Annotated in this window: 50 protein-coding genes and 3 pseudogenes (1 of these 53 only partly in view); 32 read left to right on the forward strand and 21 right to left on the reverse strand. The window is 60.1% G+C overall.

Annotated elements, in window-relative coordinates:
- Positions 1-4 precede the first annotated feature (4 nt).
- The 4 genes and pseudogenes from LOY38_RS30445 to LOY38_RS27380 form a co-directional block, all read right to left on the reverse strand.
- Positions 5-850, reverse strand: coding sequence for a methyl-accepting chemotaxis protein (locus tag LOY38_RS30445; RefSeq protein WP_408980645.1), 846 nt, complete (start codon positions 848-850; stop codon positions 5-7).
- A 21-nt stretch (positions 851-871) separates the two neighbouring features.
- Positions 872-1,984 (reverse strand): annotated as a pseudogene (locus tag LOY38_RS30450) (cache domain-containing protein); the annotation flags it as partial.
- A gap of 55 nt (positions 1,985-2,039) precedes the next feature.
- Positions 2,040-2,342: a cell division protein ZapA gene (locus tag LOY38_RS27375; RefSeq protein WP_258697894.1), complete on the reverse strand. Its 303-nt coding sequence runs from the start codon at positions 2,340-2,342 to the stop codon at positions 2,040-2,042.
- Complete coding sequence (locus LOY38_RS27380) at positions 2,339-2,569, reverse strand: hypothetical protein (RefSeq protein ID WP_258697895.1); 231 nt, start codon at positions 2,567-2,569, stop codon at positions 2,339-2,341. The genes LOY38_RS27375 and LOY38_RS27380 overlap by 4 nt, the downstream gene beginning before the upstream one ends.
- Before the next feature lie 290 nt (positions 2,570-2,859).
- On the opposite strand from LOY38_RS27380, the pseudogene LOY38_RS30455 reads away from it, so the two are divergent.
- The 6 genes and pseudogenes from LOY38_RS30455 to trxC form a co-directional block, all read left to right on the forward strand.
- Positions 2,860-3,615: pseudogene (locus LOY38_RS30455) on the forward strand (MCP four helix bundle domain-containing protein); the annotation flags it as partial.
- Entirely contained in the window at positions 3,607-4,470 is an 864-nt protein-coding gene (locus LOY38_RS30460; protein WP_408980646.1) for a methyl-accepting chemotaxis protein, read from the forward strand. The pseudogene LOY38_RS30455 and the gene LOY38_RS30460, both read left to right, overlap by 9 nt.
- 287 nt (positions 4,471-4,757) lie before the next feature.
- A complete protein-coding gene (locus LOY38_RS27390; RefSeq protein WP_258697897.1) occupies positions 4,758-6,500 on the forward strand; it encodes a potassium/proton antiporter in 1,743 nt (580 codons plus the stop codon).
- Between the two features lie 33 nt (positions 6,501-6,533).
- Positions 6,534-9,884, forward strand: coding sequence for a mechanosensitive channel MscK (gene mscK, locus LOY38_RS27395; RefSeq protein WP_258697898.1), 3,351 nt, complete (start codon positions 6,534-6,536; stop codon positions 9,882-9,884).
- Between the two features lie 48 nt (positions 9,885-9,932).
- The gene (gene selO, locus LOY38_RS27400; protein WP_258697899.1) at positions 9,933-11,396 is read left to right on the forward strand and encodes a protein adenylyltransferase SelO; all 1,464 of its coding nucleotides are present in this window, start codon (positions 9,933-9,935) and stop codon (positions 11,394-11,396) included.
- Between the two features lie 114 nt (positions 11,397-11,510).
- Entirely contained in the window at positions 11,511-11,945 is a 435-nt protein-coding gene (trxC, locus tag LOY38_RS27405; RefSeq protein WP_258697900.1) for a thioredoxin TrxC, read from the forward strand.
- Between the two features lie 21 nt (positions 11,946-11,966).
- Here the strand turns inward: trxC and LOY38_RS27410 are convergent, their stop codons facing one another.
- Positions 11,967-12,737, reverse strand: a complete 771-nt coding sequence (locus tag LOY38_RS27410; RefSeq protein ID WP_258697901.1) for a ParA family protein — start codon at positions 12,735-12,737, stop codon at positions 11,967-11,969.
- 358 nt (positions 12,738-13,095) lie between these two features.
- Between LOY38_RS27410 and LOY38_RS27415 the strand changes: the two genes are divergently transcribed.
- The 21 genes from LOY38_RS27415 (at position 13,096) to LOY38_RS27515 (ending at position 31,710) form a co-directional block, all read left to right on the forward strand.
- On the forward strand, positions 13,096-13,821 hold the full coding sequence (locus LOY38_RS27415; RefSeq protein ID WP_258697902.1) for a beta-ketoacyl synthase chain length factor: 726 nt from the start codon (positions 13,096-13,098) through the stop codon (positions 13,819-13,821).
- A complete protein-coding gene (locus tag LOY38_RS27420; RefSeq protein ID WP_258697903.1) occupies positions 13,797-14,609 on the forward strand; it encodes a 1-acyl-sn-glycerol-3-phosphate acyltransferase in 813 nt (270 codons plus the stop codon). The genes LOY38_RS27415 and LOY38_RS27420 overlap by 25 nt, the downstream gene beginning before the upstream one ends.
- Positions 14,587-14,862, forward strand: a complete 276-nt coding sequence (locus tag LOY38_RS27425) for a phosphopantetheine-binding protein (RefSeq protein ID WP_258697904.1) — start codon at positions 14,587-14,589, stop codon at positions 14,860-14,862. The genes LOY38_RS27420 and LOY38_RS27425 overlap by 23 nt, the downstream gene beginning before the upstream one ends.
- A gap of 9 nt (positions 14,863-14,871) precedes the next feature.
- Positions 14,872-15,126 (forward strand): acyl carrier protein, encoded by a 255-nt coding sequence (locus tag LOY38_RS27430; RefSeq protein ID WP_007936741.1) that lies wholly within the window; start codon positions 14,872-14,874, stop codon positions 15,124-15,126.
- The gene (locus LOY38_RS27435) at positions 15,123-15,668 is read left to right on the forward strand and encodes a hypothetical protein (RefSeq protein WP_258697905.1); all 546 of its coding nucleotides are present in this window, start codon (positions 15,123-15,125) and stop codon (positions 15,666-15,668) included. Before LOY38_RS27430 ends, LOY38_RS27435 begins: the two co-directional genes overlap by 4 nt.
- The gene (locus tag LOY38_RS27440) at positions 15,665-17,347 is read left to right on the forward strand and encodes an acyl-CoA synthetase family protein (RefSeq protein ID WP_258697906.1); all 1,683 of its coding nucleotides are present in this window, start codon (positions 15,665-15,667) and stop codon (positions 17,345-17,347) included. Before LOY38_RS27435 ends, LOY38_RS27440 begins: the two co-directional genes overlap by 4 nt.
- 131 nt (positions 17,348-17,478) lie before the next feature.
- The gene (locus LOY38_RS27445) at positions 17,479-18,213 is read left to right on the forward strand and encodes a glycosyltransferase family 2 protein (protein WP_258700800.1); all 735 of its coding nucleotides are present in this window, start codon (positions 17,479-17,481) and stop codon (positions 18,211-18,213) included.
- Positions 18,210-19,157, forward strand: coding sequence for a glycosyl transferase (locus LOY38_RS27450; protein ID WP_258697907.1), 948 nt, complete (start codon positions 18,210-18,212; stop codon positions 19,155-19,157). Before LOY38_RS27445 ends, LOY38_RS27450 begins: the two co-directional genes overlap by 4 nt.
- Complete coding sequence (gene hutH / locus LOY38_RS27455) at positions 19,138-20,682, forward strand: histidine ammonia-lyase (protein ID WP_258697908.1); 1,545 nt, start codon at positions 19,138-19,140, stop codon at positions 20,680-20,682. Before LOY38_RS27450 ends, hutH begins: the two co-directional genes overlap by 20 nt.
- On the forward strand, positions 20,675-21,100 hold the full coding sequence (locus LOY38_RS27460; RefSeq protein ID WP_258697909.1) for a thioesterase family protein: 426 nt from the start codon (positions 20,675-20,677) through the stop codon (positions 21,098-21,100). Before hutH ends, LOY38_RS27460 begins: the two co-directional genes overlap by 8 nt.
- Positions 21,097-21,699, forward strand: coding sequence for an outer membrane lipoprotein carrier protein LolA (locus tag LOY38_RS27465; RefSeq protein ID WP_258697910.1), 603 nt, complete (start codon positions 21,097-21,099; stop codon positions 21,697-21,699). Before LOY38_RS27460 ends, LOY38_RS27465 begins: the two co-directional genes overlap by 4 nt.
- Positions 21,683-24,022 carry an MMPL family transporter gene (locus LOY38_RS27470; RefSeq protein WP_258697911.1) on the forward strand — a complete coding sequence of 780 codons (2,340 nt, stop codon included), beginning with the start codon at positions 21,683-21,685 and terminating at the stop codon, positions 24,020-24,022. The genes LOY38_RS27465 and LOY38_RS27470 overlap by 17 nt, the downstream gene beginning before the upstream one ends.
- A complete protein-coding gene (locus tag LOY38_RS27475; protein WP_258700801.1) occupies positions 24,022-25,179 on the forward strand; it encodes a sodium:proton antiporter in 1,158 nt (385 codons plus the stop codon). The genes LOY38_RS27470 and LOY38_RS27475 overlap by 1 nt, the downstream gene beginning before the upstream one ends.
- Positions 25,166-26,413 carry an NAD(P)/FAD-dependent oxidoreductase gene (locus LOY38_RS27480; RefSeq protein ID WP_258697912.1) on the forward strand — a complete coding sequence of 416 codons (1,248 nt, stop codon included), beginning with the start codon at positions 25,166-25,168 and terminating at the stop codon, positions 26,411-26,413. Before LOY38_RS27475 ends, LOY38_RS27480 begins: the two co-directional genes overlap by 14 nt.
- Positions 26,410-27,135 (forward strand): class I SAM-dependent methyltransferase, encoded by a 726-nt coding sequence (locus LOY38_RS27485; RefSeq protein WP_258697913.1) that lies wholly within the window; start codon positions 26,410-26,412, stop codon positions 27,133-27,135. Before LOY38_RS27480 ends, LOY38_RS27485 begins: the two co-directional genes overlap by 4 nt.
- Positions 27,135-27,632 (forward strand): DUF3261 domain-containing protein, encoded by a 498-nt coding sequence (locus LOY38_RS27490; protein WP_258697914.1) that lies wholly within the window; start codon positions 27,135-27,137, stop codon positions 27,630-27,632. Before LOY38_RS27485 ends, LOY38_RS27490 begins: the two co-directional genes overlap by 1 nt.
- Entirely contained in the window at positions 27,629-28,825 is a 1,197-nt protein-coding gene (locus LOY38_RS27495) for a beta-ketoacyl-[acyl-carrier-protein] synthase family protein (protein ID WP_258697915.1), read from the forward strand. The genes LOY38_RS27490 and LOY38_RS27495 overlap by 4 nt, the downstream gene beginning before the upstream one ends.
- Positions 28,822-29,280: a hotdog family protein gene (locus tag LOY38_RS27500; RefSeq protein ID WP_258697916.1), complete on the forward strand. Its 459-nt coding sequence runs from the start codon at positions 28,822-28,824 to the stop codon at positions 29,278-29,280. Before LOY38_RS27495 ends, LOY38_RS27500 begins: the two co-directional genes overlap by 4 nt.
- Positions 29,280-30,008 (forward strand): 3-oxoacyl-ACP reductase FabG, encoded by a 729-nt coding sequence (gene fabG, locus LOY38_RS27505; RefSeq protein WP_258697917.1) that lies wholly within the window; start codon positions 29,280-29,282, stop codon positions 30,006-30,008. Before LOY38_RS27500 ends, fabG begins: the two co-directional genes overlap by 1 nt.
- The gene (locus LOY38_RS27510; protein WP_258697918.1) at positions 30,008-31,234 is read left to right on the forward strand and encodes a beta-ketoacyl-ACP synthase; all 1,227 of its coding nucleotides are present in this window, start codon (positions 30,008-30,010) and stop codon (positions 31,232-31,234) included. Before fabG ends, LOY38_RS27510 begins: the two co-directional genes overlap by 1 nt.
- 29 nt (positions 31,235-31,263) lie before the next feature.
- Positions 31,264-31,710, forward strand: a complete 447-nt coding sequence (locus LOY38_RS27515) for an excinuclease (RefSeq protein ID WP_258697919.1) — start codon at positions 31,264-31,266, stop codon at positions 31,708-31,710.
- A 174-nt stretch (positions 31,711-31,884) separates the two neighbouring features.
- On the opposite strand, the pseudogene LOY38_RS27520 reads toward LOY38_RS27515, so the two are convergent.
- A pseudogene (locus LOY38_RS27520) lies at positions 31,885-32,016 on the reverse strand (LysR family transcriptional regulator); the annotation flags it as partial.
- 121 nt (positions 32,017-32,137) lie between these two features.
- Here LOY38_RS27520 and queC point away from each other — a divergent pair.
- Positions 32,138-32,836: a 7-cyano-7-deazaguanine synthase QueC gene (gene queC, locus LOY38_RS27525; RefSeq protein ID WP_258697920.1), complete on the forward strand. Its 699-nt coding sequence runs from the start codon at positions 32,138-32,140 to the stop codon at positions 32,834-32,836.
- A 35-nt stretch (positions 32,837-32,871) separates the two neighbouring features.
- Here queC and LOY38_RS27530 read toward each other — a convergent pair whose 3' ends face one another.
- Complete coding sequence (locus LOY38_RS27530) at positions 32,872-33,744, reverse strand: queuosine precursor transporter (RefSeq protein ID WP_258697921.1); 873 nt, start codon at positions 33,742-33,744, stop codon at positions 32,872-32,874.
- Positions 33,737-34,333 carry a helix-turn-helix transcriptional regulator gene (locus LOY38_RS27535; protein ID WP_258697922.1) on the reverse strand — a complete coding sequence of 199 codons (597 nt, stop codon included), beginning with the start codon at positions 34,331-34,333 and terminating at the stop codon, positions 33,737-33,739. Before LOY38_RS27535 ends, LOY38_RS27530 begins: the two co-directional genes overlap by 8 nt.
- A 416-nt stretch (positions 34,334-34,749) precedes the next feature.
- Between LOY38_RS27535 and LOY38_RS27540 the strand changes: the two genes are divergently transcribed.
- Together LOY38_RS27540 and LOY38_RS27545 are read left to right on the forward strand one after the other, a co-directional pair.
- Complete coding sequence (locus LOY38_RS27540) at positions 34,750-35,133, forward strand: DUF6124 family protein (protein ID WP_258697923.1); 384 nt, start codon at positions 34,750-34,752, stop codon at positions 35,131-35,133.
- A gap of 37 nt (positions 35,134-35,170) precedes the next feature.
- Positions 35,171-35,425 (forward strand): hypothetical protein, encoded by a 255-nt coding sequence (locus tag LOY38_RS27545; RefSeq protein ID WP_258697924.1) that lies wholly within the window; start codon positions 35,171-35,173, stop codon positions 35,423-35,425.
- Positions 35,426-35,470: 45 nt separating this feature from the next.
- Here LOY38_RS27545 and LOY38_RS27550 read toward each other — a convergent pair whose 3' ends face one another.
- Entirely contained in the window at positions 35,471-36,373 is a 903-nt protein-coding gene (locus LOY38_RS27550; RefSeq protein ID WP_008009190.1) for a LysR family transcriptional regulator, read from the reverse strand.
- A gap of 118 nt (positions 36,374-36,491) precedes the next feature.
- Between LOY38_RS27550 and LOY38_RS27555 the strand changes: the two genes are divergently transcribed.
- Entirely contained in the window at positions 36,492-37,766 is a 1,275-nt protein-coding gene (locus LOY38_RS27555) for an MFS transporter (protein ID WP_258697925.1), read from the forward strand.
- A gap of 174 nt (positions 37,767-37,940) precedes the next feature.
- Here the strand turns inward: LOY38_RS27555 and hemE are convergent, their stop codons facing one another.
- From hemE to LOY38_RS27610, 11 genes are all read right to left on the reverse strand, one after another.
- The gene (gene hemE / locus LOY38_RS27560; protein ID WP_258697926.1) at positions 37,941-39,008 is read right to left on the reverse strand and encodes a uroporphyrinogen decarboxylase; all 1,068 of its coding nucleotides are present in this window, start codon (positions 39,006-39,008) and stop codon (positions 37,941-37,943) included.
- A gap of 235 nt (positions 39,009-39,243) precedes the next feature.
- Positions 39,244-40,662 (reverse strand): FAD-dependent oxidoreductase, encoded by a 1,419-nt coding sequence (locus tag LOY38_RS27565; RefSeq protein ID WP_105340576.1) that lies wholly within the window; start codon positions 40,660-40,662, stop codon positions 39,244-39,246.
- Between the two features lie 33 nt (positions 40,663-40,695).
- Complete coding sequence (gene gltB, locus LOY38_RS27570; protein ID WP_258697927.1) at positions 40,696-45,141, reverse strand: glutamate synthase large subunit; 4,446 nt, start codon at positions 45,139-45,141, stop codon at positions 40,696-40,698.
- 349 nt (positions 45,142-45,490) lie between these two features.
- Positions 45,491-47,104, reverse strand: coding sequence for an AAA family ATPase (locus tag LOY38_RS27575; RefSeq protein WP_258697928.1), 1,614 nt, complete (start codon positions 47,102-47,104; stop codon positions 45,491-45,493).
- 10 nt (positions 47,105-47,114) lie between these two features.
- Positions 47,115-48,215 (reverse strand): 3-dehydroquinate synthase, encoded by a 1,101-nt coding sequence (gene aroB, locus LOY38_RS27580; RefSeq protein WP_258697929.1) that lies wholly within the window; start codon positions 48,213-48,215, stop codon positions 47,115-47,117.
- Between the two features lie 150 nt (positions 48,216-48,365).
- Positions 48,366-48,884 (reverse strand): shikimate kinase AroK, encoded by a 519-nt coding sequence (gene aroK / locus LOY38_RS27585; RefSeq protein WP_258697930.1) that lies wholly within the window; start codon positions 48,882-48,884, stop codon positions 48,366-48,368.
- Between the two features lie 4 nt (positions 48,885-48,888).
- Positions 48,889-50,955, reverse strand: a complete 2,067-nt coding sequence (pilQ, locus tag LOY38_RS27590; RefSeq protein ID WP_258697931.1) for a type IV pilus secretin PilQ — start codon at positions 50,953-50,955, stop codon at positions 48,889-48,891.
- A 13-nt stretch (positions 50,956-50,968) separates the two neighbouring features.
- Positions 50,969-51,496 carry a pilus assembly protein PilP gene (locus tag LOY38_RS27595; protein ID WP_258697932.1) on the reverse strand — a complete coding sequence of 176 codons (528 nt, stop codon included), beginning with the start codon at positions 51,494-51,496 and terminating at the stop codon, positions 50,969-50,971.
- The gene (gene pilO / locus LOY38_RS27600) at positions 51,493-52,116 is read right to left on the reverse strand and encodes a type 4a pilus biogenesis protein PilO (RefSeq protein ID WP_258697933.1); all 624 of its coding nucleotides are present in this window, start codon (positions 52,114-52,116) and stop codon (positions 51,493-51,495) included. The genes LOY38_RS27595 and pilO overlap by 4 nt, the downstream gene beginning before the upstream one ends.
- Entirely contained in the window at positions 52,113-52,679 is a 567-nt protein-coding gene (locus LOY38_RS27605; RefSeq protein ID WP_258697934.1) for a PilN domain-containing protein, read from the reverse strand. The genes pilO and LOY38_RS27605 overlap by 4 nt, the downstream gene beginning before the upstream one ends.
- On the reverse strand, positions 52,679-53,743 hold the full coding sequence (locus LOY38_RS27610; protein ID WP_258697935.1) for a pilus assembly protein PilM: 1,065 nt from the start codon (positions 53,741-53,743) through the stop codon (positions 52,679-52,681). The genes LOY38_RS27605 and LOY38_RS27610 overlap by 1 nt, the downstream gene beginning before the upstream one ends.
- Before the next feature lie 218 nt (positions 53,744-53,961).
- Here LOY38_RS27610 and LOY38_RS27615 point away from each other — a divergent pair, with 218 nt between their 5' ends.
- Positions 53,962-56,400 carry a penicillin-binding protein 1A gene (locus LOY38_RS27615; protein WP_408980647.1) on the forward strand — a complete coding sequence of 813 codons (2,439 nt, stop codon included), beginning with the start codon at positions 53,962-53,964 and terminating at the stop codon, positions 56,398-56,400.
- 258 nt (positions 56,401-56,658) lie between these two features.
- Here the strand turns inward: LOY38_RS27615 and LOY38_RS27620 are convergent, their stop codons facing one another.
- A protein-coding gene (locus LOY38_RS27620; protein WP_258697937.1) for a malic enzyme-like NAD(P)-binding protein crosses the window boundary here: on the reverse strand, positions 56,659-57,671 show its 3' portion. The gene runs 256 nt beyond the window's last position; the window shows 1,013 of its 1,269 coding nt (coding positions 257-1,269); its start codon lies off the right edge, out of view; its stop codon occupies positions 56,659-56,661.

Genomic DNA, 57,671 nt, shown 5'->3' on the forward strand with positions numbered 1-57,671 from the left:
TTTATCAGCTCAACCGAAACCCACCCATCTGCCGAGCCAAATCATCCGCCAACCGCTGCAACGTCTGACAATCTTCCCGACAAACCCTGACTTCCCCCGCCGTCGCTCGAGCCAAATCAGAAATCCCCTGTACATTGCGGTTGATCTCTTCCGTCACCACCGACTGCTCTTCCGTCGCCGTGGCCACCTGATGGTTCATATCGCTGATGCGCTCGACCTGCCCGGTAATCGCCGTCAGCGACGCCCCGGTGCGCTGACTCGACTCAACGCCCGTGCCGGTCGCCGCTTGCCCGGAATGCATGGAAGACACCGCATTCTCCGCGCCTTGCTTGAGACTGCCGATCATTTGCTGGATCTCGTCGGTGGACGATTGAGTTCGCCGCGCCAGGGTCCGCACTTCATCGGCCACCACCGCAAACCCGCGCCCCATGTCCCCGGCCCGCGCCGCTTCGATGGCGGCGTTGAGCGCCAGCAGATTGGTCTGCTCGGAAATCCCGCGAATCACCGCCAACACCTGATCGATGGACGCCACTTGATGAGCCAACTCGCCCACCGCACCGGCGGCGATGCCAATCTCCTCGGACATGCTTTCGATATGCCGGATCGATCCGCCCACCACTTCCCGCGCCTGCAGCGCTTCATCCCGCGCGGTTTGCGAAGCGACGGCCGCGTTGCCGGCGTTTTGAGCGATTTCCTGCACGGTCAGGCCCATCTCGTGGACAGCGGTGGCGACCATGTCGGTCATTTCCTGCTGACGCCCCGAGCGTTCGGCCGTGTTGTCCACCACCCGCGCCACCTGGCCGACCGCCGTGCGCAAACGCTCACTGGTGGCCAGGACTTCGCCGATCATGTCGCGCTGACTTTCCAGGAAGCGATTGAAACCGCGAGCCAGGTCACCCAGCTCATCGGCGCGGCTGGAATTTAACCTGTGGGTCAAATCTCCACCACCGCTACCGATGGCTACCAGCGCCACTGTTACCTGACGGATCGGCCGTACCAGCCCACGGGCGAGCAACACCACTAATAAAAGACAGACCAGCGCCACGACCAGACCAATACCGCTGCTCATCCACATCGCCCGGCGAGCTTCGGCGTAGATCTGCGACTGCGGCACTTCGGCCACCAGGGTCCAGCCCAGATCACGCAGTGGCAGGCTCAAGGCCAGAAACTCTTCGCCATCGCGGGCAAAACTGCTGGTAGCAGCTTTTGGACCCATCACTGCTTGCGCCGCCGAAGCGCCGATTTGCTCGACCAGCGTACGTTTGCCGCTGAACTGCGCCTCGGGGTGAACCTGGATCAATCCGTCGGAACGCACGAGATAGACCTTGCCGCGCTCACCAAAGTTGAAATTCTGGATCAGCTCCGACAGTTCTTTCATGCTCAGGCCCAGCCCGGCGACGCCCACGACTTTACCGGCCTGCTCGACCTTGAGGTCGATGAACAGCGCCAACTCACCGGTGGCGGTGTCATTGTCGATATTGAGGGTGCGCGGCTGATTGCTGTCGAGGAATGAATAGAACCAGGCGTCGTTGGGATTGGAACGGCTGAGCGTCCGGTCCAGGCCTTTTTCAGTGATGTAATGGCTTGAAGCGGCGCCGATAATCAGCGCGGTAAAGGCTTTGTGCTCGGTGCGGATGCCTTCCAGATACTTCACGAATGTGTCGGTCTGGACACTGTTTTCGCCCCCGGCCAACCAGTCTCGCACCATGCTGTTACTGGCAATGTCCTTGGCGGCGGTGAGGGGTTGAACGAGGATTCGCTCGATGTCGTTGCGCATCGCTTCGATGCTCGACGGCAGCGCCTGCTCGACCAGATAGCGCTGGGCGAGGCGGTTGACCACGAAGGTATAAATGCCAACCACGATCAGAATACTGACCAGCAGGGCGGTGCCCATGCTCAGGATCAACTGCCATTGAATACTGCGTCGCCAGAACTGCATGGAGCACCCCCAAAGAATAAGAGGCTGAAACACTGCAACAGCCATGCCGATTGTATACAACTAAATCGACAATTTATTCTTTGGTTGTGCGCAAAGCCGCTCAGGCCTGGTTGATCGTCTTGGCGATCACTTCAACCGTGGCGCTGACTTGCTCTTGGTAACGGTCGAGTTCCTGCCGGTGACGCTTTTGCATTTCGATCTGCTGCGAGCACAGATTCATCGCCGCCAGCACCAGCAAGCGGTCACCGATCAGCGTCGGGTATTTCTTTTTGGTCTCGGCCAGGGCGGCCTTCAACATCAATGCAGCGTCCAGCAGGGTCTGCTCTTCCCCGGCCGGCGCCTTGATTGAATAGTCCTCGCCCAGAATCGAGACGACTTTTACCCCTGCGGCGCCGTAACTCATGCGCTGACAGGGCCGGCGCTGACGCGCTCAACCAAGGCCTGGATGCGTGCGACAGTGGCGCCTTGTTTCTCTTCCTGTTCCATCAGGCTCAGTTGCAGGCTTTCGTTTTCATCCTTGACCCGGGCCAGTTCTGCACTCAGGGATTGATGGGTGCCGAGCAGGGTCTGGTTCTGTTGCACCAGGTCGCTGACCAGCTGTTCCAGTTGGCTTAGGGATGCTTCTAACATTTTGATTTTCCGGGCATTTTCAAAGGGCGCGTACGATAAAGAAAAGTCACTGTGGAAGCCAGGGTTATGCAGGCGCAAGGCCTTGATTTTCCTGACGGTCGACCTTCCTCGCGAGCTTTAAAGACTGCGATTGACGGCTCTGGTTCCTGCACTTCGTCGTTGCGGCCCTTCTGCGACAAATGCGCGCAGCGACTCAAGACTTTAGTCGTATGACCGATAAGCCATGAATACAGCAGTCTCAGCGCCGCACGGATGCGCTTTTTTCGGTGAACACCATGTCCCTACGAAATATGAATATCGCACCGCGGGCGTTCCTCGGCTTCACCCTGATTGGCGTCATGATGCTGATTCTGGGTGTGTTCGCCCTGAACCAGATGAGCAAGATTCGCGGCGCCGCCGAGGAGATCACCTCGAACAGCGTACCGAGCATTAAAAGCCTCGATGAATTCACACAGCTGACCCTGCGTCTGCGCGTGCTGTCTTATCGCCTGTTGGTGAATCGTGAGCCGGACGTCCAACTGAAAACCATGGACCTTCTGGAAACCCGTAACCAGCAGATTCGAGCGGCTCAGACAACCTATGAAAAACTGATCGCCAGCCCCCAGGAACGTGCGGCCTATGATCAGTATGTGCAGTTGCTGGGGCAGTATCGCCAGATCGAAGACCGGATGAAGAGCCTGTCGCGCAACAATCAGGTCGACGAACTGCGCACACTGGTCAACACCGATTTGCTGAACAACTCTGAAGCCATCAACACCGTGCTCAACCGCTTGCTGGAGATCAACACCCAGCAGGCCGACAACGCCAACCAGCAAGCCGCCGACCAGTACTCGTCAGCCTTCAACCTGGTAGTGACCCTGCTGGTGATCGCCACTGGCCTGACCCTGCTGTTCGCCTGGCTGCTGACCAACAGCATCACCAAACCCATCGCCAACGCCCTGAGCGCCGCCGAAGAAATCGCCGAAGGCAACCTGACGCGCCCGATCACGGTCGATGGCGAAGATGAAGCCGGTCGTCTGCTCGCCGCGATGGCGAAGATGCAGGAAAAACTGCGCGACACCCTGCAACGTATTTCCGGTTCGGCCACGCAACTGGCGTCCGCCGCAGAAGAGCTCAACAGCGTCACCGACGAAAGCGCCCGTGGCCTGACCCAGCAGAACAACGAAATCGAACAGGCCGCCACCGCCGTCAATGAAATGACCAGCGCCGTGGAAGAAGTCGCCCGCAACGCCGTGAGCACCTCCGAAGCCTCGAAAAATGCCACCACCTCTGCCGGTGATGGTCGTGACCTGGTGCAGGAAACCGTCAGCGCCATCGAACGCATGAGCGCCGACGTGCAGAGCACCGCTACCCTGATCGGCGATCTGGCCAACGAGTCGCGGGACATCGGCAAAGTGCTGGACGTGATCCGCGGCCTGGCCGACCAGACCAACCTGTTGGCGTTGAACGCCGCCATCGAAGCAGCCCGTGCCGGTGAAGCCGGTCGTGGTTTTGCGGTGGTCGCCGACGAAGTGCGTGCCCTGGCCCATCGCACCCAGCAATCGACCAGCGAAATCGAACGCATGATCGGCAGCATCCAGAGCGGCACCGAACACGCTGTGGATTCGATGCGCAACAGCACCGAGCGCGCCGAATCGACTTTGAACATCGCTCGCGGTGCCGGCCTGTCGCTGGACACCATCAACAGCGCCATCGTCGAAATCAACGAGCGTAACCTGGTGATCGCCAGCGCGGCCGAAGAACAGGCCCAGGTGGCCCGTGAAGTGGACCGCAATCTGGTGAACATTCGTGACCTGTCGGTGCAATCGGCCACTGGCGCCAACCAGACGAGTGCGGCCAGCAGCGAGCTGTCGCGCCTGGCGCTGGACCTGAACAACATGGTCGGGCGGTTTAGCCTGTAACGGCTACACCACCTCTGTGGCGAGGGAGCTTGCTCCCGCTCGGCTGCGAAGCAGTCGCAAATCGGTCCAAGCATTGAACCTGATGCAACGCAGCGCCGGTTTGGGGTCGCTACGCGACCCAGCGGGAGCAAGCTCCCTCGCCACAGTGATCTCATCCAGCCGAAGCGGGTGTGGATGATCAGCGTTAAAAGCTTTTTGACAGCATCACATTTCAACAGGTTAGAATCGCTGGCACGCAGACTGCATGGTCAGTTTGTGCCCGCCTTTAGCTTTCTGGAGTACTGCCTTTGAATGCGACGACCATCAACAGCCTGTTCTTGATCGGCGCGTTGCTGGTAGGTGCGAGCATTCTGGTGAGCTCACTTTCATCGCGCCTCGGTATCCCGATTCTGGTGATCATCCTCGCGGTGGGCATGTCGGCCGGTGTCGACGGTGCCGGTATTATTTTCGATAACTATCCAACGGCTTATCTGGTCGGCAACCTCGCCCTGGCAGTAATCCTGCTCGACGGTGGCTTGCGCACCCGGGTGGCGAGTTTCCGCGTGGCGTTGTGGCCGGCGCTGTCGCTGGCCACAGTCGGGGTGTTGATCACCACCGGGCTGACCGGGATGGCGGCGGCGTGGTTGTTCGACTTGAACATGATCCAGGGCCTGCTGATCGGCGCCATCGTTGGCTCCACCGATGCCGCGGCCGTGTTCTCGCTGCTGGGGGGCAAGGGCCTGAACGAACGGGTGAGCGCGAGCCTGGAGATCGAATCCGGCAGCAACGACCCGATGGCGGTGTTCCTTACCGTGACGCTGATCGACATGCTCGCCAGCGGCCAGACCGGCCTGCACTGGAGCCTGCTCGGGCATTTGGTGCGCGAGTTCGGCATCGGCGGTGTGATCGGTCTCGGTGGGGGTTGGCTACTGCTGCAACTGGTCAACCGTATCAACCTGGCCTCCGGCCTTTATCCGATTCTGATGATTGCCGGTGGCCTGGTGTTATTTGCCTTGACCAACGCCCTGCACGGTAGCGGCTTTTTGGCGGTGTACCTGTGTGGCCTGGTGATCGGCAACCGCCCGGTGCGAAGTCGCCACGGCATTTTGCATATGCTCGACGGCATGGCCTGGCTGGCACAGATCGGCATGTTCCTGGTGCTGGGGCTGTTGGTCACGCCCCATGACCTGCTGCCGATTGCTTTGCCGGCGCTGGGCCTGGCGCTGTGGATGATTCTGTTTGCTCGTCCGCTGTCAGTGCTGGTCGGCCTGTTGCCCTTCAAAGCGTTCCATGGCCGCGAAAAGGCGTTCATTTCCTGGGTTGGCCTGCGCGGTGCCGTACCGATCATTCTGGCGGTGTTCCCGCTGATGGCGGGGCTGCCCAACGCTCAGCTCTACTTCAATCTGGCGTTCTTTATCGTGCTCGTGTCGCTGCTGGTGCAAGGCACAAGCCTGCCCTGGGTTGCCAAGCTTTTAAAAGTGACCGTCCCGCCGGAGCCCTTGCCAATCTCTCGATCGGCGCTGGAAGTGCATGTCACCAGCGAGTGGGAGCTGTTCGTGTATCGCCTCGGTGCCGAGAAATGGTGCATTGGATCCCCCCTTCGCGAGCTGAAAATGCCCGAAGGCACCCGTATCGCGGCCCTGTTTCGTGGCCAACAACTGCTCCATCCGTCGGGTAGTACGGTGCTCGAAGTCGATGATTTGCTCTGCGTGATCGGCCATGAACACAACCTTCCAGCCCTCGGTAAACTCTTCAGTCAGGCACCGCAACGGGGGCTGGATTTGCGCTTCTTCGGCGACTTCGTGCTCGAAGGAGACGCCCAGCTGGGCGCGGTTGCTGCCCTGTACGGGTTGAAAGTCGAAGGCATCGATCCAAACATGTCCCTGGGCCACTTCATTGCCCAGAAAGTGGGCGGTGCCCCAGTCGTCGGTGACCAGGTGGAGTGGAACAACACCCTCTGGACCGTCGCGGTCATGGAAGGGAACAAGATCGGTAAAGTGGGCGTCAGATTCCCCGAAGGAAGTCGCCCCGGTCCCGGCTTGTTCCTCTAAACTCCATTCTTCATCTCGTTTCGATCGGTCTCTATGTCAACTCTGCGCACCTTTTTCATCATGGCCCTGCTGGGCTTGAGCCTTTCCATCAACACGCTGCAAGCCGCCGAACCGCCGTCCAGCGAAGCCGTGCAGGCGAGCCTGAACAAGATCGCCGACCGCAAACTGCCGGAAGCCGACCAGAAAACCCTGCAAACCATCCTGCAGAGCACGCTCACCCAGCTCAACAACCTGCGCGATTACGATCAGAAGCTGATCGATCTCAAGCAGCAGTTGGCCAACGCTCCGAAGCAGAACATCGAGAACCAGCGCGAACTGACCCGCCTCAAGGCCACCAAAGTGGTGCCGGTGGGGCAACGCTATACCAAAGAGACGATTCAGCAGCTCGAACAACTGTTGACCGAACGCGCCACCCAGCAAAGCGATCTGCAGAAAGCCCTGGCCGAAGCGAACAGCCTGATCATCACCGCCCAGACCCGCCCCGAGCGCGCCCAGGCCGAGATCTCTGCCAGTCAGACGCGTATCCAGCAGATCAATAACACCCTCAAGCTCGGCAAGGACAGCGGCAAGACCTTGACCCCTGAGCAGCGCGATCAGCTCAATGCTGAACTCGCGGCACTGAACGCCTTGATCCCGTTGCGTCGCCAGGAACTGGCCGGCAACAGCCTGTTGCAGGACCTGGGCAACAGCCAGCACGACTTGCTGTCGGAAAAATCCGATCGCCTGGATCAGGAGATCCAGGACCTGCAAACCCTGATCAACCAGAAACGCCTGGCCCAGTCGCAAGAGACAGTGACCCAACAGTCCATCGAAGCGCAGAAGGCCGGCGGCAGCAGCCTGCTGGCCACCGAAAGCGCGGCCAACCTGAAGCTCTCGGACTACCTGCTCAAAAGCACCGACCGCCTCAATGAAGTCACCCAACAGAACCTGCAGACCAAGCAGCAACTGGACAGCGTGACCCAGAGCGATTCGGCACTGGACGAACAGATCAACGTACTCAAGGGCAGCCTGCTGCTCTCCAAGATTCTCTACAAACAGAAACAGGCTCTGCCGCGTCTCAGGCTCGACCGCGACCTGGCCGACCAGATTGCCGACATTCGCCTGTATCAGTTCGAAGTCAGTCAGCAACGGGAACTGCTCAGCAACCCGATCACCTATGTCGACAACCTGCTGGCAACTCAACCACCCGAGCAAGTCACCCCGCAACTGCGCAAGAGCCTGCTGGAACTGGCCACCACCCGCGCGGACCTGTTGGAGCGTTTGAATCGCGAACTGAGCGCGGTGCTCAACGAATCCATCACCCTGCAACTCAACCAGAAGCAACTGCTCAGCACCGCACAAAGTCTGCGGGCGACCCTCGACGAGCAAATGTTCTGGATTCCCAGCAACAAGCCGCTGGATTTTGAGTGGATGCACGGCGTGCCGGATCGCCTGCAACGCCAGGTTACCACCTTGCCGTGGGCCTCAAGCCTGAGCGAACTGACCGATGGCCTGACGCAGCGGCCGCTGCTGTTCCTGCCACTGGCCTTGCTGATCGGGGCTCTGCTATGGCGCCGCAAGAATCTCTATGCCCGCCTGAACAAAGTTCACCAGGACATCGGCCATTTCAAGCGCGACAGCCAGTGGCACACACCGCAAGCGATTCTGATCAATATCCTGCTGGCGATGCCGGTCTCTCTGGGTCTGGCCTTGTGCGGCCTGGCTTTGCAGATCGACGCCCGAGGGCAGAACACGAACATGGGTGCGGCGCTGCTGCAAATGGCCCAGGCCTGGCTGGTGTTCTACACCGCCTACCGCATCCTCGCGCCGGGCGGCGTGGCCGAACTGCATTTCCGCTGGGAAAAACCTCAGGTCGAGTTCCTTCAGGGCTGGATTCGCCGACTCGGGCTGGTGGTGATGGCCCTGGTGACCGTGGTGGCCGTTGCTGAACTGCAACCGGCGGCGCTGGCCGATGACGTGCTCGGCATGCCGGTGGTGCTGACTTGCTACGCCTTGATGGCCTGGCTGCTCAGCCGTCTGCTGATCAGCAGCCCGACCCACGAAAACGCCTCGCTGTTCCGCAAGGCCGTGGGAGTGCTGTTCACCGTCCTGCCGATCGCATTGTTCGTCGCCGTGTGCTTTGGCTACTACTACACCGCGCTGAAACTCAGTGACCGATTGATCAACACGCTGTACTTGCTGATGTTCTGGCTGGTGATCGAAGCGACCTTCGTGCGCGGCCTCAGCGTTGCGGCACGGCGCCTGGCCTATCAGCGCGCCCTGGCCAAACGCCAGGCAGCGAAAGAGGCCGGCGACGGCGAAGCGGTGATCGAAGAACCGACCCTGGACATCGAGAAGGTCAACGAGCAATCCCTGCGACTGATCCGTCTGGCCCTGCTCGGCGGTTTCATCGCTGCGCTGTATTGGGTCTGGTCGGACCTGATTTCGGTGTTCTCGTACCTGGACAACATCACCCTCTACGAATACACCAGCGGCACCGGCGCCAACATGAGCATGGTGCCGATCAGCATCGGCGACATGCTCGGCGCGCTGATCATCATCGGCATCACCTTTGCGCTGGCGCGCAACCTGCCAGGCCTGCTCGAAGTGTTTGTGCTGTCGAAGCTGAACCTGGCCCAGGGCAGCTCCTATGCCACGACCACGTTGCTGTCCTATGTGATCGCCGGCGTCGGTTTCGTCTCGACCCTGTCCACGCTCGGCGTTAGCTGGGACAAGTTGCAATGGCTGGTGGCGGCGCTGTCGGTCGGTCTCGGTTTCGGAATGCAGGAGATCTTCGCCAACTTCATCTCCGGGATCATGATCCTGTTCGAACGCCCGGTACGGATCGGCGACACCATCACCATCGGCAACCTGTCGGGCACGGTGAGCAAGATCCGCATCCGCGCGACGACCATCACCGACTTCGACCGCAAGGACATCATCGTCCCGAACAAAACGTTCATCACCGGGCAACTGATCAACTGGTCCCTGACCGACACCATCACCCGGGTGACCCTCAAACTCGGCGTCGATTACGGCTCGGACCTGGACCTGGTGAAAGAGCTGCTGCTCAAGGCTGCCCGGGATAACCCGCGCGTGCTGAAGGACCCGGAACCCCACGTGTACTTCCTGAACTTCGGCGAAAGCACCCTCGACCATGAGTTGCGCATGCATGTGCGCGATCTTGGCGACCGCAACCCGGTACTTGATGAGGTCAACCGCTTTATCAATCGCGAGTTCAAGAAGCAGAAGATCAACATCTCGTTCCGGCAAATGGAGGTCTATCTCAAGAACCTTCACGGCCAGGAGTACAAGATGGTGCCGGTCGAGCCGGAAACCAAAACCATCGTGCCGCTGCCCGATGGCAATCCGCGGCGGGAGCCGCCGCCTGTCGAACTCGACTAAGCGCTCTATCCCTAGCAGAATGCTCGGACATTCTGCTGGAGATGGCCGTTGAAAGCCCTCGACGAACTGACCTTCGACAATCGCTTCGCCCGCCTGGGCGACGCGTTCTCAACCCACGTGCTGCCCGAACCCCTCGCCGCCCCACGGCTGGTGGTCGCCAGCCCCGCCGCCATGGCGCTGCTGGACCTGGACCCGGCCGAGGCCGAGACGCCGGTGTTCGCCGAGCTGTTCGGCGGCCACAAGCTGTGGGCCGAAGCCGAGCCACGGGCGATGGTCTATTCCGGACATCAGTTCGGCTCCTATAACCCGCAGTTGGGCGACGGTCGCGGCCTGTTGTTGGGCGAGGTCTATAACGAAGCTGGCGAGCATTGGGACCTGCACCTCAAGGGCGCCGGTCAGACGCCGTACTCACGCATGGGCGATGGACGGGCTGTGCTGCGTTCGTCGATCCGCGAGCTTCTCGCTTCCGAAGCCCTGCATGCCCTGAACATTCCCACCACGCGCGCACTGTGCGTGATCGGCTCCGACACGCCGGTCTGGCGCGAGAAACAGGAACGCGCGGCCATGGTCTTGCGCCTGTCGCCGAGCCATGTGCGCTTCGGGCATTTCGAATTCTTCTACTACACCAAGCGCCCCGAGCAGCAGAAAGAACTCGGTGAACACGTGCTGGCCATGCACTTCCCGCACTGCCTGGAACAGCCGGAACCGTATCTGGCGATGTTCCGCGAAATCGTCGAGCGCAATGCCGAGTTGATCGCCAAATGGCAAGCCTATGGGTTCTGCCACGGCGTAATGAACACCGACAACATGTCGATCCTGGGCATCACCTTCGACTTCGGCCCGTTCGCCTTCCTCGACGACTTTGACGCGCATTTCATCTGCAACCACTCCGATGACCAGGGCCGTTACTCCTTCAGCAACCAGGTGCCGATTGGCCAATGGAACCTCAGCGCCCTCGCCCAGGCCCTGACGCCGTTCATCAGCGTCGACGCCCTGCGCGAAACCCTCGGCCTGTACCTGCCTCTGTTCCAGGCCCACTACCTGGACCTGATGCGCCGCCGTCTCGGTTTCACCACGGCCGAAGACGACGACCAGAAACTACTGGAGCACCTGCTGCAACTGATGCAAAACAGCGGCGTCGACTACAGCCTGTTTTTCCGCCGCCTGGGGGATGAGTCACCCGAACTGGCCGTCGCCCGTTTGCGCGATGACTTCGTCGACATCAAGGGCTTCGATGCATGGGGCGAGCTCTACGTCGCTCGGGTTGCTCATGAAGGTGAGGTTGATCAGGAGCTGCGCCGGGAACGGATGCATGCGGTGAATCCGCTGTATATCCTGCGCAATTACCTGGCGCAAAAAGCCATCGATGCGGCGGAAAGCGGCGACTATTCAGAAGTTCGTCGTTTGCATGCAGTGCTGAGCAATCCGTTCAAGGAACAGCCGGGGATGGAGAGTTATGCCGAGCGGCCACCGGAATGGGGCAAGCATCTGGAGATCAGTTGTTCGTCGTGAGTGGGAAGGCCCTCTTCGCAATCGAAGAAGATAATGGTCTAAAACCTGTCGCCTTGATAAAGACCACCTTCGACTCCAGATCAGTTTCATAGACTGCCCAACTGAGAGCCAATCATGACCGAACCACTGCTCATCCCCTGCCCCCACTGCAACGGCCTCAACCGCATCCCCGCCGAACGCCTCAACGACCATCCAAAATGCGGCCGCTGCAAGGCCGAGGTCTTGCTGAACAAACCGTTCGAATTGAAGCAAGGCGATTACGCCAGTCAGATCAAGGGTGACCTGCCGTTGCTGGTGGATGTGTGGGCGGACTGGTGCGGACCGTGCAAGTCGTTTGCGCCGGTGTTCGAGCAGGCGGCGGGGCAATTGGCGGGCAAGTGTCGGCTGGCCAAGCTGGACAGCGAGGCGAATCAACAGTTGTCGGCGCAGCTGGGGATTCGCTCGATCCCGAGCCTGATTCTGTTCAAGAACGGTCGGGAAGTGGCTCGCCAGAGCGGGGCCTTCCCGTTACCGCAGTTGATGAGCTGGTTGCGCAGTCAGGGGATCTGAAGCCCCTTCAACAACAGCGACTCAGGTATTTTCCAGCAGGTTATGCAGGTCGACGAATTGCTGGGTCAGTTTGTGCCGCGGGTCGAGGTGGATCAGCGGCGTGTTGGCCTGATGGGATTCGCGCATGCGCACCGAACTGGCCAGATACACCGGCAGTACCGGCAGGCCTTCGGCGATCAGCTCGTCGAGGATTTGCTGGGGCAGGCTGGCGCGAGCCTGGAACTGGTTGACGACAATGCCTTCGACTTCCAGCCCTTCATTGTGGTCGTCCTTCAACTCTGCGATTTCCGCCAGCAGACCGTACAGTGCCTGACGCGAGAAGCTGTCGCAGTCGAAGGGAATCAGCACACGGTCAGCGGCGATCAAGGCCGAGACGGCATAGAAATTCAGCGCTGGCGGGGTGTCGAGGTAGATCCGGTCGTAATCACCGTCCAGCTCCTCGAGCAATTTACGCAGCTTGTTGATCTTGTGTTTGGCCTCAAGCTTGGGCTGCAAGTCTGCCAGCTCGGCGGTGGCAGTGATGACGTGAAGGTTGTCGAACGGAGTTTCGTAGATGTCGACCTGACCTTTCTTCGAGAACGGCCCGGAGGACAGGGTCTGCTTGAAGAAGTCGGCGATACCCATCGGGATATCGTCACCGGTGAGCCCCGTCAGGTACTGAGTGGAGTTGGCCTGGGCATCGAGATCCACCAACAGCGTGCGATAGCCTTCGCTGGCGCTGACCGCCGCCAGATTGCAGGCAATACTTGATTTGCCCACGCCACCTTTCTGATTGAACACCACGCGCCGCATGTCAAAACCTCCGTGTATCAAAGAATGACCGAGTGTAGTAGTCCATAACGCTGCTTAGCTACCTCGCCAGCATCTAGACTACACAGTCATTAGCAAATCTCCGGCTGAAGAAGCTGCCAATTCGTTCATCGACAGCCAATAGCGCCGACAGACATGCCCGCTGCACTGTGGATAATGGCCAAACGACAGCTTTTTTCGCGAACCAGACGGTACATTTCGTTGCGCAAAATGTAACCAGTATTTGCTACACGCCCGCAGCACCGGGATAATGCGCGCCACTCGGCGCTAAGCGCCACGTCAGGTCAGCCGCGGTTCTTGCGACTCACCGCGTTAAAGGAAGCCCGCAGGGGCGGGATGAATGTCTGTGATCAACTTCAACATCGCCCAATGGCGCGCTTGGGCCCCTGGGCTTGAAAGCGTGGATGATTGGCAGGCCTGGAGCCGACAACCGGTCGTGCTCGAGCCCAGCGATGCCGCCCCGGATGTGTCGTTTCTGCCGGCCATGCAGCGTCGGCGACTCAGCCGTCTGGCGCGGATGGCGTTCAGTGTCGGCTGGCCCTTGGCCGATGGTCATCCGGATTTACCGTTGGTCTCTATTTCCCGCCACGGCGAAACCCCGCGCACCTTCGAAATTCTCAGCGATCTGGCGACCGACCAACCGTTGTCGCCCACCCAGTTCAGCCTGTCGGTACACAACGCGGTGATCGGCCTGTGGTCGATCATGCGCGGCGAAACCAGCGAAATGACCGCCCTCGCCGCGGCCGGCGATGGCCTTGAACACGGCATGCTGGAGGCGGCGGCACTGCTTGCCGAAGGCGCGCCTGCGGTGCTGCTGGTGGTGACCGAAGAGCAACCGCCCGCTGTCTATTCGACCTGGATCGACGACGTGCCATTCCCTTACGCGGTCGGCCTGTTGATCACCCCCGGTAATCAGTGGCAGTTATCGCTGAACAGCGCCCCCCACGCGTTGTCCAAAGCCCGCTGGCCCCATGCCCTGAATCTGTTACGCACCCTGCTCGGTCAGCAGACTACCTGCCAACATGCCTGGAAAAATCGTGTATGGACCTGGCAACGCAACCTGTAACCGATAAAAACCGCGACGCCTACTACTGGCGCCTGCTGGCCACCGCCGCGAGCTTTACCCTGTTCGGGTTGGGCGGGCTATGCCTGCGACTGGTGGTGTTCCCACTGTTGAGCTGCCTGCCGGGAGACGCCCAGGCCCATCGTCAGCGTGCACGACAGACGGTCAGCCGGTGTTTCTGGTTTTTCATTCGGTTCATGGCTCGCAGTGGCGTGCTGACTTATGACATTCAAGGGGCGGAAAAGCTCGGACGGCCAGGCCAGATGATCGTCGCCAACCACCCCTCGCTGATCGATGTGGTGTTCCTGATCGGCCTTGTGCGCCATGCCAACTGCGTGGTCAAGAAAAGCCTCTGGGAAAACCCGTTCACCCGCGGTCCGCTGCGCTGTACCGAGTACATCAGCAACGATGGCAGCATGGACATGCTCGACGCCGCTGCCGACGCGCTGAAAAGCGGTCAGACCCTGATCATCTTTCCCGAGGGCACCCGCACCCAACCCGGCAAATCGCCGGCCTTTCATCGGGGGGGCGCGGCAATCGCCCTGCGCGGTGCGAGAATCCTCACCCCGGTGATCATCAAGGTCAACCCGACCACATTGACCAAGGCCGAACCCTGGTATCGAATCCCCAAACGCCGCGTGCACTTCAGTTTCCGCGTCGGGGCCGATATAGATCCACAGGCCTTCGCTACGCAGGGGCCTGCGCCCCAAGCCTCGCGCAAGCTCAATGATTATTTGCACCATTACTTTATTAAGGAGCTCGCCGAAGATGAGCGAACTGCACACCAATAGCCTGATGCTGGAAATCAAAGAGCTGATCATCGAAGCGCTGGGCCTCGAAGACATCAGCCTCGAAGACATCGGCGATGACCAAACGCTGTTCGGCGAAGGCCTGGGCCTGGATTCGGTAGACGCGCTCGAACTCGGCCTGGCCATCCAGAAAAAGTACGGCATCAAAATCGACGCCGACGCCAAGGACACCCGTAATCACTTCACCAACGTGGCGAGCCTTGCGGCGTTCGTCACTGCAAAACAGGCAGTTTGAGACCGGACCATGCAAACTCGTGACGACATTTTCAACACCCTGCGCGATGCTCTGGTCGAACTCTTCGAGCTGGACCCCGAGCGCATCAGTCTGGAATCGAACCTGTATCAGGATCTGGAAATCGACAGCATCGATGCGGTCGACCTGATCGATCACATCAAACGCCAGACCGGCAAGAAAATCGCCGCCGAAGAATTCAAATCGGTGCGTACCGTCAGCGACGTGGTCGAGGCGGTCTACCGTCTGGTTCAACCCGCCGCATGAGCCGACTGATCGGCCTTGGCCTGCTGCTGGCAGGCCTGCTGTACCCCTTTGCGGTGTATTTCGGCATGGAGCATTTTGCCCCGTGGCAGTTCGGTCTGCTGCTGGGCAGCCTGTGGCTGGCACGGGCGCTGACCGGCGAACGGCGCCCTGGCAGCCTGTGGATGGCCACCGTCGCCATCGCGTTCTGCCTGCTGTTGGCGCTGTTCGACAGCCCAGTGTTGCTGCGCTGGTACCCGGTGCTCATCAGCGCGTTCATGCTGGTGCTGTTCGGCTTGAGCCTGAAATATGGCCCGCCGATGGCCGAACGCCTGGCCCGTCTGCGGGAGCCGGAATTACCGCCCAGGGCCATTCGCTACACCCGCCAGGTGACGATTGCCTGGAGCGTGTTTTTTCTCTGCAACGGCTTGTGCGCCGCCGCCCTGACCCTTTGGGCGCCGCTGAGCTGGTGGATGTTGTACACCGGCCTGATCTCCTATGGATTGATTGGCCTGATGTTTGCCATTGAATGGCTCATACGACAACGGGTACGAGGCCGCCCATGAATTGGATAAAACTTGAGCAACTGCTGCTCAAGGCTCAGCCGGAGCGTGCCGTGACGGCCGAGCCGGCGTTGAATCACGCGCAATTGTGCGACCGGGCCCTGAGCCTGGCTGCCGGCCTGCAAACCCAGGGTGTGCAGCGCATCGCCGTGCACCTTGAAGACGCCGCCGACCTGGCCATCGCCCTGCTCGGCGCCTGGCGTGCCGGGGTCAGCGTGCTGCTGCCTGCCGACCTGCAAGCGCAGACTCGCCAGCGCTGGTCGACCGAGGTCGATCTGTGGCTGACCGACCAGGCCGACGATGCACACCTGAGCGATTATCGGCATTCACCGCTGCCGGCCAACCCGCTGGATCTGGACGGCTGTCAGCTGAGTCTGTGCACCTCCGGTTCCAGTGGCGAACCCAAGCGCATCGACAAAACCCTGCGCCAACTGGCCAATGAAGTCGAGGCCCTGGAGCACTTGTGGGGTGCGGAACTGGGCGAAGCCTGCATCATCGGCAGCGTCGCCACTCAGCACATCTACGGGCTGCTGTTCCGGGCGCTGTGGCCGCTGTGCGCCGGGCGTCCGTTCGTGCGCAAGCAACTGGCCTTCCCGGAAGACTTGCAACGCGCCAGCCGCGAACACCCGGCCTTCGCCTGGGTCGCCAGCCCGGCGCTGCTCAAACGCATGGGCGACAACCTCGACTGGCCAGCGCTGAGTGCGGTGCGCCGAGTGTTTTCCTCCGGTGGCGCGTTGCCCGCCGACGCCTCGCAAAGCCTGCACCAACGCCTGCAACAATGGCCGACCGAGATCCTCGGCAGCTCGGAAACCGGCGGTATCGCCTGGCGTCAGGGCCAGAATCTCTGGCAGCCCTTCGCCGACGTGGCGCTGAGCCAGGACAACGACGGGGCGCTGCTGATTGCGTCACCGTACCTGCCGGCCGGCCATATCGAACACACCGCCGATGCCGCGCGCATCGCCGCCGACGGCCGTTTCGAACTGTTGGGGCGGCTGGACCGGATCGTCAAACTGGAAGAAAAACGTATCTCTCTACCGATGCTCGAACACGCGTTGATGGCTCACGCCTGGGTCGCCGAAGCGCGGCTGGGGGTGGTTCAGGAAAACCGCGCCTCATTGGGCGCGCTGCTGGTGCTCAGCGAGCAAGGCCTGCATGCCTTGCGCAACCAGGGGCGACGCAGCCTCACGCAAGCGTTGCGTCAGCATTTGAGTCAGCATTGTGAAACGCTGGCCCTACCACGACGCTGGCGCCTGTTGCGGCAACTGCCGCTGAACGCGCAGGGCAAATTGCCCCAGGCCGAGGTTGAAACCTTGCTGCTGGCGCCCCGCCCAAAGACGCCGCAAGTGCTGGAGCAGGTCGAAGTCGATGGCGAGTGGAGCCTGCAACTGGCCGTCCCGCCGGACCTGGCGTATTTCAGCGGGCACTTTCCCCAGGCGCCTGTATTGCCTGGTGTGGTGCAGGTGGATTGGGCATTGAGCCTGGGCCAGCAATTGATGGACCTGCCGGCAAAATTCGCTGGCATGGAAGTGCTGAAGTTCCAGCAACTGGTGCGTCCCGGCGATGAAATCCAGTTGCACCTGCGCTTCGACCCAACGCGCGGAAAGTTGTATTTCGCCTATTGCAATGAAACCGCCACCTGCTCCAGCGGGCGGATTTTGCTGGAGGCTGCCAGCGATGCATAACTTTGGTGAGTGCTACGCACTCAATCGCGAGCAGGCTCGCTCCCACATTGGATCGCTGTTAAACACGAATTCCCTGTGGGAGCGAGCCTGCTCGCGATGCAGACACCTCGATCCTTCAGATGCACGCCATCATGCATAACCCCTGCGCCGTAATCCCGGTCTACAACCACGAAACCGCCATCACCGCCGTGGTCGATGCGCTGCTTGCCAGCGGCCTGCCGTGCATTCTGGTGGACGATGCCAGCAGCCCGGCCTGCGCCAAGGTGCTTGACCAACTGGCGCAGCGCGACAGGGTTTACCTGATCAGGCTCACCATCAATCAAGGCAAGGGCGGCGCGGTGATGACCGGTCTGCGGGAGGCCTCGCGCCTGGGCTTCAGCCACGCCTTGCAGGTGGACGCCGACGGCCAGCATGACTTGCAAGACGTCAAAGTCTTCATCGAGCATTCGCGTGCCCATCCCGAGGCGGTGATTTGCGGTTATCCGCAATACGACACCAGCGTGCCGAAGGGCCGTTTGTACGCCCGCTACCTGACTCACGTCATGGTCTGGATCAACACCCTGTCGCTGCAGATTCGCGACTCGATGTGCGGTTTCCGTGTCTATCCATTACCGCCAACCCTGGCACTGATCGACTCGGCCAGGATCGGCAAGCGCATGGACTTCGACTCCGACATCCTGGTGCGCCTGGCCTGGCGCAATCAGCCGATGCAGTGGCTGAAAACCAGGGTTCATTACCCTTTGGATGGCGTCTCGCATTTCCGCCTGTTCCACGACAATGTTCTGATTTCGGGCATGCACACACGGCTGTTCTTCGGCATGTTGCTGCGGGCACCGGTAATCCTCTGGCGACGGTGGCGAGCATGAGCGACAACACAGACAAACAGCACTGGGCCGACCGCCAGGAGCGTGGCAGTTTCTGGCTGATGAAGTTCACCGCGCTCTGTGCAAAAGTCTTGGGCCGCCGACTGTTGAGCCCACTGCTGTACGGCATCGTGCTGTACTTTTTCCTGTTCGGGCGCAGTGCTCGCCAAAGCGCCTGGCAATACCAGCAGCGGCTCGCCGACTGGAGCGGTCGCAACGAATTGCGCCCGACCCATTGGCGGGTGTTCGGCCAGTTCATGGCCTTCGCCGACTCCATGCTCGACAAGCTCGATGTGTGGAACGGCAAACTGAGCATCGAGCAGATCGAGATCATCGACCCGGCGCTGCTGCGCAACCAACTGCGCGGCACACGCGGGCAAATGCTGGTGGGCGCGCACCTGGGCAACCTCGAGGTCTGCCGGGCGCTGGCCGAGATCGGCGAGAAAGTCACCATGAACGTGCTGGTGCACACCAAGCACGCAGAGCAGTTCAACCGTTTGCTGGGCGAAGCCGGGGCGACCAATCTGCGGCTGATTCAGGTCAGCGAGCTGGGCCCGGTGATCATGCTGCAACTGCATGAACGCCTGGAACGCGGCGAATGGCTGGCGATTGCCGGCGACCGTGTGCCGCTGCATGGCGGGCGCAGCGTGACGGTGGACTTTCTCGGTCATCAGGCTGCGTTCCCCCAAGGCCCGTGGTTACTGGCAGGCCTGCTGAAATGCCCGGTCAATCTGCTGCTGTGCCTGAAAAAACCCACGGGCGACTATCGACTGACCCTCGAACCGTTCACCGAGGCGGTGGTGTGGAAACGCAGCGAGCGCGAACAGGTCATTCACCAGTGGGCCTCCCGCTACGCCGAACGCCTGGGTCACTATTGCCTCGAAGCGCCCCAACAATGGTTCAACTTTTACCCTTTCTGGAAGACCGATGACGACGCCAACGCTTGAGCCGGTAACCTTCGGCGAACTCCCTTTGCGCATCGAAGACGTGCTGGCCCTGGCCAACCGTCAGGTGCCGACGCAGCTGCAAGGCGACCCCGAGTTTCGCCAGCGCATTGCCAAGGGTCCGCAGTTCCTTGACTCCCTGCTGGACAAGGAAGGCGTGATCTATGGCGTGACCACCGGTTATGGCGATTCCTGCGTGGTGGCCGTACCGCTGCATCACGTTGAAGCCCTGCCCCGCCATTTGTATACGTTCCACGGCTGCGGCCTGGGCAAACTGCTCGACGCCCAAGCCACCCGCGCAGTGCTGGCGGCGCGTTTGCAGTCGCTGTGCCACGGCGTGTCCGGGGTTCGCGTGGAGCTGCTGGAGCGCCTGCAAGCGTTCCTCGAGCACGACATCCTGCCGCTGATTCCGGAAGAGGGTTCAGTGGGCGCCAGCGGTGATCTGACGCCGCTGTCCTACGTCGCCGCGACCTTGTCCGGCGAACGTGAAGTGATGTTCCGCGGTGAGCGCCGACAAGCCGCCGATGTGCACCGCGAACTGGGTTGGCAACCGCTGGTGCTGCGCCCCAAAGAAGCCTTGGCGCTGATGAACGGCACCGCCGTCATGACTGGCCTCGCCTGCCTGGCTTACGCCCGCGCCGATTACCTGCTGCAACTGGCCACGCGCATCACCGCGCTGAACGTGGTCGCTTTGCAGGGCAACCCGGAGCACTTCGACGAGCGCCTGTTCGCCGCCAAACCCCATCCAGGGCAGATGCAAGTCGCTGCGTGGTTGCGCAAGGATCTGGCGATCGATGCGCCGACCGCGCCGCTGCATCGCCTGCAAGACCGTTACTCTCTGCGTTGCGCGCCGCACGTGCTCGGTGTATTGGCCGACAGCCTGAACTGGCTGCGTTCGTTCATCGAGATCGAGCTCAACAGTGCCAACGACAACCCGATCATCGACGCCGAAGCCGAACGCGTGCTGCATGGCGGGCACTTCTACGGCGGCCACATCGCGTTCGCCATGGACAGCCTGAAAAACCTGGTGGCGAACGTAGCCGACCTGCTCGACCGTCAGCTCGCACTGCTGGTGGACGAGCGTTACAACCATGGCTTGCCGAGCAACCTGTCCGGCGCCAGCGCCGACCGCGCGATGCTCAACCACGGCTTCAAGGCAGTGCAGATCGGCACCAGCGCCTGGACCGCCGAAGCCCTGAAAAACACCATGCCGGCCAGTGTCTTCTCGCGCTCCACCGAGTGCCATAACCAGGACAAAGTCAGCATGGGCACCATCGCCGCCCGCGACGCCATCCGCGTGCTGGAGCTGACCGAACAGGTCGCCGCCGCCACGCTGCTGGCCGCCAACCAAGGCGTCTGGCTACGCGGCCAGGCCGAAGACGCCCGGCCACTGCCACCGGCCTTGGCCACGATGCACGAAGAATTGGCCAAGGACTTCCCGCCGGTCATCGAAGACCGTGCCCTGGAAGGCGAATTGCGCCTGTGCCTGCAACGCATCGCCGAGCAACACTGGAGGCTGCATGCGTAGCAAGGGAGTGCTTCACACCGATACGGAAATCCTCGTCCCGTTCTTTGACGTCGACACCATGAACGTGGTCTGGCACGGCCATTACGTCAAATACCTGGAAGTCGCCCGCTGTGCGCTGCTGGACAGGATCGGCCACAACTACGACGCCATGGTGGCGTCGGGTTACGCCTGGCCGGTGATCGACTTGCAACTGCGCTATGTGCGCGGCGCCGTGTTCGGCCAGAAGCTGAATGTGCGCGCCAGCCTGGTGGAATGGGAGAATCGCCTGAAGATCAATTACCTGATCAGCGACCTTGCAACCGGCGAACGTCTGACCCGCGCTGTTTCAGTGCAGGTCGCCGTCGATATGAGCAGCCGCGAAATGCAGTTGGCCTCGCCGAAGGTGTTCACCGATGCGGTTGAAAGGATGCTGCCATGAATTCGCTGTTCAAATGCCTCGGCGCTTTAGCGTTGCTCGGGATTTCATCATTGGCGCAGGCTTTCGATCTACAGCAACTCAGCGATCAACTGGCCAAACCCGATGTGATCCACGGCAGCTTCATCCAGGAAAAACACCTGCGCGCCCTGCCCCAGCCGCTGACCAGCAAGGGCACCTTCGTTTTGGCGAAGAATCACGGCCTGCTCTGGCTGCTGAAAACGCCACTGCAACAGGACTACCGCATCAGCGACAAGGGCATTGCCCGGCGTGATGCCAACGGTTGGCAAATGCTGCCGAACAAGAGTGCCGGCTCCGAACAGAACCGTTTGTTCCTCGCGGTGCTGCAAGGCGACAGCAGTGGCCTGCAACGGGATTTCGAACTGTCGCTGAGCGGCGATGCACAGAACTGGAAGCTGACCCTGACCCCGCGCTCGATGCTGCTCAAGCAGGTGTTCAACCAGATCAACATTGACGGCGGCGAACTGGTGCACAGCATCGAGCTGCTCGAAACCCAGGGTGACCGAACCTTGTTGCGCATGCAGGACAGCACCAGCGCCCAGCCTTTGAGCGATGCGGAGCAACATGACTTTGCCGAGTGAACGGATGCTGCCGCGGCTGTTTCTGATCCTGCTGCTGGCAGTGCTTGCGCTCGCCGGTTGGCAGTGGCGCGACGGCACTCCGCTGTCGGCCAACCTGATGGAGCTGGTGCCAGGCACCGCTCCGGACGCGCTGGAGCTGCGCGCCGAGCAACGCATGCAAGAACCGCTGAACCGGGAAATGCTGGTGCTGGTCGGCCATAAAGACCGCCAGCAAGCCATCGCCATGGCACAAAAACTGGGTGAGCAGTGGCAGGCCAGCGGCGTGTTCGAAAAGGTCCAGTGGAACTTGCAGGCTGATTTGCCCGCACTGCGCACGCAATTGCTGCAAGGCCGACTGGCGATGTTGTCGGCGGCCGACCGCCAGCAACTCATCGAGCACCCCGACGCCTTCATCCAGCAACGGGTGCAAGCCCTGTTCGACCCGTTCACCGGGTTCAGCCTGGTGCCGAGCCAGGACGATTGGCTCGGCCTGACCGGGCGCATCCAGAACAGCCAGCCCCAGCACGGTTCGGTGCAACTGGACATCGGCAGCGGCGCGCTGGTGGCCGATGCCGACGGCAAGAGTTGGGTGATGCTGCGGGCGCGAACCGTCGGCAACGCGTTCGACATGAACCTGCCGCTGCAAGTGGCCGACCTGCTCCAGCACAGTCGCGAAGAAGCTGCCCAGGCCGATGTGCAACTGCTTGCCGCCAGCGGCCTGCTGTATGCCGCCAGCGGTCAACGGCAAGCCGCGCGGGAGATGACCTGGGTCGGTGGCGGCGCCACGCTCGGGATTCTGTTGCTGCTGTTGTTGGCCTTCCGCCGTTGGCGGGTATTGCTGGCATTCGTCCCGGTGCTGGTGGGCATGCTGTTCGGCGCGGTGGCCTGCGTGGCGCTGTTCGGTCACATGCATGTGATGACACTGGTGCTGGGCTCCAGCCTGATCGGCGTAGCAGTGGATTACCCGCTGCATTACCTGTCCAAAAGCTGGAGCCTGAAACCCTGGCACAGCTGGCCGGCGTTGCGCCTGACCCTGCCGGGGCTGACGCTGAGCCTGATCACCAGTTGCATCGGCTACCTGGCCTTGGCCTGGACGCCGTTCCCGGCCCTGACCCAAATTGCCGTGTTCTCCGCCGCCGGCCTGCTGGGCGCCTATCTGTCGGCCGTGTGCCTGCTGCCAGCGCTGCTCAAGGGCGCGCAACTGCGTCCGGCGCAATGGCCGATGCGCATCGCCGAGTCTTTGCTGGCGCTGCGTGAATCGCTGCTCAAATACGTACGCACGCCAGTGCTGCTGGCGCTGCTGATCGCCTTCTGTGTCGGCGGTCTGTTGCAGCTGCAGACCAAAAACGACATTCGCCAATGGGTCGGCGCCCCCCAGCATCTGACGGACGAAGCCCAGACCATCGCACGCATCACCGGCTATCAACCCACCAGCCAGTTCTTCCTGGTGCGCGCGGCCAATCAGCAGGAGTTGCTTGAACGCCAGACGGCACTGAGCGAGCGTCTGGATCAGTTGGTCAATCTGGAAAAACTCCAGGGCTACCTGTCGCTCAACCAGTTGGTCAGTCAGCCGAGCGAACAGCACAAAGTGCGTGATGCACTGGGCAAGCTGCCGCAATTCTGGCAACCGTTGCTCGACCTTGGCGTACCTGCTGACGCCCTGCAAGCCGAGTTGGTGAAGTTACAGGCGCTGCCCACCGAAGACATCGACGCGGCAATGGTCGGCCCATTGGCCGAACCCTACCGCGCCCTGTGGCTGGGGCCGACCGATGACGGCGTGGCCGCGATGGTCAGCCTGCAAGGCTTGAACAATCCCGCGCTGTTGCGGGTCCAGGCGCTGGACTTGCCGGGCGTGGAACTGGTGGACCGCCTCGGCGATTTGAACAAGGTATTCGCCGCGACCCAAATCAGTGCCGCTGAATTGAAACTCGCCTCCTGCGTGCTGATCGTGCTGGTGCTGATCCTGCCATTCGGTTTCGGTGGCGCGTTGCGAATCGTCTCCTTGCCGCTGCTGGCGGCCCTGTGCAGCCTGGCAAGCCTCGGCTGGCTCGGTCAGCCGCTGACGCTGTTCAGCCTGTTCGGCTTGCTGCTGGTGACGGCCATCAGCGTCGACTACGCGATCCTCATGCGCGAACAGATCGGCGGTGCCGCCGCGAGCCTGCTGGGTACCCTGCTGGCAGCGGTGACCACGTGGTTGTCGTTCGGCCTGCTGGCAGTGTCCAGCACGCCGGCGGTGAGCAACTTCGGCCTGTCGGTGAGCCTCGGCCTGGCGTACAGCTTCATCCTGGCGCCGTGGGCCGGTCGACAAGCCCACGCCGCCCCGGTCGCGGAGCCGGCAGCGTGATGGTCGCGATGTTCTGGGTGATGGCCCTGGTGTTGTTCGCCGTGGCCACCCGTGTCGGCCGTCATTTCGGTCTGATTCCGATCGTCAGCCAGTTGCTGCTGGCGACCTTCGGCCTGCCGCTGCTGATGTACTTCTGGATCGAACCGGGCTGGCACCTCAGCGGTGCCGAACTGATCTCACCGAGCTGGCTGAAAAACCTCTACAGCCTGAGCTTTGCCTTGCTGCTGGGGCACATCCTCAGCGACGTGATCGACCTGCGGCTGGATCGCCAGAGCCTGAAAATCGCCCTGCCGAGCTTCTGCATTCCATTTGCCTGCGGGCTGGTGACAGCGATCTGGCTGTTGCCGCCGCAGCCGTGGATCAGCTCGCTGGCGGTCGGCCTGCTGTTCGCCATCACCGCGATTCCGGTGTTGTATCTGTACCTGCGCCACATCGACTACCCGCCCGCAGCCACCCGGCGCCTGGTGCAGACCGCGATCCTGATCGATCTGACCTGCTGGACCCTGTTCGCTTTCGCCCAGGGCAGCCTGCACCTGAGCAGCCTTTTGCTGCCGCTGGCAGGCGCCTGCCTGCCGTTGTTGCTGCGACTGCTCGGCTTGCGTCAGCCGTTGCTGCACAGCGGCGGCTTCTTCGCGCTGTTGGTGGTCGCCGAACACTTCAAACTCAATGCGCTGATTTTCGGTATCGGGTACCTGCTGTGCATGGCTGCGCTCAAGGTGCCGCTGGTGCTGCCTTTGCCGGCGGCCTGGATGAACCGTTTGCAGACCTGGATCGCCATCCCGCTGATCCTCACGTTCGGCATCGTGCAGATCAACGTGCACAGCGCCATCAACAGTCTCGGATGGGTGCAATTGGCCGCGCTCCTGCTGTTGCCGATTGCCAGCAAACTGTTGGGCAACTGGCTGGGCCTCGGCTGGGCTGGTGCCTCGTTTGAAGGTGCCAGCCGCTGGCGGGAAAGCCTTTTACTGAATATTCGCGGCTTGAGCGAGATCGTCTTTCTCAACCTGCTGCTGCAACAACAGCTCATCAGCCCGGCGCTGTACTTCGCGCTGATGCTGATGGGCCTGATCGCAACCCTGCTGCCGGCATTGGCCGGCATGCACCGCATCCCTTTGAATATCGCCGCCCCGGCAAGGAGCTCCCGTGCCAACAGTTGAAATGGAACGTCGTCAGGTGGTGGTAATCGGTGCCGGCCCCTCGGGCGCCATCGCCGCCGCGCTGCTCAAGCGTAAAGGTCACGATGTGCTGATGATCGAGCGCCAGCATTTCCCACGGTTTTCCATCGGTGAAAGCCTGCTGTCCCACTGCCTGGATTTCGTCGAAGAAGCCGGCATGCTCGAAGCGGTGAACGCCGCCGGTTTCCAGCGCAAGAACGGTGCGGCATTCGCCTGGGGCGATCAGTACAGCGCCTTCGATTTCGGCGACACGTTCAGCAACGGCAAGCCGACGACGTTCCAGGTCCAGCGCGCCGATTTCGACAAGCTGCTGGCCGATCAGGCTGAACTGCAAGGTGTCGACGTCCGTTATGGCGAAGCCATCGTCAGCGTCGACTTCACCCTGCCAAAGCCGCAGCTCGATGTGCTTCGCGAAGACGGCAGCCAATACCGCGTCGAGGCCGATTTCGTGCTCGATGCCAGCGGCTACGGTCGTGTGCTGCCGCGCTTGCTGGACCTTGAGGCACCGTCGAACTTTCCGGTGCGCCAAGCCGTGTTCACCCACGTCGAAGACCGTATCGACAGCCCGGCTTTCGAGCGGGAAAAAATCCTCATCACTACCCATCCGACCCAGCGTGACATCTGGTTCTGGACCATCCCGTTCAGCAATGGCCGTTGCTCGGTGGGCGTGGTGGCGGCCGCCGAACACTTCGAAGGCCGCACCGAGAATCTGGACGACTGCCTGCGCGGATTCATCGCTGAAACCCCAAGCCTGGCCGGTGTGCTGAACAACGCTGTGTGGGATACGCCCGCGCGGACCATCGGCGGCTACTCGGCCAACGTCAAAACCCTGCACGGTCCCGGTTTCGCCCTGCTGGGCAATGCGGCGGAATTTCTCGACCCGGTGTTTTCCTCCGGCGTGACCATCGCCATGCGTTCGGCAAGCATGGCCGCCGGGGTGCTGCACCGCCAACTGCAAGGTGAAAGCGTCGACTGGCAGACCGAGTTCGCCGAACCGCTCAAGCGTGGCGTCGACACCTTCCGCTGCTACGTCGAAGGCTGGTATGCCGGGACCTTTCAGGATGTGATTTTCTATCAGGGCGGCACAGCAGACATCCGCCGCATGATCAGCTCGATCCTCGCGGGTTACGCCTGGGATCAACGCAACCCGTTTGTCAGCGAGCCCAAACGTCGCCTGCGGATGATCTCGGACCATTGCGCAAGGGATGCGACATGAGTTATTTGAGCGATAACTACGTCGAAGAAACCCGTTTCGGTTTCTGGTTCCTGCGCAGCCACACCTGGCAGCACCATGTATTACGAGTGGCGATCAATGATTTGCGCGGCCTGTTCAGCGCGCCATTGCCCGACAATCCGGTATTGCTGGATGCCGGCTGCGGCCAGGGCAAGTCGTTTCAGTACCTGCGTCAGACCTTCGCGCCCAAGCGCCTGATCGGCCTGGATGCCGATCCTCACAGCCTTAACCTGAGCGGCGAAGAAGCGGCCCGCCAACGCATGGATGTGGAGCTGATCGGCAGTGACTGCGCCAGCATCAAAGTACCGGACGCCAGCGTCGATCTGCTGTTCTGTCACCAGACCTTCCATCATCTTGTCGAGCAGGATCAGGCCCTGGCCGAGTTCTATCGGGTGCTCAAGCCGGGCGGCTATTTGCTGTTCGCCGAGTCCACCGAGGCATACATTGATACGTGGGTGATTCGCTGGCTGTTCCGCCACCCGATGCACGTGCAGAAGAGCGCCGCCGGCTATCTGGAGATGATTCGTCGGCAGGGTTTCGAGTTCGGCCCGCAGAACGTGTCTTACCCTTACTTGTGGTGGAGTCGCGCCAAGGATTTCGGCCTGCTCGAACGCTTCGGCCTGCGCCAGCCAAAACCCTTTGGCCAACGGGAAGAGACCCTGGTCAATGTGGTCGCGCGCAAGCCCCTTGAAGGTAGTGCCTGATGATTCGTTTCCTGCTTCTGGGTTGTGCCCTGTTGCTGAGCGCCTGCGCCAGCCAGGCACCGCTGCCCGAGCGAACCCCGCACCTGGCATTGCCGCTGCAACTGCACATCGAACGGCAGATGGCCGAGCAACGTCAGGACTGGCTGCTGGTGATCCAGCGTGAAGGCCCTGGTATTCGCTGGTCGATGATGGACCCTTTGGGGATTCCCGTGGCACGGCAGAAACTGATCGATGGCCAGTGGCAGGCTGACGGCTTGCTACCGCCCAATCCGGAAGCCCGGGAACTGTTCGCCGCCTTGTTGTTTGCGCTGACCCCTGCAGGCGAGTTGCACGGCAACTATCCCGCCGCCCGCCAGCATGACGGGCAACGGTCCTTGTCACCACGCTGGAACATCCGTTATTCACCACCCGGCTTGTCACAACCACTGAGCTTTGAATTGAACGTGTCCCAAGGCCCACACTACCGCATCACTCCGTTAGGCGAGAACACGCCATGACCGCTTACCTGAACGCCCTCGGGGTGATCTGCGCCCTCGGCCGTGACAAGCAGGAAGTCGCCCGCAACCTGTTTGCCGGCGATTGCTCGGGCATGCGCAGCGAGGCCGGCTGGGTGGCGGAGCGCTCGTTGCCAGTGGCGGCGGTGCGTGGTGAGCTGGCGCCGATTCCAGCTGAGCTGGCTCGTCAAGGCAGTCGCAATAATCAATTGCTGCTGGAGGCCGCGCTGCAAATTCGCCAAGACATCGAACAGGCGATCCAGACCTACGGCCGCGACCGTATCGGCGTCATTCTGGGCACCAGCACCTCGGGCATCGACGAGGCCAGCCGCGGCCTGGCCCATTACATCCGTGAGCATCAGTTCCCCGCCGATTATGACTATCAGCAGCAAGAGCTCGGAGCACCGGCGACGTTTCTCGCCGACTGGCTGCAATTGAGCGGCCCGACTTATGTGATTTCCACTGCCTGCACCTCCAGCGCCCGCGCGCTGATGAGCGCCCAACGCTTGCTCGACCTGGGTATGTGCGACGCCGTGTTGTGTGGTGGCGTCGACAGCTTGTGCAAGCTGACCCTCAACGGCTTCTCGGCCCTGGAAGCGGTATCCGAACAGCGCTGCAACCCGTTTTCGGCGAACCGCAACGGCATCAATATCGGCGAAGCCGCCGTGTTGTTCCTGATGAGCAAAACCGCCGACAGCAGCCAACCGATTGCCCTGCTCGGCAGTGGCGCCAGCTCCGATGCGTACCATATTTCCGCGCCGGAACCGACCGGCCGTGGTGCCCTGCAAGCGATGCGCAAAGCCTTGAGCCGCGCGGGCCTGCAATCACAGCAGATCGACTACCTGAACCTGCACGGCACCGCCACCCAACACAACGACGCCATGGAAAGCCTGGCCGTGACGACGCTGTTCCCGCAAGGCGTGCCCTGCTCGTCGACCAAACCGATGACCGGCCACACCCTCGGTGCCGCCGGCGCCCTGGAAGCGGCGTTCTGCTGGTTGAGCCTGAGCGCGGATAACCGCGAGCATGCCTTGCCGCCCCACGTCTGGGACGGTCAGCCCGACACCGAATTGCCAGCCTTGCATTGGGTGACCCCGTCCGACCACCTGACGTCCATTGCACCTCGCTACCTGATGAGCAATTCCTTTGCCTTCGGTGGCAATAACGTCAGCCTGATTATCGGAGACGCCCCATGATTGCCTGGCCGCTCGCCGAACTGCTGCCCCATGCCGGCGACATGATCCTCATCGAGCAGATCCTGTCGTTCGATGACGAGCAGATTCACACCCGACTCACCGTCAAACCCGGCGGCCTGTTCAATCGCCCCGACGGCAGCCTGCCGGCCTGGGTCGGCATCGAGCTGATGGCCCAGAGCGTCGCCGCTTACGCTGGCTGCCATGCGCGCCAGAAAGGTAATGCGGTGGAACTGGGTTTCCTGCTCGGCACCCGTAAATTCGAATGCAACGTGGAACACTTCCCCGCCGGCACCGAGCTGACCATCCACGGGATACGCTCACTGGAAGACGACAACGGCATGGGTGTGTTCGAATGCCACATCACCGCCCCCGGCATCCACGCCACCGCCCGGCTGAACGTGTTCCGCCCGCCTCAAGCCGCTCAATATCTTCACGAACCCCAAGGAGTCGAGTGATGACTGAATCCGTACTGGTCACCGGCTCCAGCCGTGGTATCGGCCGCGCCATCGCGTTGCGTCTGGCCCGGGCCGGGCATGACATCGTGCTGCACTGCCGCAGCGGCCTGGCGGACGCCGAAGCGGTTAAAGCCGAAGTCGAGGCCCTGGGGCGTAACGCGCGCATCCTGCAATTCGACGTCAGCGACCGAGCGGGTTGCAAGGCTATCCTCGAAGCCGATGTCGAAGCCCATGGTGCTTATTACGGCGTGGTACTCAACGCCGGCCTGACCCGCGACGGTGCTTTTCCGGCCCTGAGCGAGGAGGATTGGGATGTGGTGATGCGCACCAATCTCGACGGTTTCTACAACGTGCTGCACCCGGTGATGATGCCGATGATTCGTCGTCGCGCCGCCGGGCGGATTGTCTGCATTACTTCGGTATCCGGGCTGATCGGCAATCGCGGGCAGGTCAATTACAGTGCGTCCAAGGCCGGTTTGATCGGCGCGGCCAAGGCATTGGCGATTGAACTGGGCAAGCGCAAAATCACTGTTAACTGTGTCGCACCCGGCCTGATCGACACGGCGATGCTCGATGAAAACGTGCCGGTGGAAGAATTGATGAAAATGATCCCCGCACAACGCATGGGCACCCCGGAAGAGGTGGCTGGTGCAGTGAATTTCCTGATGTCGGCGGAAGCGTCGTACATCACCCGGCAGGTTCTGGCCGTCAACGGAGGCCTGTGCTGATGAAGCGCGTCGTCGTCACCGGCATGGCCGGCATCACCTCACTGGGCAGCGACTGGGACACCATCGCCGCCAACTTCGCCGCCAACCGCAGCGGCATCCGTCGCATGGACGAGTGGGATCGCTTTACCGAACTCAACACCCGTCTGGCCGGGCCGATCGACGACTTCCAGGTACCCGGCCACTGGACGCGCAAGCAACTGCGCAGCATGGGCCGGGTATCACGGCTGGCTGTGGGCGCGGCGGAACAAGCCCTGGCGGACGCCGGATTGCTGGGCGACGAATCGATCAAGGACGGGCGCATGGGCGTATCCTGCGGCTCATCCACCGGCAGCACCGACGAAATCAAGGCGTTCGGCAACATGCTGCTCAACTCGGTGGCCGAAGGCCTGAACGCCAACTCCTACGTGCGGATGATGCCGCACACCACGGCAGCGAATATCAGCATCTTCTTCGGCCTCACTGGCCGACTGATCCCAACCTCCAGCGCCTGCACCAGCGGCAGCCAGGGCGTCGGTTACGCCTACGAGTCGATCAAGTTCGGCCGCCTGCCACTGATGCTCGCCGGCGGCGCCGAAGAGCTGTGCCCGACCGAAGCCATGGTGTTCGATGCGCTCTACGCCACCAGCCTGAAAAACGATGCCCCGCAGACCAGCCCTCGTCCTTACGACAGCGGCCGCGATGGCCTGGTGATCGGTGAAGGCGGCGGCATGCTGGTGCTCGAAGAACTCGAACACGCCCTGGCACGCGGCGCCCGCATCCACGCCGAGATCGTCGGTTTCGGCAGCAACGCCGACGGTCAGCACGCCACCCGTCCGGAGCAGCTCACCATGCGCCGAGCCATGGAGCTCGCACTGGAAGATGCCGGACTGCAGTCTTCGGCCATCGGCTATGTGAATGGTCATGGCACCGCTACAGAACAGGGCGACATTGCCGAAACACTGGCGACCAGTGCGTTGTTCGGCGAACACATGCCAATCAGTTCGCAAAAGAGTTTCCTCGGTCACACCCTGGGAGCCTGCGGCGCGCTGGAATCCTGGTTCAGTATCGAAATGATGAACCGCGACCAGTACGTGCACACCTTCAACCTCGACGAGGTCGATCCGCAGTGCGGCAAGCTCGATTACCTGCGCGGTGAATTCCGGCAGATGAGCAACCAGTATGTGATGAACAACAATTTCGCTTTTGGTGGGGTCAACACCTCGTTGATTTTCCGCCGCTGGTCGTAATCGAACTACTTAGGGTCAAGGAGACCTCCATGCACTTCAAGAAACTCGCTACCGCCGCCACCCTGCTGATCTGCGCGTTGCCGGGCATCAGCCAGGCACGTGACACGGCGGTGTATCTGCCCTTTGACAAAGCAGTCGCCGAAGCAACCCGTGCCGGCAAAATCGATGGCAGCGTGAAGTTCTACCTGGCCGGCACCACGCCGGCAGGCAACGTCACCGTCCTCAGCGCCGGTGCCGTGACCAACAAGAAAACCAACGCCTTCAACAAGTCTGACGAAGTAGCCTGCGAGTGGGTCGCGCAATCGGCAATCATCAGCCTGCACCAAGCGGCGAAGAACGCCGGCGCCAACGCCGTGACCAACATCGTCAGCTTCTACAAGAAAAATGAGCGCAAAGATGCCAAGACCTATGAGTGCCACGCCGGGGCAATCATGGCGGGCGTTGCGTTGAAAGGGGATTTGGCGAAGGTTCAGTAACGCCTGAAACAGACTAGCCGCGACACACTCAGCCGTTACCGATTGCGTTGATGCCTGGGGGCTGGTGCAGTGCCTTGAACATCAGGATCAAAAGATCGCAGCCTCGTTTCACTCGACAGCTCCTACATCGATCGGCGTAGGAGCTGCCGAAGGCTGCGATCTTTTAAACGCTGATCACATCCCTTCAACCTTACGCGTCAGCAATTCAACAAACGCCCTGGCCATCGGCGACTTCTGATTCTTGCGTTGCATTAATCACACCGCCGACACTTCTGAATCAAGCAGCGGGCTCGCCACATCTGCGTCCTCGGCAAACAAATGAAACATAGAGAAAACGGAGTATGTCATTTCGGAAACGTCCCACAGCCAGAGCTTTAGCTTCGCGGTAGGGTCAATGTCCCCCGGGACTACCCAAGGATGAGAAAGTATGAATAACAAGGCAGTCATCGTTTTTAGTGGTGGACAAGACTCAACAACTTGCTTGATCCACGCATTGCAAACCTATGATGAAATACACTGCATTACGTTTGATTATGGTCAGCGCCATCGTGCAGAGATTGAAGTGGCGCAACAGCTTTCGGCAAAACTTGGTGTGACAGTGCACAAGGTGCTCGACGTTTCATTATTAAACGAGTTAGCTATCAGCAGCCTGACTCGCGACAACATTCCAGTCCCTACCACCGCCAGTTCAGGGGAGAGCCTGCCAAACACTTTCGTACCTGGCCGGAATATTCTGTTTTTAACGCTAGCTTCTATTTATGCCTATCAAGTTGGCGCCACAACTGTAATCACAGGTGTTTGTGAAACCGACTTTTCAGGCTATCCGGATTGCAGGGATGAATTCATCAAGGCTATAAATAACGCCGTTGAATTGGGGATGGACTATAAATTACGAATTGAAACCCCACTCATGTGGCTAAACAAGTCTGAAATTTGGGCTTTGGCCGATCACCATGGAAAGTTTGAATTAATTCGGCACCACACACTGACTTGCTACAACGGAATAAAAGGCAGTGGATGTGGTGACTGTGACGCGTGCAATCTTCGAGCAGAAGGCTTTAATGAGTATTTCAAAAACAAATCAACGATGATGAAAAGCCTGAAAGAAAAACTGCACATTAAATAGCATTTAGCAGTGCAGGGGGAGCTCCCCCCTGCCTTTTACGCAGCCTGTGCTCCAGCTACATACCTCTTAAATAAGGACCTTGCTCCATACGCAGGCAAAACGTTAAAAACAGCGAAACACATCTTTATGGCGACCTGAACATAAACAATATTAAGTATCTCCGCATTTTTCATCGTTCCGTAAAACGCAATAAAACAAAAAATAAAACTGTCTATTATCACCGCAAAAAACGTACTTAAAAACACACGCAAAAATAACAATCTTGCATTCGTAAGCTCCTTTATTTTGCTCAGCAAAAAAGAATTTGCATATTCAGAAAAAATAAAAGACACAGAGGACGCTACCAACACCGAGGACACGTGCGTCACGACTTCGCTGTAAGGCGCATCAAGCTTCCAACCTGACAAGCCAGGAAGATAGCTGGTCGCACTCAGCAAAATAGTAATGAGCGAATTACTTGCGAATGCAAATAGAATGGCTTTTCTTGCCAATCTAAGGCCATAAAACTCATTTAACATATCGACTATTAAAAATGTAAGTGGGTACAGAAAAACTCCGGGAGTTACGACAACACCAATCGATTCGATATACACAAGCTTTGTCGCAGCAATATTAGTAAAAATATATAGCGCAAAAAGCAGTAGATTGAGATCGACATAAACCATCCACAACTTTTCATGCCGATCATTTACCTCATACGCCGTCAATGCAGCCCCGCCAGAATAAAACTTCCTGTACACCGACTTTATCTCCGACCTGCTTAAATCATCCACCATTTCACTTTTTAATAACTCATCGAGCTTAACTTTTATGACCTTTCCCGTTGAGACAACCATGACAACGGCAAGCCTCTTACTATTCTCGAACCCTAACAGCTTATACCTTCTGTTTTCCGAAACACTATCCATTGAACCTCTCCTCCATTACCTCCCCAATTACAAGAACAACATCAGAGCAACAGCAAGGCTCACTGGTTATGAACAACCGTTTCGTCGCCTTGTCGTACACCAATTTTTCTTTATTGCTACTCGACAAGCCCTTCTTGACTATTAACAAATCCCCCGACTCATTCACACCGCTAATTTCATTTTCCAGAAGCACACCGATTAAATTGCAGGCCGTACCGAAGTAGTAAGTCAGCGGATGGGTTACGACCAACTCGCCAATCCTCTTGCCAAGACTCTGCTCAAGCAAGCTCTCTTTAATGATAGGGACGGCTGCTGGATTCATATTACCTTGCAAAGATACACTACTTTCTATGATGTCCCTTTCTTCAAAATCAACAGTCTCTATCTCCTTATAAGAGACACCAAAGAAATCAGAAATTTTTCTAATCGTAGATTGTTGAACGTTCACCACCCGCCCTTCCAAGATATTATATATCGTGGTCCGAGTCAGCCCACTCGCATTGCACAAGGACAGTTGCGTCTCTCCGCGACCCTTTATCAAGTATTTAATATTATTCTTCAAGTTTTCTGTTTTTTCTTTCTTATACATTAAATATCAACCATTTATAGCTTGAACCAACTGCACGCCCTTACTGAAAACTACAGAGGTGCCGCTGTGAGATATCAGCATCCTATACCTCTAGGAGTTGTACAAAAATTAATGTCGCAAACATGGCAAACAATCGTTAAATGATATTTCACTCCCGACTCTTGGAATGTCGTTCTGTTGCTATTAACCACTCAACTTAGCGAAACTTCCCACGGCCATTTCCCACAGCAATTTCCTACAGAATTTACCTGACAAGAAATGAATCATTTAATTATGCAGATGTTCATTTATTTGATTAATTAAATAGAATTTTCTGGTAATAAATCTACCGTTCCACTCTCCTTTGCACGCCGCCAATCAATCTTGGTTTACTGCATGGGGTTAGTGGTTTCTTAAATTTTTAAGGGAATTCCAATATGAAAAAGATCCCCCCTACCCCCTCGGATTCGCAAAATCCATCATCCGACAACACCGTCGATTTACCCAAGCTCTCCGAAATCACCGAACGCCGCGTCAGCGCCCGCCTGCGCAATCCAGACCGTCCCGACCCTGTCAGCCACGTCTTCACCATTGTCCCGGATGCCGACACGGAATCCCTGCTCTGTCACGCCTGCGAAACCCTTGCCTCGCTGAATGTCATGAGCACCGATCTGGCCGGCGAACTGGAAGGCTCGCGCCGCAATGTGGCGTTGGCCATCCAGCAACTGGCCGTGCTGGGGGAGTTATTGGTCAATCGGGTGCTAGACAAACTGGACCTGGCCGATGGGTCATCCGCAGTTCCGTCAAACAGCCAATGCTGAGTAGTACCGTTCTGTTACCAAATGGAGGTTTTTTGTCATGGATCGATATATGCCTATCACCGGCATCGACTGCACCATCGCATCGTTGGTGATCGACACCGAAGCACCGCTGGACGTGTTGCACGAAACAGCGGCCTATCGCATTCGCACCGCGACCCAACTGCTGGAAAATTTCGCGTCTAGCGAGGGCGTTCACAGTGAGCTGGCGCGGGTGTTGGTGACGTCATTGCGCGACGGTTGCGATTTGATGGATGTCATTGGTCGACGATTGCAGGTGCGGGTCTCGGTGTAGTGCTTAGGAAAGAAAAACGGGTGACCTCAGTGAGGTCACCCGTTGTTACGGCTTCAAAGGCTCAACCTTACGCGTCAACAACTCCACAAACGCCTTGGCCATCGGCGACTTCTGATCCTTGCGCTGCACCAGCCACACCGCCGACACCGCTTCCGGATCGAGCAAAGGCCGATACACCACACCGTCGATACGCATCCGCTGATAAGACGCCGGTAACACCGACACCCCAAGCCCCGCCGCCACCAGCCCGATGATGGTCATTGCCTCGCCAGCCTCCTGGGCGAAGTGCGGGCTGAAGCCGGCATCTCGGGCCAGGCTGAGCAATTGTGCATACAGACCGCTGCCATAGCTGCGTGGGAAAAATACGAACGGTTCGAGGGCAAGGGCTGACAGGAACAGGCCCTCTTCGCTGCCGTTCACCAGTGGATGCTTGGAGCTGAGTACCGCCACCAGTGGCTCGCGCATCAGTTCCACCACGCTGAGGGAGTCCGGCAACCCCAGTGGCCGCATGATGCCAACTTCGATCGACTCGTCCACCAGCGCATCGGCCACTTGGGTGCTGCTCATTTCCCTTAGGTTCAGGTGTACCGCCGGGAAGCGCTGGCGAAACGAAAAAATCGCCTGGGGAATGGTCGAGTTGAAGGGCGCCGACGAGGTGAAGCCGATCTTCAGTTCACCCAATTCACCGAGTTGTGCCCGTCGTGCCACATCCGCCGCTTTGTCGACCTGAGCCAACACCAGCCGCGCCTCTTCCAGAAACAGCCGACCGGCCTCACTGAGTTCGACCCGACGATTGGTCCGTTCGAACAATCGCGCGCCCACCTCCTGCTCCAGCGCCTGAATCTGCTGGCTCAGCGGAGGTTGCGAGATGCCCAGCACCTGGGCGGCACGGCCGAAATGTAGTTCTTCGGCGACGGCGATGAAGTAGCGCAGGTGGCGCAATTCCATGAAAACTCCATTAGGTCGTAAAACCTATCAAACAGGTCGAACAATATATTGGATTGAATCATTAGCCAGCTATATGATTTTTTCATTGCCTGACCGGCTGCGCCCTCCGAGGTTCGAAGTGAAAACTGCTGTCGCCCCACTCGCCCATGAAATTCCGCCCGCCGCGCGGGACGATGTCGTCACCGAGCTAAACGAGATCTACATCGAAAAAGGCACGCCGATGTTCATGCGCACGGTGCTGGCGCTGTTCTCTGGCGGCTTCGCGACCTTTGCCCTGCTCTACTGCGTGCAACCGATGATGCCGCTGTTGTCCCGCGAGTTTTCCATCAACGCGGCCCAGAGCAGCCTGATTCTGTCGGTGGCCACTGGCATGCTCGCCATCGGCTTGCTGATCACCGGTCCCATCTCCGATCGCATCGGGCGTAAACCGGTGATGGTCGCCGCGCTGTTCGCCGCAGCCCTCTGCACCATGGCCAGCGCGATGATCCCGAGCTGGCAAGGCGTGCTGGTGATGCGGGCGCTGGTGGGGCTGTCGCTGAGCGGTCTGGCGGCGGTGGCGATGACTTACCTGAGCGAAGAGATCCACCCGCAGCACATCGGCCTGGCCATGGGTTTGTACATCGGTGGCAACGCCATCGGCGGCATGTGTGGACGGTTGATCGTCGGGGTACTGATCGACTTCGTCAGCTGGCACACGGCGATGCTGGTCATCGGTGGCCTGGCGCTGATTGCCGCAGCGGTGTTCTGGAAAATCCTCCCCGAGTCACGCAACTTCCGTGCTCGCTCGCTGCATCCACGCAGCTTGCTGGACGGCTTCACCATGCACTTTCGCGATGCCGGCCTGCCGTTGCTGTTTGTTGAAGCGTTTGTGCTGATGGGCGCGTTCGTCACCCTGTTCAACTACATCGGCTATCGCTTGCTGGCCGAGCCGTATCACATGGATCAGGCCTTCGTCGGGATGCTCTCGGTGGTGTACCTGTCGGGCATCTACAGCTCGGCGAAAATCGGCGCCCTGGCCGACCAGCTCGGCCGGCGCAAAGTGCTCTGGGCAACCATTGTGGTCATGCTCGCGGGCGTCGCCCTGACCCTGCTCACGCCGTTGCCACTGGTGATCCTCGGCATGCTGATCTTCGCCTTTGGCTTCTTCGGCGCCCACTCCGTGGCCAGTAGCTGGATCGGCCGCCGGGCGATCAAAGCCAAGGGCCAGGCGTCGTCGCTGTACCTGTTCAGCTATTACGCCGGGTCGAGTATCGCGGGTACGGCGGGAGGAGTGGCCTGGCACCTGGGTGGCTGGAACGGGATCGGGTTGTTTATTGGCGGGTTGTTGGTGATCGCGCTGTTGGTGGCGTTGAAACTGGCGAAGTTGCCGCCGTTGGGCGATGTAAAGGCCTGATGCAAAACCCTGTGGGAGCGAGCCTGCTCGCGAAAGCGGTCTGCCAGCAAACATCTCTGTTGGATGTGCCGACCTCTTCGCGAGCAGGCTCGCTCCCACATTGACCGCGTACGATCTGGTACCTCATACGAAAACGCCCGGCATAAGCCGGGCGTTTTCGTTATCGGGTAGCGATCACTCGTGATACTGCGCCGACAGTTCATGCACCGCGCGCAGGAAGGCACCCGCATGTTCCGGGTCGACTTCCGGCGTGATGCCATGGCCAAGATTGAACACGTGGCCGCTGCCCTTGCCGTAGCTGGCGAGAATGCGGCCGACTTCGGTGCGGATGGCTTCTGGCTTGGCGTAGAGCACGGTTGGGTCCATGTTGCCTTGCAGGGCGACTTTGCTGCCGACGCGTTGGCGGGCTTCGCCAATGTCGCAGGTCCAGTCCAGGCCCAGCGCATCCGCGCCTGCGTCGGCAATGCTTTCCAGCCACAGGCCACCGTTTTTGGTGAACAGGATGACCGGCACTTTGCGGCCTTCGTGTTCGCGGATCAGGCCGCTGACGATTTTGCGCATGTAGGCCAGGGAGAATTCCTGATAGGCCGCCGCCGAGAGGTTGCCACCCCAGGTGTCGAAGATCTGCACCGCTTGCGCACCGGCCATGATCTGGCCGTTGAGGTAAGAGGTGACCGACTGTGCGAGCTTGTCCAGCAGCAGGTGCATGGCTTGCGGGTTGTCGTAGAGCATGGCCTTGGTCTTGCGGAAGTCTTTCGACGAGCCGCCTTCGACCATGTAGGTGGCCAGGGTCCATGGGCTGCCGGAGAAGCCGATCAGCGGCACGCGGCCGTTCAGTTCGCGGCGAATGGTGCTGACCGCGTCCATGACGTAGCCGAGGTCTTTCTGTGGATCAGGAATCGGCAGGGCTTCGATGTCGGCCAGGGTGCTGACCACTTTCTTGAAGCGCGGACCTTCTCCGGTTTCGAAGTACAGGCCCTGGCCCATGGCGTCGGGGATGGTCAGGATGTCGGAGAAGAGGATCGCCGCATCCAGTTGTGGATAGCGGTCGAGCGGCTGCATCGTGACTTCGCAAGCGAACGCCGGGTTCATGCACAGGCTCATGAAGTCACCGGCCTTGGCACGGCTGGCGCGGTATTCAGGCAGGTAGCGACCGGCCTGGCGCATCATCCACACGGGGGTGACGTCTACGGGTTGCTTGAGCAGGGCGCGAAGGAAACGGTCGTTCTTCAGGGCAGTCATGTCGGCATCCGGAAAAAAAGTGCGGGCATTTTCTCAGAGCGCGACGCAAAAGGCACGGCAAGAGCCGATCCTTTTGTCTATCGGGTCAATTTGTCGCGGTTTCACTCGCCAGATCGTTCCCACGCTCTGCGTGGGAATGCATCCTGTGACGCTCTGCGTCACGACTTTAAGAGCGGACGCAGAGCGTCCATGGGGGCATTCCCACGCGGAGCGTGGGAACGATCAGTGCGGGGGTTTAGACGCCCAGGTAATCCAGGATCCCTTCAGCGGCATTGCGGCCTTCGAAGATCGCCGTTACCACCAGGTCGGAACCGCGCACCATGTCGCCACCGGCGAAGATTTTCGGGTTGCTGGTCTGGTGCTTGTATTGACCTTGTTCCGGCGCCACGACGCGGCCCTGGCTGTCGGTCTGGATGCTGAACTGTTCGAACCACGACGCCGGACTTGGACGGAAGCCGAAAGCAATGACCACGGCATCGGCCGGGATGATCTCTTCGGAACCCGGGATCGGCTCGGGGCTGCGACGACCACGGGCGTCCGGTTCGCCGAGACGGGTCTCGACCACCTTCACACCTTCGACGCGGTCTTCACCCACGATGGCGATCGGCTGGCGGTTGTAGAGGAATTTCACGCCTTCTTCCTTGGCGTTCTTCACCTCTTTGCGCGAGCCCGGCATGTTCGCTTCGTCACGACGATAGGCACAGGTCACCGACTTGGCGCCCTGGCGAATCGAGGTACGGTTGCAGTCCATCGCCGTGTCGCCACCGCCGAGCACCACGACCTTCTTGCCTTTCATGTCGACGAAATCTTCCGGCGACTTTTCAAAGCCCAGGTTGCGGTTGACGTTGGCGATCAGGAAGTCGAGCGCGTCATACACGCCCGGCAGGTCTTCACCGGCAAAGCCGCCCTTCATGTAGGTGTAGGTACCCATGCCCATGAACACGGCATCGTATTCTTCGAGCAATTGCTCGATGGTCACGTCCTTGCCCACTTCGGTGTTCAGGCGGAACTCGATGCCCATGCCGGTGAAGACTTCGCGGCGATTGCTCAGCACGGTCTTTTCCAGCTTGAACTCGGGGATGCCAAAAGTCAGCAGACCGCCGATTTCCGGGTTCTTGTCGAACACCACCGGGGTCACACCGCCGCGCACCAGCACGTCGGCACAGCCCAGGCCCGCAGGGCCCGCACCGATTACCGCAACACGTTTGCCGGTCGGCTTGACCTTGGACATGTCCGGGCGCCAGCCCATGGCGAACGCGGTGTCGGTGATGTACTTCTCGACCGAACCGATGGTTACCGCACCAAAACCGTCATTGAGGGTGCAGGCACCCTCGCACAGACGATCCTGAGGGCAAACCCGGCCGCAGACTTCCGGCAAGGTGTTGGTCTGGTGCGACAACTCGGCGGCCTGGAGGATGTTGCCCTCGGCCACCAGTTTCAGCCAGTTCGGAATGAAGTTGTGCACCGGGCACTTCCATTCGCAATACGGGTTACCGCAACCCAGGCAGCGGTGGGCCTGGTCGGCCGACTGCTGGGGTTTGAACGGTTCGTAGATTTCCACGAACTCTTTCTTGCGTTGACGCAACAGTTTCTTCTTCGGATCTTTGCGCCCGACGTCGATGAACTGGAAGTCGTTATTCAGACGTTCAGCCATTGTTAAAACCTCATCAAACTCTTCAGGCGCATATCACTGCGGGTTGGCACGGGTGCTGGAAAGCAACGTTTTCAAGCTGGCAGCCTTTGGCTTGACCAACCAGAAACGGCGCAGGTAGTCATCGAGGTTTTCCGCGAGTTCACGACCCCACTCGCTGTCGGTTTCCTCGACGTACTCGTTCAGCACGCGTTGCAGGTGGCTACGGTAGGCTTCCATCGCTTCGCCGCTGATCCGCTGGATTTCCACCAGTTCGTGGTTGACCCGGTCAACGAAGGTGTTGTCCTGGTCGAGCACGTAGGCGAAACCGCCGGTCATGCCTGAGCCGAAGTTGTAACCGGTCTTGCCCAAGACGCAGACGAAACCACCGGTCATGTACTCGCAGCAGTGATCGCCAGTGCCTTCCACCACGGTGTGAGCACCGGAGTTACGCACGGCAAAACGCTCGCCCGCGGTGCCGGCGGCGAACAGCTTGCCGCCGGTGGCGCCATACAGGCAGGTGTTGCCGATGATGGCACTGTCCTGAGTCTTGTAGATGCTGCCTTTTGGCGGAACGATGACCAGCTTGCCGCCAGTCATGCCTTTGCCGACGTAGTCGTTGGCGTCGCCTTCCAGGTACATGTTCAGGCCACCGGCGTTCCACACACCGAAGCTCTGACCCGCCGTCCCTTTGAAGCGGAAGGTGATCGGCGCATTGGCCATGCCCTGGTTGCCGTGCTTGCGAGCGATTTCACCGGAGATCCGCGCGCCGATGGAACGGTCGCAGTTGCAGATATCCAGGGCGAAATCGGCGCCGCTCAGGTCGTTGATGGCCGAAGTGGCCAGGTCGACCATTTTCTCGGCCAGCAGGCCTTTGTCGAACGGCGGGTTGCGGTCGACCTGGCAGAATTGAGGCTTGTCTGCCGGGATATGATCGCTGCCGAGCAACGGGGTCAGGTCCAGGTGGTTCTGCTTGGCGGTCTGGCCTTCAAGCACTTCCAGCAGATCGGTACGGCCGATCAGCTCTTCGAGGGAGCGCACGCCCAGTTTAGCCAGCCACTCACGGGTTTCTTCGGCGACGTAGGTGAAGAAGTTCACCACCATGTCGACCGTACCGATGTAGTGATCCTTGCGCAGCTTCTCGTTCTGAGTCGCGACGCCGGTGGCGCAGTTGTTCAGGTGGCAAATACGCAGGTATTTGCAGCCCAGGGCGATCATTGGCGCGGTGCCGAAGCCGAAGCTTTCAGCGCCGAGGATCGCGGCCTTGATCACGTCGAGGCCGGTTTTCAGGCCGCCGTCGGTCTGTACCCGGACCTTGCCGCGCAGGTCGTTGCCACGCAGGGTCTGATGGGTTTCGGCCAGGCCTAGCTCCCACGGTGCGCCCGCGTATTTGATCGAGGTCAGTGGCGATGCACCGGTGCCGCCGTCGTAGCCGGAGATGGTGATCAAGTCCGCGTAGGCCTTGGCCACACCGGCAGCGATGGTGCCGACGCCCGCTTCTGCCACCAGCTTCACCGAAACCAGTGCCTTCGGGTTGACTTGTTTCAGGTCGAAAATCAGCTGCGACAAGTCTTCGATCGAATAGATGTCGTGGTGCGGCGGAGGCGAGATCAGGGTCACGCCCGGTACTGCGTAACGCAGCTTGGCGATCAGACCGTTGACCTTGCCGCCTGGCAACTGACCACCTTCGCCTGGCTTGGCACCCTGGGCGACCTTGATCTGCAACACTTCAGCGTTGACCAGGTATTCCGGGGTCACACCGAAGCGGCCAGTGGCGACCTGCTTGATTTTCGAGCTCTTGATGGTGCCGTAGCGCGCCGGGTCTTCGCCGCCTTCGCCGGAGTTGGAACGCGCACCGAGGCGGTTCATGGCTTCGGCCAGGGCTTCGTGGGCTTCCGGCGACAGAGCGCCGAGGGAGATGCCCGCGGAGTCGAAGCGCTTGAGCACCGATTCCAGCGGTTCGATCTCGCTGATGTCCAGCGGCGTGTCCAGGGTCTTGACCTTGAACAGGTCGCGGATCATCGACACCGGGCGGTTATCCACCAGTGACGTGTATTCCTTGAATTTGGCGTAGTCGCCCTGCTGCACAGCGGCTTGCAGGGTGTTGACCACGTCCGGGTTGTAGGCGTGATATTCGCCACCGTGGACGAACTTCAACAGACCGCCCTGCTGGATCGGCTTGCGCGGACTCCAGGCTTCGGCCGCCAAGGCTTTCTGCTCAGCTTCGATGTCGACGAAACGCGCACCCTTGATGCGGCTTGGCACGCCACGGAAGCTCAGTTCGCAGACTTCTTCGGACAGGCCGATCGCTTCGAACAACTGCGCACCGCGATACGACGTGATGGTCGAGATGCCCATCTTCGACAGGATCTTGAGCAGGCCTTTGGTGATGCCTTTGCGGTAGTTCTTGAACACCTCATAGAGGTCGCCCAGCACTTCACCGGTGCGGATCAGGTCGCCCAGCACTTCGTAAGCCAGGAACGGATAAACCGCCGAAGCACCGAAGCCGATCAGCACCGCAAAGTGATGCGGATCGCGAGCAGTGGCGGTTTCTACCAGGATGTTGGAGTCGCAACGCAGGCCTTTTTCGGTCAGACGATGGTGTACCGCGCCGGTGGCGAGCGAAGCGTGAATCGGTAGCTTGCCCGGGGCGATGTGACGGTCGCTCAGCACGATTTGGGTGCGACCGGCGCGAACGGCTTCTTCAGCCTGATCGGCGACATTACGCACCGCCGCTTCGAGGCCGACGCTCTCGTCGTAGTTGAGGTCGATGATCTGGCGTTCAAAGCCCGGGCGATCGAGGTTCATCAACGAGCGCCACTTGGCCGGGGAAACGACCGGCGAGCTGAGGATCACGCGCGAGGCGTGTTCCGGCGATTCCTGGAAGATGTTGCGCTCGGCGCCGAGGCAGACTTCCAGCGACATGACGATGGCTTCGCGCAACGGGTCGATCGGCGGGTTGGTCACCTGCGCGAACTGCTGGCGGAAATAGTCGTACGGCGTGCGTACACGCTGGGACAGCACAGCCATCGGCGTATCGTCGCCCATCGAGCCGACGGCTTCGTAGCCTTGCTCGCCGAGCGGACGCAGCACCTGGTCGCGCTCTTCGAACGTGACCTGATACATCTTCATGTACTGCTTGAGCTGATCGACGCCGTAGAACGCCGAACCGTGGTCGTTGTCTTCCATGGTCGCCTGGATGCGCAGGGCATTCTTGCGCAGCCATTGCTTGTATGGATGACGTGACTTCAAGCGGTTGTCGATGGCATCGGTGTCGAGGATCTGACCGGTTTCGGTGTCCACGGCAAAGATCTGGCCCGGGCCAACGCGACCCTTGGCGATCACGTCTTCGGGCTGGTAGTTCCAGACACCGATTTCCGAGGCCAGGGTAATGAAACCGTTCTTGGTGGTGACCCAACGCGCCGGACGCAGACCGTTACGGTCGAGCAGGCACACCGCGTAACGACCGTCGGTCATGACCACGCCGGCCGGGCCGTCCCATGGCTCCATGTGCATCGAGTTGTATTCGTAGAACGCACGCAGATCCGGGTCCATGGTTTCGACGTTCTGCCACGCAGGCGGAATGATCATCCGCACGCCACGGAACAGGTCGATGCCACCGGTAACCATCAGCTCGAGCATGTTGTCCATGCTGGAGGAGTCGGAACCGACGCGGTTCACCAGCGGGCCGAGTTCTTCCAGATCCATCAGATCGTTGGTGAACTTGGTGCGACGAGCCTGGGCCCAGTTGCGGTTGCCGGTGATGGTGTTGATCTCGCCGTTGTGGGCGAGGAAGCGGAACGGCTGCGCCAGCGGCCATTTCGGCAGCGTGTTGGTCGAAAAGCGCTGGTGGAACACGCAGATCGAGGTTTGCAGGCGCTGGTCGCTCAGGTCTGGATAGAAGGCGGTCAAATCCGCCGGCATCATCAGGCCTTTGTAAATAATGGTCTTGTGGGAAAAGCTGCAGATGTAGTGATCGACGTCGGCGGCGTTGGCCACGGACGAACGACGACGGGCGCTGAACAGCTTGATCGCCATGTCCTGATCGCTCAGGCCTTCACCACCGATGAACACTTGTTCGATCTGCGGCAGGCGCTCGAGGGCCAGGCGACCGAGGACGCTGGTGTCGATCGGCACTTTGCGCCAGCCGACCAGGGTCAGGCCTTCGGCCAGGATCTCGCGGTTCATGTTCTCGCGAGCAGCTTCGGCTTTTACCGGATCCTGGTTGAAGAAGACCATGCCCACGGCATATTGCTTGGGCAGTTCGACGCCAAAGGTTTCCTGGGCGATGGCCCGCAGGAACACATCCGGCTTTTGAATCAGCAGACCGCAACCGTCACCGGTCTTGCCGTCGGCGTTGATCCCACCGCGGTGGGTCATGCAGGTCAGGGCCTCAATGGCCGTTTGCAAAAGGGTATGACTGGGCTCGCCCTGCATATGGGCTATCAGGCCGAAACCGCAGTTATCCTTGAATTCATCTGGTTGGTACAGACCTGCTTTCATAGACACTTTCTCACCAGGCTGCCTCTTATCGAGGCAAATTTCTTTTCAATTCAACCAGTTACCATCCACACCGAACGTACGCCAGCTTTGCGGGGCAAAAGGGAGGTCATTGTACACACCGACACTGAGGCTCACAAATTTGACGACGAAATGTCGCAAATCTATGTCGCATTTGTGAAAGGTTTAAAGCGATATGCTGTGCTAGTCAAAACTTTTTTAATTTTGACCGCAGCGACTCAAAGACTACTGTGACGCAGACACCACAAGGCACGCGGCCTGGAGAGGCGGCATGCACTTGCAGAAATTTTGAGGTGCTTGGAGAGGCGGCCTGGGTAAGGCCGCCGAATCTTCAGCGAGTTGTTGCCAGTTCCTGTTGGACGCTGGCGACAGTGCGAGGCCAAGGTTTACCAGCCTGAACCTTCGCTGGCAAGGCCTTGATGGCAGTAACGGCTGCATCGCGGTTGGCGAAGTTACCGTAGGTGATGACGTAAAGCGGCTTGCCGTTGAGCACTTTCTTGAAATAACGGTACTCGCCGCCCTGCTCCTTGACGAAGCTTTGCGCGGTCGCCTCAGAGCTGGTGCCAAGGATCTGCACCACGTAGTTACCCGGCGCCTGACCTGCGTACCAGCCGCCACCGGCGGCTTTGGCCACGGTGACTGGCTTCTCGGCAGGTTTGACCGCGACGGCCGGCTTGGCGGGCGCTGGAGCCGGTTTGGCAACAGGCGCAGGCGCAGGGGCTGGCTTGGCAACAGGCGCTACTGGCTTGGCGGTTGCGACCTGAGTCGGCGCAGGCGTCGGCTTGGCGGCCGGTGTCGGCGCAGGCCCCGCCGGAACGCCTGCCGGCGGCGCGGTGGTGGTCACGGTCGGCGGTGTGGCGCTGGAGCCTTCGACGGGTACGCCATCATCACCTTCGGTAATGCCACCGGCCGCTTCGGCCAACGGACCACGCATCACCGGCTGCGAGTTACCGACCAGCGGTAATGGCATCGGCTGCGAGTTACCCGCGAATTCCACGGCTGGAGCGCCGCTACTGTTAGGTTGTGGCGTGCCCTGGCCCAGCGGCAGTTGCGCCTGTTCGTTGGCAGGTGTGCCGGTGGTCGGTGCTTTGCTGCGACCCGGCATCAACCAGGCGGCGGCTACCGCGACCACGACGACGGCGGAAATCGCCAATACGTGTTTCTTCGGCATGTTGAACCCCATACTTGGACGCTTGACCGCTGAGCGGCTGGCAATCATGGCTTCGATCATCGCATCGCGGGCGACCTGGTTAATAGTGCCAGGCCAACCGTCGGAGCTTTCGTGAATATCAGAGATCTGATCCGCGGTGAAAAGTTCGATTCCCCGGCCGGCGCCTTCAAGACGCTGATCCAGGTATTCGCGGGTTTCTTCTTCGGTGTAAGGCTGCAATTCGATGACGTGGAAACGCTCTTCCTCGAGGCTCAGCGCTTCAAGTTGAGCAATCAGCGAGGACTCGCCGAACAGGAACACGTGCGGGCGACCTTCCGGTGCACCGGCAGCCAGGGCCAGCAAGGCTTCCAGCGCGGACTCGTCGAGTTGCTCGGCGTCATCCACCAGCAAATAGACTTCCTGCCCCGTGAGCGCAAGCTGCACCACTTGAGCCAGGATCGCACCGACCTCGGCCTGGGCAACGTTCAGCGCCTGAGCCACCTGATTCAATACACCAGCAGCATCGCCGGCGCCACGGGCGGAAACCACCACGCTCTGCACTGACTGTTTGTTGGTGCTGGCCACCAGGGCCTGACGCAACAGGGTTTTGCCGCTGCCTTGAGGGCCAGTGACCACCAGCAGCAACTGGCTGTAACGGGCCAGATGATGCAGCTGCCCCAGCACCGGTTTGCGCTGGGCCGGGAAAAATTTGAAGCCAGGCACCCGTGGAGCGAAAGGGTCATGACTTAACTGGTAATGGCCGAGGAAAGCCTCGTCGGCATGCAAACTAGTCATCGGGATCTTATTAACCTTTAAGCTGAGCCAGGGCGCGGTAATCCGCTCCCAGCGTGGCCTGTAAAACCTCTTTCGGATAATCGTCGGTCACCACTGCTTCGCCCATGTGGCGCAGCAGCACCAGGCGCAAACGACCGTCGATCACTTTCTTGTCAATTGCCATGTGTTCGAGAAAATCGGCTTCAGTCATCTCTTGCGGCGGGATGACCGGCAGGCCGGCACGCTGAAACAGACGAATACCGCGATCACGTTCCTGTTCGCTGATCCAGCCCAGGCGCGCGGACATTTCCAGAGCCATTACAGTGCCAGCAGCGACCGCTTCACCATGTAGCCAGACACCATAGCCCATATGGGTTTCGATCGCGTGGCCGAAGGTATGGCCCAGGTTGAGCGTGGCACGCACGCCGGTCTCTTTCTCGTCGGCACCGACCACCGCAGCCTTGGCTGCGCAGGAGCGTTCGATGGCGTACGTCAGGGCGGCCTGGTCCAGGGCGCGCAGGCGATCGACGTTTTCTTCGAGCCAGGTCAGGAACGGCTCGTCGCAAATCAGCCCGTATTTGATGACTTCCGCCAGCCCGGCGGACAGTTCGCGGGCCGGCAGGGTGTTGAGGGTGGCGGTATCGATCAGCACCACATTGGGCTGATAGAAGGCGCCGACCATGTTCTTGCCGAGTGGGTGATTGATCCCGGTTTTGCCGCCCACCGAGGAGTCGACTTGCGACAACAGGGTGGTCGGCACCTGGATGAAATCAACGCCGCGCTGGTAGCAGGCGGCCGCAAAACCGGCCATGTCACCGATCACGCCGCCGCCGAGAGCGATCACTGTGGTGCGGCGGTCGTGCCGTGCGGTCAGCAGGCCATCGAAAATCAGTTGCAGGGTTTCCCAGGTCTTGAAGGCTTCGCCGTCGGGCAGCACCACGGAAATCACCGAGAACTGCGCGAGGCTGCGAGTCAGACGCTCGAGGTAGAGCGGCGCGACGGTCTCGTTGGAGATGATCGCCACCTGCCGTCCGCGGATATGCGGGGCCAGCAGCTCAGGCTGATCCAACAAACCTTCGCCAATATGAATCGGGTAGCTGCGCTCGCCTAGATCGACCTTGAGTGTCTGCATGTGTCCCCACAGTGAAGATGGAATCAGGCATCCTGCCTTGAGTTAACGAATTCCACGGCGTCCGCTGGTGTGACGCCGTTCGGTAGCCATCCGCCACAACCTTGAGCGGCTGCGACAGGACGCCGAGGATAGCGCATTTCGCGCCGCGCATTAACGGGGCGGTAGCTGCTGCAAGCGGTCGAGAATGTCGAGCACCACCATCCGCGGTGGCCGCTCATCGGTTTCCACCACAAGGTCGGCGATTTCCCGATACAGCGGATCACGGATCGCCAGCAAATCCCGCAGGGTCTTGGCCGGATCGGCCGTGCGCAACAGTGGCCGATTGCGATCGCGGGCCGTTCGACCCACCTGCTGCTCGACAGACGCATGCAGATAGACCACCCGACCACCGGCATGCAGCGCCCGGCGATTGGCTTCGCGCATCACCGCTCCGCCGCCGGTCGCCAACACCACACCGTCGGACGCGCACAGCTCGGCAATCATCGCTTGCTCGCGATCACGAAAGCCCGGTTCGCCTTCCTTATCGAAAATCCACGGGATATTGGCGCCCGTGCGCAATTCAATTTCCTTATCGGAATCTTTGAATGGCAGGCGCAGCTCTTTGGCCAGCAACCGGCCGATGGTGCTTTTTCCAGCCCCCATCGGTCCAACAAGAATCAAATTTCGCACAGAATCAATGACTCACAGCAATCGCCTGATTGTTCATGATACGCGGTGTGAGAAAGACCAGCAGCTCGGATTTTTTCTCCGAAACCACATCACGCCGGAAAAGGCGGCCAAGATACGGCACATCACCGAGAAATGGCACCTTATCTACAACCTTGCTCTGAGTATTTGAGAAAACCCCACCAATGACGATGGTCTCGCCGTCGTTGATCAGGACCTTGGCGTTGACTTCGTTTTTGTTGATCGGCGGCTGCCCAAGGACCAGGTTAGCGTAGTCCGGCTGATCCTTGGTGACCTTGACCTCCATGATAATGCGATTGTCCGGGGTGATCTGCGGGGTCACCTCCAGCGAAAGGACTGCCGGCTTGAACGTCACCGACGTCGCGCCGCTGGAACTGGATTCCGGATACGGAATTTCAGTACCTTTCAGGATCTTCGCGGTTTCCTTATCAGCCGTGACCACCTTGGGTTGCGAAACAATTTCGCCATTGCCGGTTTTTTCCATGGCGCTCAACTCGAGGTCCAGCAGCGTGTTGTCAGTGATAAAGGAAATGCCGATCCCGGACGTGGCACTTGTAGCGCCCAGATCAACAAAGGGTTGGCTGGTGCTTTGCCCTGTAATGGGGTTGCCGGGAGAAGCACCGCCCGACCCTGTCCAATTACCATCGGTCTTGCTTCCACCCCATCGCACGCCCAACTGCTTGTCGTAATCAACGCTAGCTTCGACGATGCGCGCCTCGATCATTACCTGACGCACCGGAATATCCAGCTGCGCCACGATGCGGCGCAGTTCATCGAGGCGATCCTGGGTCTGGTAGGCAATGATATTGTTGGTCCGCTCATCGACCGTGATTGAACCGCGCTCGTCTATTTTCGCCTCGGCACTGGTCACCGACTGGAACAGCTTGGCAATATCGGCGGCCTTGGCGTAGTTGACCTGCAACAGTTCGCGACGCAGAGGCGCCAGTTCGGCGATCTGCTTCTGCGACTCCAGCTCCTGACGCTCCCGGGCGGCAATTTCATCGGCCGGCGCCACCAGCAGCACGTTACCGATTTTGCGTTTATCCAGACCTTTGGTTTTCAACACCAGGTCCAGCGCCTGATCCCATGGCACGTTCTGCAGGCGCAACGTGATGCCGCCCTGCACCGTGTCGCTGGCGACCAGATTGAGGTTGGTGAAATCGGCGATCAGTTGCAGCACCGAGCGCACATCGATGTCCTGAAAATTCAGCGAGAGTTTTTCGCCGGTGTAGGCAAAGCGTTCGGTATTGCGCTTTTGCAGGTCATCGACAGTCATCGGCCGGATGCTGACGGTCAGTTTGTTGTCGGTCTGATAGGTCGAATAATCGAAGGCGCCGCTGGGCTCGATACTGATGGTGGCCCGATCACCTGTGGCGCTGGCGTTGACGAACTGCACCGGCGTGGCGAAATCCTTGACGTCGAGGCGCACGCGCAACCGTTCAGGCAGTTGGGTCTTGGTGAAACCGACGATGATCTTGCCATCGTGCTCCTGGATGTCCGGGGCGATGGACGGATCCGACAGATCGATAACCACATTGCCTTCACCCTGGGTGCCGCGCTGGAAATCCACGCCCCGGATGGCTTTGCCCACGGGGGCATTGACCCTGGCGGGCGCTGGCGTCGCAGTGGCTGTGCGCGGCGCGCTGGTGATCGGTTTAGACGCCTTGCTACCGCCCCCCTGCCCGACGACCACGAACAGATTGTTGCCTTCGACGCGGGCGTTATACGGGGTTAACTGGGTCAGGCTGATGATCAGCCGTGTGCGGTTCTTGGCCTCCACCACCGTGGCGCTGCGGGCGTTGCCGCCGCCCAGGTCTCGATTCTTGTTCGCCAGCTGACTGGTGACCCCCGGCAGATCCAGCGCAATCCGCGCAGGCTGCTCTGTCGTATAACCCTGGGGCTGCGGCGGCGGCCCATCGAACGACAACTTCAACTCGACGCGATCACCGGGCAGCGCGGCGACATCCAGCGTTTTGAGGTTGGCCGCCTGTACCATCGGCGACAGAAACGCTATCCATAGCGAAATACCGAAGGTTGAGAAAATCCTGTTCATTATTCGAGTTCCACTATGAGTGCTCTTTCAAAGGGATGGTCCGCGGCCGCTCCAGCCAGGCGCCTTCGCCATCGGGAACGATTTCGACCACATCGACTTGCGAGCCGCTGATGGCGACAATCCGTCCATCGTTACGCCCCAGGTAATCGCCGACTTTCAGCCGATGCACACCGCCCGCCCCGCGCAACAGTGCAAAGGAGCCGGTCGCATTGGAGATCGTGCCGACCATTTCAAATTGCTCGATGTTGAAACCTTCGAGGTACTGCTTGACCCGATTGGGGTCGGGTTTGACGTTGCGCGAGCCGTGCTTCTGGCCAGCCAGATCGACCCTGACCTGCCGGGAGAACGGGCTACGCAGGTTGGCAGCGCTGTAGGTGAATGTCGGGTAAGACCGGAATGTCGGCGTTGGTTCAATCTTGCCGGGCGCGCGCAGGCGCACTTCGTTCAGGTAGGCGTCCAGATCGCTGAAATCATTGCCGCCACCACAACCGGCCAGGACGACCAGACACATCACCATCGACAGGCGACGAGCCGGGCTCATTTCTGCACTCCCTTGTCGTTGTAGCGGTAGGTCTTGGCAAGGATGCTCATGCGCAACTTCGGACCGCCTTCGGGATTGGCCGGCGCCAGGTCGAAGTCATGCAGGGTGACGATCCGCGGCAGGCCGGCCACGCCGCTGACGAAAGTGGCCAGGTCGTGATACGCGCCGGTGACGGTGATCTGGATAGGGAGCTCGATGTAAAACTGCTGGGCGACCTCCGGGAGCAGCTTGATCTCTTCGAACTCCAGGCCGCTCCCCAGGCCGGTGCGGGTGATGTCTTCCAGCAGCCCGGGCACTTCGGTGTCGCTGGGCAATTGGCGCAGCAGAACGCCGAAGGAGTTCTCCATTTCCTTCATCTGTTGGGTATACAGCTCCAGATTAGCCGCCATGTGGCCTTTGGTCGCGAACTGCTCCTTGAGCGTCGACTCTTCCTCGCGCTTGAGTTCGAGGTGGTTTTGCAGGTCGCTGATCAAGAAGCTGTAGCCCAGCGCCAGCACCAGAACCATGAGCAGGACACTCGCCAGGGCCTTGATCACCACTGGCCAGGACCCCATGTTGTTGGTGTCCAGATCGTTGATGTCAATCTTGCGCAGCCCTTCGAGCCATTCGGACAGCCTCATTTGGCACCCCCCTCAATGGCCGGCTGAGTCTGACGGACGGTCAACTGAAAAACATTGGTCTGATCCAGCTGACCGGCGGTGGTCGCTTTGACTTCCGTAAGGTTGGGTGCATCGAACCAGTCGGACGCATCAAGATTGCGCATCAAATCCGAAACACGATTGTTGGACTCCGCCGCACCGGTGATGGACAAGGTCTTGCCGACCATTTTCACCTCGGTGAAATACACGCCATCCGGCAAGGTACGCGCCAATTGATCGAAAATCCTCCCACTGATCGGCCGGTTGCCTTGCAGGTCCTGGATAATGCGCATGCGCTCGACGAGTTGCTGACGGCGAGCCTTCAGGTCGCTGATCTGTTTGATCCGCTCATCGACCACGGCAATCTGCCTGGCGATGTAATCGTTACGGGCAACTTGCCGATCAATGGCGCCGTTAATGACCTGATCCGTAATCAACAGCGCCCCCACTGACCCCACCAGCACACCGACCAACGCCAGCAAAAAGCGTTGGCGACGCCTTTCGCGCAACTCTTCGCGCCAGGGTAAAAGATTGATCCGCGCCATCAGTCAAAACTCCTGAGGGCCAGCCCACAGGCGATCATCAGCGCCGGGGCATCACTGGCCAGGGCACCGGCGTTGACCTTGCTGCCCAGGGTCATGTCGGAGAATGGATTGGCGACCTGGGTCGGCGTACCCAGGCGCTGCTCGATCAACCGATCCAGCCCGGAGACCGAGGCGGTGCCGCCGGCCAGAAGGATGTGATCGACCGAGTTGTATTGGCCGGAGGCAAAGAAAAACTGCAACGAACGCGACACCTGTTGCACCAACGCCTCACGAAACGGCTGCAAGACCTCGCTGACGTAATCGTCCGGCAAACCACCCTGCTTCTTCGCCAGCCCCGCCTGCTCGACCGTCAGGCCATAACGGCGCTGGATTTCTTCCGTCAGTTGACGGCCGCCGAACAATTGTTCACGGGTGTAGATGATTCGCCCATTGTGCAGCACGTTCAGGGTGGTCATGGTCGCGCCGATATCGACCACCGCCACGGTCAGACGCTCCTGAGAGGCGGCCAGCTGGGTTGCCAACAGGCTAAACGATCGCTCCAGGGCATAGGCTTCGACATCGACCACGCGCGCGGTCAACCCGGCCAGGGCCAAAGCCGCTTCACGAACCTCGACGTTTTCCTTGCGACAGGCGGCCAGTAGCACATTGACCCGCTCGGGGTTGCGCGCCGACACGCCCTGCACTTCGAAATCGATCGCCACTTCGTCCAGTGGATAAGGGATGTACTGATCGGCCTCGATCTTCAGCTGGTTTTCCATTTCGTCGTCGGAAAGACCGGCGTCCATCTCGATGATCTTGGTGATCACCGCCGAGCCGGCGACCGCCACGGCGACGTTCCTGAGGCTGGTTCTGGCCTTGACCAGCACGCGCGCAAGGGCCTGCCCCACACCTTCGAGCTCGGCGATGTTTTTCTCGACCACGGCACTGGCGGGCAGCGGCTCGACCGCATAGGCCTCGACCCGGTAGCGGTCGCCCTGGCGACTTAGCTCCAGAAGCTTCACCGACGTGGAGCTGATGTCGATCCCCAGAAGCGTATTGGCCTTTTTATTGAAGAGTCCTAGCACTACCAATTCCCTATGACTATCCGTGAGTTACGGACTCTGTAATATCCATTGCGTTCAATACCCCCCGTCTTGACAGAAGCGCAAATGACGCTCCCCACGGAAAAATGCTTATAATGCTGAGCGTTTTTTCCGCTTTCACTGCAAGCGCGGGTCATTCTCTGTACAGCCTGAACCCTGATGCCTAATTCATTCTTTGCCCTGGATATCCAAAAGCCTTGATTCGTCTGCTGAAATTTTTCGGTTGGTCCATCGTCGCCGTTTTCTGCGGACTGCTCCTGGGTCTGAGCGGCGCTTTTCTTTACCTTAGCCCCGGATTGCCATCCGTGGAGGCGCTGAGAAGTATTCAGTTGCAGATTCCTTTGCGGGTGTACAGCAGCGACAACAAATTGATCGCAGAATTTGGCGAAATGCGCCGCACTCCAATCCGTTTCGCCGACATTCCTCCCAATTTCATCAATGCGTTACTAAGTGCTGAAGACGACAACTTCGCCAACCACTATGGCGTCGATCCCAGCAGCTTGATGCGTGCCGCTACCCAGCTGGTAAAAAGCGGGCACATTCAGTCCGGTGGCAGCACCATCACCATGCAGGTGGCGAAGAATTTCTTCCTGACCAGCGAACGCAGCTTCTCGCGCAAGACCACCGAAATCCTCCTGGCCCTGCAGATCGAACGGCAGCTGACCAAGGACGAGATCCTCGAGCTGTACGTCAACAAGATCTATCTGGGCAACCGCGCCTACGGCATCGAGGCGGCGGCGCAGGTTTATTACGGCAAGTCGATTCGTGACGTCAGCCTGGCACAGATGGCGATGATTGCCGGCCTGCCGAAAGCGCCGTCGCGCTTCAATCCGCTGGCCAACCCGGCCCGTAGCAAGGAGCGTCGCGACTGGATCCTGGGGCGCATGTACAAGCTCGGCAAGATCACCGAAGCCGACTACACCGCTGCGATCAATGAACCACTGAACGCCAGCTACCATGTGCCGACCCCGGAAGTGAACGCACCGTACATCGCCGAAATGGCCCGTGCCGAAATGGTCGGCCGCTATGGCAGCGATGCGTACACCGAAGGCTTCCGCGTCACCACCACGGTGCCGAGCGATTTGCAGGAAATGGCCAACTCCGCGGTTCACGAAGGTTTGATGACCTACGATCAACGGCACGGTTATCGCGGCCCCGAGTCACGCCTGCCGGGTAAAACCCGAGAGGCCTGGACCCTGGAGCTGACCAAGCAGCGGACCATCAGCAGCCTCGAACCGGCAATCGTGACCCAGGTCGACAAGAACGGCGTGCAGGTGCTGACTCGCACCGGTGATGAACACGTCGCCTGGGACAGCATGAAGTGGGCCCGCCCATTCCTGAACACCAACAGCATGGGCGCCAATCCGAAGCAGCCTTCGGACGTCGCGCAGGTCGGCGATCTGATTCGCGTGCAGCGTCAGCCGGACCATTCGCTCAAATTCAGCCAGATCCCACAGGCCCAGGGCGCACTGGTTTCCCTCGATCCGCAGAACGGCGCCATTCGTTCGCTGGTCGGCGGTTTCGCCTTCGAGCAGAGCAACTACAACCGCGCGATGCAGGCCAAGCGTCAGCCGGGTTCGAGCTTCAAGCCGTTCGTCTACAGCGCCGCTCTGGACAACGGCTACACCGCCGCCAGCCTGGTGAACGACGCACCGATCGTGTTCGTCGACGAGTACCTGGACAAGGTCTGGCGCCCGAAGAACGACACCAACACCTTCCTCGGCCCGATCCGCATGCGTGAAGCGCTCTACAAGTCGCGCAACCTGGTTTCGATCCGCCTGCTGCAAGCGCTGGGTGTCGACCGCACTATCGACTACATCAGCAAGTTCGGCTTCAACAAGCAGGACCTGCCGCGCAACCTGTCCCTGGCCCTGGGCACCGCGACCCTGACACCTATGGAAATTGCCACCGGCTGGAGCACCTTCGCCAACGGCGGCTACAAGATCAGCCCGTACATCATCGACAAGATCGAAAGCCGCAATGGCGACACGCTGTTCGTCGCCAATCCGCCGAGCGTCCCAAAAGGCGAAGTAGTCAGCGACGGCATCGCCGTACCGGCCTCCAACACCTTCACGGTCAACGCCACCCCAGGCGAAGCGCCGAGCGCCCAGACAGCGCCACAAACGCCAGCCGTGGCCGAGCGCATCGTCGACGGCCGCACCACCTACATCCTCAACAGCATGCTCGAGGACGTGATCAAACTCGGTACCGGCCGCCGCGCACTGACCTTGGGTCGCAGCGACATCGCGGGCAAGACCGGCACCACCAACGAATCCAAGGACGCCTGGTTCTCCGGCTACAACGCCGATTACGTGACCACCGTCTGGACCGGATTCGACCAACCGGAAAGCCTGGGCAAACGCGAGTTCGGCGGCACCGTCGCCCTGCCGATCTGGATGAACTACATGGGCGCCGCCCTCAAAGGCAGGCCACCCCACACCCAGCCAGAACCCGAAGGCATCCTCAGCCTGCGGGTCGACCCGGTCAGCGGTCGTGCAGCCACCCCAAGCACCCCTGGCGCCTACTTCGAACTGTTCAAGGCCGAAGACACACCACCGTCGGTGAACGAGCTGGGTAACGGCAATGCGCCAGGCAGCCCGTTGCCAGCGGACGAGGCCGCGCCGATCGATTTGTTCTGATCCCGTAGCGCAACGCAAAAGCCCCGCTCTTCTCTGGAAGACGGGGCTTTTTGTTGCGCCTGGAATTTATGCACCGGCTGAAACCAGGGTTGCCTGTCTGGCCGCCTTCGCGAGCAAGCCCGCTTCCACATTGGAATGCATACCCCCGTGGAGCGGGCTTGCTCGCGAAGAGGCCCTCAAAGACACCACAAAAACCGCAGGCAATAAAAAGCCCCGACTCGCGAGAACCGGGGCTTTGTGTTGAAGCGCTACAACGGCTTAGCCGTTGAACACGTCATCCACGCTTTTCAGCGGGTAGTTCTTCGGATACGGCAGGGTCGCCACGCCGGTCTCGATCGCTGCCTTGGCCACGGCATCGGAGATCAGGGTGATCAGACGGGCATCCATTGGTTTCGGAATGATGTATTCACGACCGAATTCCAGTTTGATGCCGCCGTAGGCGTCGCACACTTCCTGAGGCACTGGCAGCTTGGCCAGTTCACGCAGGGCGTTGGCGGCAGCCACTTTCATCTCTTCGTTGATGCGCTTGGCGCGAACGTCCAGGGCACCACGGAAGATGAACGGGAAGCCCAGTACGTTGTTGACCTGGTTCGGGTAGTCCGAACGGCCGGTGGCCATGATCACGTCGTTGCGAGTGGCGTGTGCCAGCTCCGGGGAGATTTCCGGATCCGGGTTCGAGCACGCGAACACGATCGGGTTGGCCGCCATGCGCAGCAGGTTCTCGGCGCTCAGCAGGTTCGGGCCCGACAGACCGACGAATACGTCGGCGCCATCCAGCGCGTCAGCCAGGGTGCGCTTCTCGGTCGCGTGAGCGAACACAGCCTTGTACTGGTTCAGGTCGTCACGGCCGGAGTGGATCACGCCGGTACGGTCAACCATGAAGATGTTTTCGATGTTGGCGCCCATGCTCACCAGCAATTTCATGCAGGAGATGGCGGCAGCACCGGCGCCCAGGCAGACGATCTTGGCTTCCGGCAGGGTTTTGCCAGCGATTTCCAGGGCGTTGATCATGCCGGCGGCGGTCACGATCGCGGTGCCGTGCTGGTCATCGTGGAATACCGGAATGTCGCACTGCTCGATCAGAGCGCGTTCGATCTCAAAGCACTCAGGTGCCTTGATGTCTTCCAGATTGATGCCACCGAAGGTGATGGAGATACGCTTGACGGTGTCGATGAAGGCTTGCGGGCTTTCGGAGTCGACTTCGATGTCGAAAACGTCGATGCCGGCAAAGCGCTTGAACAGAACACCTTTACCTTCCATTACCGGCTTGG

It is taken from the genome of Pseudomonas sp. B21-015 (assembly GCF_024749285.1).
GTDB lineage: Bacteria > Pseudomonadota > Gammaproteobacteria > Pseudomonadales > Pseudomonadaceae > Aquipseudomonas.

Coding starts and splice junctions, on each gene's coding strand:
- LOY38_RS27450 (WP_258697907.1), top strand. CDS start 18,210: ATGAGCGACAACACAGACAAACAGCACTGGGCCGACCGCCAGGAGCGT.
- LOY38_RS27565 (WP_105340576.1), bottom strand. CDS start 40,662: ATGGCTGAACGTCTGAATAACGACTTCCAGTTCATCGACGTCGGGCGC.
- LOY38_RS30460 (WP_408980646.1), top strand. CDS start 3,607: ATGCAGGAAAAACTGCGCGACACCCTGCAACGTATTTCCGGTTCGGCC.
- LOY38_RS27510 (WP_258697918.1), top strand. CDS start 30,008: ATGAAGCGCGTCGTCGTCACCGGCATGGCCGGCATCACCTCACTGGGC.
- mscK (WP_258697898.1), top strand. CDS start 6,534: ATGTCAACTCTGCGCACCTTTTTCATCATGGCCCTGCTGGGCTTGAGC.
- LOY38_RS27460 (WP_258697909.1), top strand. CDS start 20,675: ATGCGTAGCAAGGGAGTGCTTCACACCGATACGGAAATCCTCGTCCCG.
- fabG (WP_258697917.1), top strand. CDS start 29,280: ATGACTGAATCCGTACTGGTCACCGGCTCCAGCCGTGGTATCGGCCGC.
- LOY38_RS27375 (WP_258697894.1), bottom strand. CDS start 2,342: ATGAGTTACGGCGCCGCAGGGGTAAAAGTCGTCTCGATTCTGGGCGAG.
- LOY38_RS27420 (WP_258697903.1), top strand. CDS start 13,797: ATGGACCTGGCAACGCAACCTGTAACCGATAAAAACCGCGACGCCTAC.
- LOY38_RS27490 (WP_258697914.1), top strand. CDS start 27,135: ATGATTCGTTTCCTGCTTCTGGGTTGTGCCCTGTTGCTGAGCGCCTGC.
- trxC (WP_258697900.1), top strand. CDS start 11,511: ATGACCGAACCACTGCTCATCCCCTGCCCCCACTGCAACGGCCTCAAC.
- LOY38_RS30445 (WP_408980645.1), bottom strand. CDS start 850: ATGATCGGCGAAGTCCTGGCCACCAGTGAGCGTTTGCGCACGGCGGTC.
- LOY38_RS27430 (WP_007936741.1), top strand. CDS start 14,872: ATGCAAACTCGTGACGACATTTTCAACACCCTGCGCGATGCTCTGGTC.
- LOY38_RS27515 (WP_258697919.1), top strand. CDS start 31,264: ATGCACTTCAAGAAACTCGCTACCGCCGCCACCCTGCTGATCTGCGCG.
- queC (WP_258697920.1), top strand. CDS start 32,138: ATGAATAACAAGGCAGTCATCGTTTTTAGTGGTGGACAAGACTCAACA.
- LOY38_RS27540 (WP_258697923.1), top strand. CDS start 34,750: ATGAAAAAGATCCCCCCTACCCCCTCGGATTCGCAAAATCCATCATCC.
- LOY38_RS27415 (WP_258697902.1), top strand. CDS start 13,096: ATGTCTGTGATCAACTTCAACATCGCCCAATGGCGCGCTTGGGCCCCT.
- gltB (WP_258697927.1), bottom strand. CDS start 45,141: ATGAAAGCAGGTCTGTACCAACCAGATGAATTCAAGGATAACTGCGGT.
- LOY38_RS27440 (WP_258697906.1), top strand. CDS start 15,665: ATGAATTGGATAAAACTTGAGCAACTGCTGCTCAAGGCTCAGCCGGAG.
- LOY38_RS27380 (WP_258697895.1), bottom strand. CDS start 2,569: ATGTTAGAAGCATCCCTAAGCCAACTGGAACAGCTGGTCAGCGACCTG.
- aroB (WP_258697929.1), bottom strand. CDS start 48,215: ATGCAGACACTCAAGGTCGATCTAGGCGAGCGCAGCTACCCGATTCAT.
- LOY38_RS27605 (WP_258697934.1), bottom strand. CDS start 52,679: ATGGCGCGGATCAATCTTTTACCCTGGCGCGAAGAGTTGCGCGAAAGG.
- LOY38_RS27545 (WP_258697924.1), top strand. CDS start 35,171: ATGGATCGATATATGCCTATCACCGGCATCGACTGCACCATCGCATCG.
- LOY38_RS27425 (WP_258697904.1), top strand. CDS start 14,587: ATGAGCGAACTGCACACCAATAGCCTGATGCTGGAAATCAAAGAGCTG.
- LOY38_RS27470 (WP_258697911.1), top strand. CDS start 21,683: ATGACTTTGCCGAGTGAACGGATGCTGCCGCGGCTGTTTCTGATCCTG.
- pilO (WP_258697933.1), bottom strand. CDS start 52,116: ATGAGGCTGTCCGAATGGCTCGAAGGGCTGCGCAAGATTGACATCAAC.
- LOY38_RS27445 (WP_258700800.1), top strand. CDS start 17,479: ATGCATAACCCCTGCGCCGTAATCCCGGTCTACAACCACGAAACCGCC.
- pilQ (WP_258697931.1), bottom strand. CDS start 50,955: ATGAACAGGATTTTCTCAACCTTCGGTATTTCGCTATGGATAGCGTTT.
- LOY38_RS27485 (WP_258697913.1), top strand. CDS start 26,410: ATGAGTTATTTGAGCGATAACTACGTCGAAGAAACCCGTTTCGGTTTC.
- LOY38_RS27535 (WP_258697922.1), bottom strand. CDS start 34,333: ATGTATAAGAAAGAAAAAACAGAAAACTTGAAGAATAATATTAAATAC.
- LOY38_RS27435 (WP_258697905.1), top strand. CDS start 15,123: ATGAGCCGACTGATCGGCCTTGGCCTGCTGCTGGCAGGCCTGCTGTAC.
- hutH (WP_258697908.1), top strand. CDS start 19,138: ATGACGACGCCAACGCTTGAGCCGGTAACCTTCGGCGAACTCCCTTTG.
- LOY38_RS27500 (WP_258697916.1), top strand. CDS start 28,822: ATGATTGCCTGGCCGCTCGCCGAACTGCTGCCCCATGCCGGCGACATG.
- hemE (WP_258697926.1), bottom strand. CDS start 39,008: ATGACTGCCCTGAAGAACGACCGTTTCCTTCGCGCCCTGCTCAAGCAA.
- LOY38_RS27475 (WP_258700801.1), top strand. CDS start 24,022: ATGGTCGCGATGTTCTGGGTGATGGCCCTGGTGTTGTTCGCCGTGGCC.
- LOY38_RS27465 (WP_258697910.1), top strand. CDS start 21,097: ATGAATTCGCTGTTCAAATGCCTCGGCGCTTTAGCGTTGCTCGGGATT.
- LOY38_RS27550 (WP_008009190.1), bottom strand. CDS start 36,373: ATGGAATTGCGCCACCTGCGCTACTTCATCGCCGTCGCCGAAGAACTA.
- LOY38_RS27595 (WP_258697932.1), bottom strand. CDS start 51,496: ATGAGCCCGGCTCGTCGCCTGTCGATGGTGATGTGTCTGGTCGTCCTG.
- LOY38_RS27410 (WP_258697901.1), bottom strand. CDS start 12,737: ATGCGGCGCGTGGTGTTCAATCAGAAAGGTGGCGTGGGCAAATCAAGT.
- LOY38_RS27575 (WP_258697928.1), bottom strand. CDS start 47,104: ATGACTAGTTTGCATGCCGACGAGGCTTTCCTCGGCCATTACCAGTTA.
- LOY38_RS27495 (WP_258697915.1), top strand. CDS start 27,629: ATGACCGCTTACCTGAACGCCCTCGGGGTGATCTGCGCCCTCGGCCGT.
- LOY38_RS27530 (WP_258697921.1), bottom strand. CDS start 33,744: ATGGATAGTGTTTCGGAAAACAGAAGGTATAAGCTGTTAGGGTTCGAG.